This is a genomic window from Conyzicola nivalis, assembly GCF_040548875.1.
Taxonomy (GTDB): Bacteria; Actinomycetota; Actinomycetes; order Actinomycetales; family Microbacteriaceae; genus Conyzicola; species Conyzicola nivalis_A.
Map to the genome: position 1 here is coordinate 168,497 of NZ_JBEPSJ010000003.1, position 55,414 is coordinate 223,910.

The 55,414-nt window shown below is 69.8% G+C and carries 54 protein-coding genes and 1 tRNA gene (2 of these 55 cut by a window edge); 24 read left to right on the forward strand and 31 right to left on the reverse strand.

Annotated features, from left to right (window positions below; all coding sequences use genetic code 11):
• Both ABIE21_RS13330 and ABIE21_RS13335 read right to left on the reverse strand, forming a co-directional pair.
• Window positions 1-134: the start of an alpha/beta fold hydrolase gene (locus ABIE21_RS13330; RefSeq protein ID WP_354025316.1), read on the reverse strand. It extends 568 nt beyond the left edge of the window; only the first 134 of its 702 coding nucleotides appear in the window; its start codon is at window positions 132-134; its stop codon lies beyond the left edge, outside the window.
• A 38-nt stretch (window positions 135-172) separates the two neighbouring features.
• A complete protein-coding gene (locus ABIE21_RS13335; RefSeq protein ID WP_354025317.1) occupies window positions 173-817 on the reverse strand; it encodes a CG0192-related protein in 645 nt (214 codons plus the stop codon).
• A 79-nt stretch (window positions 818-896) separates the two neighbouring features.
• Between ABIE21_RS13335 and ABIE21_RS13340 the strand changes: the two genes are divergently transcribed.
• Window positions 897-1,712: a VOC family protein gene (locus ABIE21_RS13340; protein WP_354025318.1), complete on the forward strand. Its 816-nt coding sequence runs from the start codon at window positions 897-899 to the stop codon at window positions 1,710-1,712.
• 23 nt (window positions 1,713-1,735) lie between these two features.
• Here the strand turns inward: ABIE21_RS13340 and ABIE21_RS13345 are convergent, their stop codons facing one another.
• Complete coding sequence (locus ABIE21_RS13345) at window positions 1,736-2,401, reverse strand: hypothetical protein (RefSeq protein ID WP_354025319.1); 666 nt, start codon at window positions 2,399-2,401, stop codon at window positions 1,736-1,738.
• Between the two features lie 115 nt (window positions 2,402-2,516).
• Here ABIE21_RS13345 and ABIE21_RS13350 point away from each other — a divergent pair, with 115 nt between their 5' ends.
• Window positions 2,517-5,438: an alpha-mannosidase gene (locus ABIE21_RS13350; RefSeq protein ID WP_354025320.1), complete on the forward strand. Its 2,922-nt coding sequence runs from the start codon at window positions 2,517-2,519 to the stop codon at window positions 5,436-5,438.
• Window positions 5,439-5,441: 3 nt separating this feature from the next.
• Window positions 5,442-6,815 (forward strand): MFS transporter, encoded by a 1,374-nt coding sequence (locus tag ABIE21_RS13355; RefSeq protein ID WP_354025321.1) that lies wholly within the window; start codon window positions 5,442-5,444, stop codon window positions 6,813-6,815.
• Between the two features lie 87 nt (window positions 6,816-6,902).
• On the opposite strand, the gene ABIE21_RS13360 is transcribed toward ABIE21_RS13355, so the two are convergent.
• From ABIE21_RS13360 to ABIE21_RS13370, 3 genes are read right to left on the reverse strand one after another with little or no spacing between them, the layout of a single operon-like run.
• The gene (locus ABIE21_RS13360) at window positions 6,903-7,796 is read right to left on the reverse strand and encodes an NAD-dependent epimerase/dehydratase family protein (protein ID WP_354025322.1); all 894 of its coding nucleotides are present in this window, start codon (window positions 7,794-7,796) and stop codon (window positions 6,903-6,905) included.
• On the reverse strand, window positions 7,793-8,491 hold the full coding sequence (locus tag ABIE21_RS13365) for a MerR family transcriptional regulator (RefSeq protein ID WP_354025323.1): 699 nt from the start codon (window positions 8,489-8,491) through the stop codon (window positions 7,793-7,795). The genes ABIE21_RS13360 and ABIE21_RS13365 overlap by 4 nt, the downstream gene beginning before the upstream one ends.
• Before the next feature lie 43 nt (window positions 8,492-8,534).
• Complete coding sequence (locus ABIE21_RS13370) at window positions 8,535-9,812, reverse strand: MFS transporter (protein ID WP_354025324.1); 1,278 nt, start codon at window positions 9,810-9,812, stop codon at window positions 8,535-8,537.
• A gap of 109 nt (window positions 9,813-9,921) precedes the next feature.
• On the opposite strand from ABIE21_RS13370, the gene ABIE21_RS13375 reads away from it, so the two are divergent.
• Both ABIE21_RS13375 and ABIE21_RS13380 read left to right on the forward strand, forming a co-directional pair.
• On the forward strand, window positions 9,922-10,893 hold the full coding sequence (locus tag ABIE21_RS13375; protein WP_354025325.1) for a D-alanine--D-alanine ligase family protein: 972 nt from the start codon (window positions 9,922-9,924) through the stop codon (window positions 10,891-10,893).
• Window positions 10,890-11,951, forward strand: coding sequence for an acyltransferase family protein (locus ABIE21_RS13380; RefSeq protein WP_354025326.1), 1,062 nt, complete (start codon window positions 10,890-10,892; stop codon window positions 11,949-11,951). The genes ABIE21_RS13375 and ABIE21_RS13380 overlap by 4 nt, the downstream gene beginning before the upstream one ends.
• Here ABIE21_RS13380 and alr read toward each other — a convergent pair.
• The 3 genes from alr to ABIE21_RS13395 all read right to left on the reverse strand — a co-directional run bounded on the left by alr (window position 11,941) and on the right by ABIE21_RS13395 (window position 14,839).
• The gene (gene alr / locus ABIE21_RS13385; protein WP_354025327.1) at window positions 11,941-13,071 is read right to left on the reverse strand and encodes an alanine racemase; all 1,131 of its coding nucleotides are present in this window, start codon (window positions 13,069-13,071) and stop codon (window positions 11,941-11,943) included. The genes ABIE21_RS13380 and alr overlap by 11 nt on opposite strands.
• The gene (locus ABIE21_RS13390; protein WP_354025328.1) at window positions 13,068-14,468 is read right to left on the reverse strand and encodes a UDP-N-acetylmuramoyl-tripeptide--D-alanyl-D-alanine ligase; all 1,401 of its coding nucleotides are present in this window, start codon (window positions 14,466-14,468) and stop codon (window positions 13,068-13,070) included. The genes alr and ABIE21_RS13390 overlap by 4 nt, the downstream gene beginning before the upstream one ends.
• Window positions 14,469-14,614: 146 nt before the next feature.
• Window positions 14,615-14,839: a YkvA family protein gene (locus ABIE21_RS13395; RefSeq protein ID WP_354025329.1), complete on the reverse strand. Its 225-nt coding sequence runs from the start codon at window positions 14,837-14,839 to the stop codon at window positions 14,615-14,617.
• Window positions 14,840-14,962: 123 nt separating this feature from the next.
• Between ABIE21_RS13395 and ABIE21_RS13400 the strand changes: the two genes are divergently transcribed.
• The 3 genes from ABIE21_RS13400 to ABIE21_RS13410 are packed head-to-tail and all read left to right on the forward strand — an operon-like array spanning window position 14,963 to window position 16,928.
• A complete protein-coding gene (locus ABIE21_RS13400) occupies window positions 14,963-16,018 on the forward strand; it encodes an iron-containing redox enzyme family protein (RefSeq protein WP_354025330.1) in 1,056 nt (351 codons plus the stop codon).
• Window positions 16,015-16,233: a CDGSH iron-sulfur domain-containing protein gene (locus tag ABIE21_RS13405; protein ID WP_354025331.1), complete on the forward strand. Its 219-nt coding sequence runs from the start codon at window positions 16,015-16,017 to the stop codon at window positions 16,231-16,233. Before ABIE21_RS13400 ends, ABIE21_RS13405 begins: the two co-directional genes overlap by 4 nt.
• Window positions 16,230-16,928, forward strand: coding sequence for an alpha/beta fold hydrolase (locus ABIE21_RS13410; RefSeq protein ID WP_354025332.1), 699 nt, complete (start codon window positions 16,230-16,232; stop codon window positions 16,926-16,928). The genes ABIE21_RS13405 and ABIE21_RS13410 overlap by 4 nt, the downstream gene beginning before the upstream one ends.
• Here the strand turns inward: ABIE21_RS13410 and ABIE21_RS13415 are convergent.
• The 4 genes from ABIE21_RS13415 to ABIE21_RS13430 form a co-directional block, all read right to left on the reverse strand.
• Complete coding sequence (locus ABIE21_RS13415) at window positions 16,891-17,574, reverse strand: esterase/lipase family protein (RefSeq protein WP_354025333.1); 684 nt, start codon at window positions 17,572-17,574, stop codon at window positions 16,891-16,893. The two genes, ABIE21_RS13410 and ABIE21_RS13415, sit on opposite strands and share 38 nt — an antisense overlap.
• The gene (locus tag ABIE21_RS13420; protein WP_354025334.1) at window positions 17,571-18,551 is read right to left on the reverse strand and encodes a diacylglycerol/lipid kinase family protein; all 981 of its coding nucleotides are present in this window, start codon (window positions 18,549-18,551) and stop codon (window positions 17,571-17,573) included. The genes ABIE21_RS13415 and ABIE21_RS13420 overlap by 4 nt, the downstream gene beginning before the upstream one ends.
• 94 nt (window positions 18,552-18,645) lie before the next feature.
• Window positions 18,646-19,569 (reverse strand): methyltransferase family protein, encoded by a 924-nt coding sequence (locus ABIE21_RS13425; RefSeq protein WP_354025335.1) that lies wholly within the window; start codon window positions 19,567-19,569, stop codon window positions 18,646-18,648.
• 30 nt (window positions 19,570-19,599) lie between these two features.
• On the reverse strand, window positions 19,600-20,877 hold the full coding sequence (locus tag ABIE21_RS13430; RefSeq protein WP_354025336.1) for an MFS transporter: 1,278 nt from the start codon (window positions 20,875-20,877) through the stop codon (window positions 19,600-19,602).
• 125 nt (window positions 20,878-21,002) lie between these two features.
• On the opposite strand from ABIE21_RS13430, the gene ABIE21_RS13435 reads away from it, so the two are divergent.
• Window positions 21,003-21,866: a LysR substrate-binding domain-containing protein gene (locus tag ABIE21_RS13435; RefSeq protein ID WP_354025337.1), complete on the forward strand. Its 864-nt coding sequence runs from the start codon at window positions 21,003-21,005 to the stop codon at window positions 21,864-21,866.
• Here the strand turns inward: ABIE21_RS13435 and ABIE21_RS13440 are convergent.
• A complete protein-coding gene (locus tag ABIE21_RS13440; protein WP_354025338.1) occupies window positions 21,863-22,840 on the reverse strand; it encodes a helix-turn-helix transcriptional regulator in 978 nt (325 codons plus the stop codon). The two genes, ABIE21_RS13435 and ABIE21_RS13440, sit on opposite strands and share 4 nt — an antisense overlap.
• Before the next feature lie 101 nt (window positions 22,841-22,941).
• Between ABIE21_RS13440 and ABIE21_RS13445 the strand changes: the two genes are divergently transcribed.
• A complete protein-coding gene (locus ABIE21_RS13445) occupies window positions 22,942-23,409 on the forward strand; it encodes a VOC family protein (RefSeq protein WP_354025339.1) in 468 nt (155 codons plus the stop codon).
• Between the two features lie 145 nt (window positions 23,410-23,554).
• Here ABIE21_RS13445 and ABIE21_RS13450 read toward each other — a convergent pair whose 3' ends face one another.
• The gene (locus ABIE21_RS13450) at window positions 23,555-25,069 is read right to left on the reverse strand and encodes a CYTH and CHAD domain-containing protein (protein WP_354025340.1); all 1,515 of its coding nucleotides are present in this window, start codon (window positions 25,067-25,069) and stop codon (window positions 23,555-23,557) included.
• Window positions 25,070-25,193: 124 nt separating this feature from the next.
• Between ABIE21_RS13450 and ABIE21_RS13455 the strand changes: the two genes are divergently transcribed.
• On the forward strand, window positions 25,194-26,648 hold the full coding sequence (locus tag ABIE21_RS13455) for an MFS transporter (RefSeq protein WP_354025341.1): 1,455 nt from the start codon (window positions 25,194-25,196) through the stop codon (window positions 26,646-26,648).
• Window positions 26,649-26,655: 7 nt separating this feature from the next.
• Here ABIE21_RS13455 and ABIE21_RS13460 read toward each other — a convergent pair whose 3' ends face one another.
• Window positions 26,656-27,369: an alpha/beta fold hydrolase gene (locus ABIE21_RS13460; RefSeq protein ID WP_354025342.1), complete on the reverse strand. Its 714-nt coding sequence runs from the start codon at window positions 27,367-27,369 to the stop codon at window positions 26,656-26,658.
• A 123-nt stretch (window positions 27,370-27,492) separates the two neighbouring features.
• Between ABIE21_RS13460 and ABIE21_RS13465 the strand changes: the two genes are divergently transcribed.
• The gene (locus ABIE21_RS13465; RefSeq protein WP_354025343.1) at window positions 27,493-28,155 is read left to right on the forward strand and encodes a GntR family transcriptional regulator; all 663 of its coding nucleotides are present in this window, start codon (window positions 27,493-27,495) and stop codon (window positions 28,153-28,155) included.
• A 31-nt stretch (window positions 28,156-28,186) separates the two neighbouring features.
• Window positions 28,187-28,786 (forward strand): GNAT family N-acetyltransferase, encoded by a 600-nt coding sequence (locus ABIE21_RS13470; RefSeq protein WP_354025344.1) that lies wholly within the window; start codon window positions 28,187-28,189, stop codon window positions 28,784-28,786.
• A 362-nt stretch (window positions 28,787-29,148) separates the two neighbouring features.
• Here the strand turns inward: ABIE21_RS13470 and ABIE21_RS13475 are convergent, their stop codons facing one another.
• Complete coding sequence (locus tag ABIE21_RS13475; RefSeq protein WP_354025345.1) at window positions 29,149-29,928, reverse strand: universal stress protein; 780 nt, start codon at window positions 29,926-29,928, stop codon at window positions 29,149-29,151.
• A gap of 168 nt (window positions 29,929-30,096) precedes the next feature.
• On the opposite strand from ABIE21_RS13475, the gene ABIE21_RS13480 reads away from it, so the two are divergent.
• Both ABIE21_RS13480 and ABIE21_RS13485 read left to right on the forward strand, forming a co-directional pair.
• Entirely contained in the window at window positions 30,097-31,815 is a 1,719-nt protein-coding gene (locus ABIE21_RS13480) for a GAF domain-containing sensor histidine kinase (protein ID WP_354025346.1), read from the forward strand.
• Window positions 31,812-32,438 carry a response regulator transcription factor gene (locus tag ABIE21_RS13485; RefSeq protein WP_354025347.1) on the forward strand — a complete coding sequence of 209 codons (627 nt, stop codon included), beginning with the start codon at window positions 31,812-31,814 and terminating at the stop codon, window positions 32,436-32,438. The genes ABIE21_RS13480 and ABIE21_RS13485 overlap by 4 nt, the downstream gene beginning before the upstream one ends.
• 10 nt (window positions 32,439-32,448) lie before the next feature.
• On the opposite strand, the gene ABIE21_RS13490 is transcribed toward ABIE21_RS13485, so the two are convergent.
• The 10 genes from ABIE21_RS13490 to ABIE21_RS13535 all read right to left on the reverse strand — a co-directional run bounded on the left by ABIE21_RS13490 (window position 32,449) and on the right by ABIE21_RS13535 (window position 40,908).
• The gene (locus ABIE21_RS13490) at window positions 32,449-33,015 is read right to left on the reverse strand and encodes a DoxX family protein (protein WP_354025348.1); all 567 of its coding nucleotides are present in this window, start codon (window positions 33,013-33,015) and stop codon (window positions 32,449-32,451) included.
• Between the two features lie 136 nt (window positions 33,016-33,151).
• Window positions 33,152-34,165, reverse strand: a complete 1,014-nt coding sequence (locus ABIE21_RS13495; protein WP_354025349.1) for a carbohydrate ABC transporter permease — start codon at window positions 34,163-34,165, stop codon at window positions 33,152-33,154.
• Window positions 34,162-35,091 carry a carbohydrate ABC transporter permease gene (locus ABIE21_RS13500; RefSeq protein ID WP_354025350.1) on the reverse strand — a complete coding sequence of 310 codons (930 nt, stop codon included), beginning with the start codon at window positions 35,089-35,091 and terminating at the stop codon, window positions 34,162-34,164. The genes ABIE21_RS13495 and ABIE21_RS13500 overlap by 4 nt, the downstream gene beginning before the upstream one ends.
• Window positions 35,091-36,458, reverse strand: a complete 1,368-nt coding sequence (locus ABIE21_RS13505; RefSeq protein ID WP_354025351.1) for an ABC transporter substrate-binding protein — start codon at window positions 36,456-36,458, stop codon at window positions 35,091-35,093. Before ABIE21_RS13505 ends, ABIE21_RS13500 begins: the two co-directional genes overlap by 1 nt.
• A gap of 38 nt (window positions 36,459-36,496) precedes the next feature.
• Window positions 36,497-38,065 carry a glycoside hydrolase family 13 protein gene (locus ABIE21_RS13510; protein ID WP_354025545.1) on the reverse strand — a complete coding sequence of 523 codons (1,569 nt, stop codon included), beginning with the start codon at window positions 38,063-38,065 and terminating at the stop codon, window positions 36,497-36,499.
• A 254-nt stretch (window positions 38,066-38,319) separates the two neighbouring features.
• Window positions 38,320-39,315 (reverse strand): LacI family DNA-binding transcriptional regulator, encoded by a 996-nt coding sequence (locus tag ABIE21_RS13515; RefSeq protein ID WP_354025352.1) that lies wholly within the window; start codon window positions 39,313-39,315, stop codon window positions 38,320-38,322.
• Window positions 39,316-39,432: 117 nt separating this feature from the next.
• Window positions 39,433-39,508: transfer RNA gene (locus tag ABIE21_RS13520), tRNA-Arg, on the reverse strand.
• Between the two features lie 43 nt (window positions 39,509-39,551).
• The gene (locus tag ABIE21_RS13525) at window positions 39,552-39,959 is read right to left on the reverse strand and encodes an MmcQ/YjbR family DNA-binding protein (protein ID WP_354025353.1); all 408 of its coding nucleotides are present in this window, start codon (window positions 39,957-39,959) and stop codon (window positions 39,552-39,554) included.
• A gap of 129 nt (window positions 39,960-40,088) precedes the next feature.
• Window positions 40,089-40,556: an SRPBCC family protein gene (locus ABIE21_RS13530; protein ID WP_354025354.1), complete on the reverse strand. Its 468-nt coding sequence runs from the start codon at window positions 40,554-40,556 to the stop codon at window positions 40,089-40,091.
• Window positions 40,549-40,908, reverse strand: a complete 360-nt coding sequence (locus ABIE21_RS13535; protein WP_354025355.1) for an ArsR/SmtB family transcription factor — start codon at window positions 40,906-40,908, stop codon at window positions 40,549-40,551. The genes ABIE21_RS13530 and ABIE21_RS13535 overlap by 8 nt, the downstream gene beginning before the upstream one ends.
• Window positions 40,909-41,012: 104 nt before the next feature.
• Here ABIE21_RS13535 and ABIE21_RS13540 point away from each other — a divergent pair, with 104 nt between their 5' ends.
• The 6 genes from ABIE21_RS13540 (at window position 41,013) to ABIE21_RS13565 (ending at window position 46,729) form a co-directional block, all read left to right on the forward strand.
• A complete protein-coding gene (locus tag ABIE21_RS13540; RefSeq protein WP_354025356.1) occupies window positions 41,013-41,438 on the forward strand; it encodes a MerR family transcriptional regulator in 426 nt (141 codons plus the stop codon).
• Window positions 41,425-42,405 carry an aldo/keto reductase gene (locus ABIE21_RS13545; protein ID WP_354025357.1) on the forward strand — a complete coding sequence of 327 codons (981 nt, stop codon included), beginning with the start codon at window positions 41,425-41,427 and terminating at the stop codon, window positions 42,403-42,405. The genes ABIE21_RS13540 and ABIE21_RS13545 overlap by 14 nt, the downstream gene beginning before the upstream one ends.
• A gap of 58 nt (window positions 42,406-42,463) precedes the next feature.
• Window positions 42,464-43,282 (forward strand): alpha/beta fold hydrolase, encoded by an 819-nt coding sequence (locus tag ABIE21_RS13550; RefSeq protein WP_354025358.1) that lies wholly within the window; start codon window positions 42,464-42,466, stop codon window positions 43,280-43,282.
• Between the two features lie 47 nt (window positions 43,283-43,329).
• Complete coding sequence (locus ABIE21_RS13555) at window positions 43,330-43,683, forward strand: PadR family transcriptional regulator (RefSeq protein ID WP_354025359.1); 354 nt, start codon at window positions 43,330-43,332, stop codon at window positions 43,681-43,683.
• 4 nt (window positions 43,684-43,687) lie between these two features.
• Window positions 43,688-46,414, forward strand: coding sequence for a helix-turn-helix transcriptional regulator (locus ABIE21_RS13560; RefSeq protein ID WP_354025360.1), 2,727 nt, complete (start codon window positions 43,688-43,690; stop codon window positions 46,412-46,414).
• A gap of 111 nt (window positions 46,415-46,525) precedes the next feature.
• Window positions 46,526-46,729 (forward strand): HAAS signaling domain-containing protein, encoded by a 204-nt coding sequence (locus tag ABIE21_RS13565; protein WP_354025361.1) that lies wholly within the window; start codon window positions 46,526-46,528, stop codon window positions 46,727-46,729.
• On the opposite strand, the gene ABIE21_RS13570 is transcribed toward ABIE21_RS13565, so the two are convergent.
• Window positions 46,726-47,880, reverse strand: a complete 1,155-nt coding sequence (locus ABIE21_RS13570; protein ID WP_354025362.1) for a flavin-containing monooxygenase — start codon at window positions 47,878-47,880, stop codon at window positions 46,726-46,728. The two genes, ABIE21_RS13565 and ABIE21_RS13570, sit on opposite strands and share 4 nt — an antisense overlap.
• 101 nt (window positions 47,881-47,981) lie before the next feature.
• Here ABIE21_RS13570 and mtnN point away from each other — a divergent pair, with 101 nt between their 5' ends.
• The 3 genes from mtnN to ABIE21_RS13585 all read left to right on the forward strand — a co-directional run bounded on the left by mtnN (window position 47,982) and on the right by ABIE21_RS13585 (window position 50,793).
• On the forward strand, window positions 47,982-48,725 hold the full coding sequence (gene mtnN, locus ABIE21_RS13575; RefSeq protein WP_354025363.1) for a 5'-methylthioadenosine/S-adenosylhomocysteine nucleosidase: 744 nt from the start codon (window positions 47,982-47,984) through the stop codon (window positions 48,723-48,725).
• An 86-nt stretch (window positions 48,726-48,811) separates the two neighbouring features.
• Window positions 48,812-50,074, forward strand: coding sequence for a sensor histidine kinase (locus ABIE21_RS13580; RefSeq protein ID WP_354025364.1), 1,263 nt, complete (start codon window positions 48,812-48,814; stop codon window positions 50,072-50,074).
• Entirely contained in the window at window positions 50,071-50,793 is a 723-nt protein-coding gene (locus tag ABIE21_RS13585) for a response regulator transcription factor (protein ID WP_354025365.1), read from the forward strand. The genes ABIE21_RS13580 and ABIE21_RS13585 overlap by 4 nt, the downstream gene beginning before the upstream one ends.
• A 67-nt stretch (window positions 50,794-50,860) precedes the next feature.
• On the opposite strand, the gene ABIE21_RS13590 is transcribed toward ABIE21_RS13585, so the two are convergent.
• The 3 genes from ABIE21_RS13590 to ABIE21_RS13600 all read right to left on the reverse strand — a co-directional run.
• Entirely contained in the window at window positions 50,861-52,465 is a 1,605-nt protein-coding gene (locus ABIE21_RS13590; RefSeq protein WP_354025366.1) for a GMC family oxidoreductase, read from the reverse strand.
• A 95-nt stretch (window positions 52,466-52,560) separates the two neighbouring features.
• The gene (locus tag ABIE21_RS13595) at window positions 52,561-53,625 is read right to left on the reverse strand and encodes a hypothetical protein (protein WP_354025367.1); all 1,065 of its coding nucleotides are present in this window, start codon (window positions 53,623-53,625) and stop codon (window positions 52,561-52,563) included.
• A gap of 166 nt (window positions 53,626-53,791) precedes the next feature.
• Window positions 53,792-55,414: the 3' portion of a DHA2 family efflux MFS transporter permease subunit gene (locus ABIE21_RS13600; protein ID WP_354025546.1), read on the reverse strand. Its footprint extends 33 nt past the window's final position; the window shows 1,623 of its 1,656 coding nt (coding positions 34-1,656); its start codon lies beyond the right edge, outside the window; the stop codon is at window positions 53,792-53,794.

A 55,414-nucleotide genomic window follows, 5' to 3' on the forward strand; every position in this document is an offset into this window, starting at 1 on the left:
CGGTCGGCATCAACGGACTCGAGACCGGGCAGGGTGAGGGCGCGAACGTCGTGTCCGGCATCCGCCAAGGGCTTCGCCACGTCGTTCCACGAGGCGCCGTCGAGCCAGAAACCGGGAATCAGGATGATCTGCATGGCCCGAGGCTAGGGGATGGCGCCGACAACGAAAAGGGTCAGGCGACGGAGACGACGACGAGGCGCAGCGCCTCGGTCTGCTCTGCCCAGGTTCCCGAGATCGACGCGTCACCCGTTTCGCCGAGCTCGACCACTCCGGGGTAGCGCGTGATCGTCACGCTCAGCCCGCCGGCCGTGGCCGTGGTGATGCCGCGCTCGTGCCGGGTCGACACGTCGGCCACGGCGGGAGGCGCGACCGACGTCGTCTGCGCGCCGCTGCCGGAGACGCGCGCCGTGGGTTCGCGGCGCACGGTCTCGCCGTCGATCTGCACGACCAGCTCGGCCTGCACGCCCCCGGTGAGTGCCGCGGTCGCGGTCGCTGCGAGATAGGCGGGGTCGCCTGCGCCGTCGTACACCCAGCGGTCGCCGAGCACCGAGTGCTGCATCGTGGTGATCAGCCACGCTTCGGCGCCCTCGAGCGGGGCGCCGCGGTACGTGAGCGGTATCTGCACGACCGCGCCATCCGACTGTCGCAGCAGCACCGTCTCGATTCCGACCTCACCCTCGGGGTCGTCAAGCCGGTAGGCGGCGCGCGCCGCGAATCCCGTGCCGGCCGCACCCACGAACCACGGCTGGCTGGGCGCCCACGCCTCCACGAGTTCGAGCTTCGACGGTCGGATTTCTGCCTGGTGCAAGAGGGCCATGCGCCCACTCTAAAGCCCCTGTCACCCGCGGTGGCCGGATCGCTATCCTGTGCACAATCGAGCAGAAGGGAAGCAGCACATGGAGCGCACGTATCCCCCGGGAGTCACCTGCTGGATCGACACGGCCCAGCCGGATCCCGAGGCGGCGCGCCGGTTCTACGGCGGGCTGTTCGGCTGGACGTTCGAGAACGTCTCGCCCCCGGGCGACGACGTCTACCTGATGGGCCGCCTCGACGGGCAGGACGCCGCCGCCGTCGCGCGCGGCGACGGCCCCGCAGAATGGACCACGTACATCTCGACGGACGACATCGACGCCACCGTGGCGCGGGTGGTCGCGGCGGGCGGCACCGCGCTCGGGCCCCCGCTAGCGGCGGGCGACAGCGGCACCAGCGCGCCGTGCGCCGACCCGCAGGGCGCACGGTTCGAGCTCTGGAAGGCGGGATCGTTCTCGGGAGCGCAGGCCGTCAACGGCCCCGCCTCCTGGAACTTCAGCGACCTGCGCACCCCCGACCCGACGGCCGGCAAGGCGTTCTACACGTCGGTGTTCGGGTGGGACTACCTCGATCTCGGGCCGACGGTCGAGGCGATGATCAGCGTCGCCGGCTACGGCGCCCACCTCGCCGCGACGGCCGACCCCGACATCTACGAGCGGCAGGCGGTGGCCCCCGACGGCTTCGAGAACGTCATCGGCGCGGTCGAGCCCACGGCGGGCGACGAGAGGCCGCGATGGCGGGTGAAGTTCAGCGTGGCGAACCGCGCCGCCAGCATGGAGCTGGCGGAGAGCCTCGGCGCGACGGTGCTCGGCACCGAAGACCAGGTGTGGGCACTGCTCGCCGACATCCGCGACCCGCAGGGTGCGGAGTTCACCATCAGCGAGTTCGTCGAACCGGAGTAGCTACCAGGTGCCGCCGGGCGACTTCACGACGGGCACCGGCGCCTGCGACCAGTGCGCGCCGTTGGCGTAATGGCTGTCGCCCAGGGCGAGGCCCAGATGGCCTGTTCGATCTGCGCGGTGGGGGCGGATGCCGCGAAGCCGGCGACGATCGCGGCATAGCCCGGGTTGCCGTGCAGCGCCTTGGCCGCGTTCTGAGCGGCCAGGTCGAGATTCGCGTAGCTCCCCAGGCCGCTGCCGCCCCCGGATCCCCAGCCGTTGTTCAGCGGGTTGTTGCGGTTCCACCAGTCGTCGGTGCCGTTCTCCTGACGCATCCACCGGGTGAACACCGCGACGTTCGAGTCCGACATCGGGAAACCGGCGTAGAGCATCACGAGCTTCGCCCAGTCGTGGTTGGTGCCGCCGGCGGCGAGCCGCGCGTAGCCCGATTCGGCGGTGAAGCCGTCGCGTGGGGCGTCGGCGGCGTGCACAGCGTCGAGCGGCACGGAGACCGACTGGGCGTTCGCGGCCACGTACTCCTTGAGGCGGTTGGGGTCGGCGACCGCGGCGGGCGGGACGGCGAGCACGCTCGCGGCGCAGATCGCCAGGGCGGCGGCGGATGCGACGAGCCCGAGTGCCCGGGACGTGAGACCCGCGTGCAGGGAGAGCGGTGCCGCTCGGAGCGCGCGGTACGAGGGAAGTGGAGAGGTCATAGGAGGGGGACGGGCACGGATTGTCCGGCACAGGTCTGTACCACCCTCGCAGTGGTACTTGGCAAAGTCCTGAGAGTGTGGGAGCGTGGCGGCCAGGCACAGAGAAAGGGCTCACATGGCCGGGTTCGCGTCCTGGCTGTTCGGCCTCTCGGTGCAGCAGCCGACCGAGTACCGCCACCTCATGCGGATCCGTCACGCCGTCTTCACGCCCGTCGCCTCGTTGCATGCCGAGATCGTGCGGTCGGCCGAGCCGATCCCGTTCGACGAACTCGACCGCGACGCGTTCGCGCCCTTGAGCGCGGGCACCGGCTGGGGTAGGACATTCGACTGCGCCTGGCTGCGCGTATCCGGCGAGATTCCAGCCGGCGTCAGCGACCCGGTCGTGATGCTCGGCATCCGCGGCGAGGGGCTCGTGCACTCCCCCGAGGGCGAGATCGTCGACTCGGTGAGCACGGTGTTCCAGCAGGGCGACCTGCCGCACAGCGGCGGAAAGTACCGGCCGGTGCGGGTCGACACCTCGACCGGCGCCGTGGAGTTCTATGCCGACGTCACCTACAACGGCTTCATCCTCTACGAGTTCGGCCGGCCGGCCTTCCACGGGGCCTATGTGGCGACCCGCGACGAAGAGGTCTACGCGCTCTACTACGACTATCTGACGCTCGTCGTGCTGGCCGGCGCCACCGACGACGCCCAGCTCGAGGGCGACCTGCGGCTCGCCCTCGGCGACTGCTACGCCCGGTTCTCCGCGGGCGACGTCACCGGCGCGCGGGCCGCACTCGCCGATTCGCTGAGCGCCACGTCGGAGAGCGACTTCGTCTACAGCGCCGTCGGCCACGGGCACCTCGACATGGCGTGGCTCTGGCCGTTGCGTGAGACGCGGCGTAAGGCGGCACGCACCTACGTGCGAGCGCTCAACACGCTCGACCGCCGGCCCGACTACGTCTACGGAACGAGCCAGCCGCAACAGATGCACTGGATGAAGCAGCGTCATCCGGCCCTCTACGCCCGCATGAAGCAGGCCGTCGCCGGCGGCCGCATGGAGCTGCAGGGCTCGTTCTGGGTGGAACCCGACACCAACCTGCCCTCGGGCGAATCGCTCGTGCGGCAGGCGCTCGTCGGCCGACGGTTCCTGCAGCAGGAGTTCGAGCTCACCGACGACCAGCTTCGTCTCTGCTGGCTGCCCGACACGTTCGGCTACAACGGCAATCTTCCGCAGATCCTGCGCGGCACCGGCATGGACTGGTTCCAGACGATCAAGCTCGCGTGGAACAAGGTCAACGACTTCCCCCACCGCACCTTCACCTGGCAGGGCATCGACGGCTCCACCGTGCTCGTGCACATGCCGCCCGAGGGCGACTACAACAGCCGCGGGGCCGCCGACGGACTGCTCACCGGGGTCGAGAACTACCCGGAACGCGACCTGGGCACCGCGCTGCTCGTCTACGGCTCGGGCGACGGCGGCGGCGGCCCCGGCGAGATCCACCACGAGGTGACCGAGCGCGAGCGCGACCTGCGCGGGCTGCCCCGCGTCGAGCACTCCACGGCGAGCGCGTTCTTCCGCGAGCTTGAGAAACGCGAGATCGAGCACACCCACACGGGCGAGCTCTACCTCGAGACCCATCAGGGCACGTACACGACGCAGGCGCAGATCAAGCGCCACAACCGGCTGGTCGAGCGCAAGCTGCACGAGGCGGAGGCACTGGCCGTGATCGTCGGCGACGACAGCAGGCCGGTGCTCGAGCAGCACTGGCGGGACGTGCTGCTGAACCAGTTCCACGACATCATCCCCGGGTCATCCATCGCCCGCGTCAATCGCGAGGCCATCGAGACGTACGAACGCGTGGAGACCGCGCTCGACGGCTACGCGGGCGAGCTCGTCGCCCGGCTGCCCGGAGTCGGCGACGCGCCCGGCGCGATCAACCTCACCGGCTTCCCCCGCCGGGAGAGCGTGAAGGTCGGCGACGGCTGGTTCGACGTCGCGGTGCCGCCGTACGCCGCGGCCGCCCTGACGCCCGCTGCGCACGACCCCGCGCTCACGTACACCGACGACTCCCTCGGCAACGGCGAGCTCACACTGCGGTTCGGGGCGTCGGGCGAGATCGTCTCCTGCCTCGACCGCGCCGGCGTCGAGCACGCGGGTGCCGGCCTCAACCGGCTCGTCGTGCACAAGGACCCGTACGTGTGGCCGTTCAACGCCTGGGACATCGACCCCGGCTACACCACCAAGACACCGCGCACCCTGCGGCTCACGGAGTCGTCGAGCGAGGTCGACGGCTCGACGGTCGTGCGTCGGCAGGTCTTCCGCGCGCGCACGGTGACGGTGGTGCAGCGCGTGATCCTCGAGGCGGGCAGCGACGTGGTGCGGTTCGACACCGAGGTCGACTGGAAAGAGCGGCACCGGATGCTCCGTGCCGAGTTCCGACCGGAACGCTACGGCGACACCGCGCTCTGCGAGATCCAGTTCGGCCACATCGCGCGGCCGACGACCGAGCGCGACGCCGTGGAGAAGGCGCAGTTCGAGGTGTGCGCCCACAAGTGGATCGCGACCGAGAACGGGCAGGGCGGCTTCGCGCTGCTCAACGACGGCAAGTACGGGCACAGGGCGAAGAACGGCCTGCTCAGCCTCAACCTGCTGCGCGCACCGACCTTTCCCGATAAGACGGCCGACCGAGGCATCCACCGCTTCACCTACGCCTTCTGCCCGTTCGAGACCGGCGACCTCGCCAAGGTCGTGCGCGAGGGCTACCGCCTGAACAACCCGCTGCTCGTCGCCGACGGAGCGCGGTTCGACTCGGTGGCGAGCGTCGACGACCCGGGCATCGTCATCGAGACCGTCAAGCGGGCGGAGCACGGCGACGGCGTGGTGCTGCGTCTGTACGAGAGCCTCGGCCGCGCCACGACCACCGCGCTGCGGGTGGACCTGCCGCACAGAACGGCGCGGCTCACCGACCTGCTCGAGCGGCCGACAGGCGAGGCCGACCTCGGCCGGCTCGAGTTCGGGCCGTTCCAGATCATGACCATCCTGCTGGAGGGCTGAGCGATGTCGACGGCGACCGCCACCGAAGTGCCGACGAGAAAGCAGAGCATCGCGGTGATCACCGCGGGTTTCGGGCAGAACTTCGTGCTCACGACGGTGTCCACGTTCATGCTGGTCTACCTGCTGCAGTACGCGGGCATCAGCACGGCGGGCATCGGCGTGGTGACGGTGATCATCACGGCGGCGAAGATCGGCGACGCGATACTCGACCCGGTGATGGGCACCATCATCGACATGACGCGCACGCGGTGGGGCAAGCTGCGGCCGTACATCCTCTTCTCCGCGCTGCCGGTCGCGGTTCTGTCGGGGCTGCTGTTCTCGGTGCCCGACACGAGCGAACCGCTCAAGCTGCTGTACTTCGGCGTCTGCTACGTGCTGTGGGGGCTCGCCTACACGGTGTGCGACGTGCCATTCTGGGGCCTCATCGGCTCGGCCTTCGCCGACCCCGTCGCCCGCACCCGGGTGATCGGAAAGGTGCGCGCGTACGGCGCGATCGCCCTCGGACTCTCGACCCTGGGCATGCCGTGGCTCGCCCGCCTGCTCAGCTTCGGCCCCGAGACGACCGGGCGGGGCTGGTCGCTCGCCGTCTTCCTCACCTCGCTCGCCGGCATGGCGCTGTTCCTGCTCGCCTTCTTCAACACACGCGAGCGGCGCACCACGGCGGCGAGCACCGGGCTCTCGGTGCGGCAGCTCGTGACCACTCTCGTGCGCAACACCCCGCTGCTCATGGTGCTGCTCGGCTCGGTGCTCGGCTTCGGCCGCTTTCTCGTCCAGGCGGGCGGCGCCGTGTTCGTCGTCATCGCCTACGGCGACGAGGGCACCTTCACGCTCGTGGGCGCCGCGATCATCGTCGGCATGGTGATCGCGTCGTTCACCACTCCCCTGCTGCTCAGCCGCATCTCGGGCCGCACGCTCGTCATCGCGAGCTCGCTCGTGGGCGCGGCGCTGTACCTCGGCATGTACGTCGCCGGGTTCGAGAACCTCGCGGTCATCCTCGTGTTCATCTTCCTGACCGGGCTCACCCTCGGCATCTTCCTCGTCGTGCAGGCCACGATGATCGCCGACTCGGTCGACGACGTCGAGCGCCGGCTGGGCGTGCGCAACGACGGCATCTCGTTCGCGACGCTGACCTTCGTCTCGAAGATCATGAACGCGCTGGCCGTACTCGTCTTCGGACTGTTCATCGTGCTCGCCGGGTATGAGAACGGGGTGGAGATAACCCCGGTCATGCAGAACACGGTGTTCGCGGCGATCACACTGGTTCCGGCCGTGAGCTGCCTGCTGTCTGCCATCCCGTTCCTGTTCTACCGGCTGGGCGGGCCGCGGCCGCGTGCGGGTGCGGGCCCTGATACGGGAACCGGCACCGGCACCGCATAGCCACGGATTGCGCCGTTTGGGGCACCTCGCGCGTGTTCCTGCCCCAAACGGCGCAGATCGGTGGGGGCAGCGGTCAGGACAGCAGGGTCAGCGGGGCGTGGGGGCGGATGACCCGTGCACCAACGTCGCGGCGATGCCCTCTGCATACGGGGTGGGCCCGACGCCGAACTCCCGTTCGAAGGCCGACGAGTCGAAGATGTACGGTGCCGTGTTCTGGTACGCCATCTCGAGTGCCTCCCGCGCCGCACCGTTGAACAGCGCGCCGATGCGCATCGTGGTGGCGCTCATCACCGCGTACTTCTGTGCGCCGGCCAGTTCGAGGTACTCGGCGCCGGTAAGCGCGGGCGCGGTGGGCAGGTGCCACACGCCCCCTCGCGCGTCGATCTCGGTTCCGAGAACGGCGAGCGCGCGGCCGATGTCGGGCGTGTAGGTCATCGAGTGCGGCAGATGGGCGTCGAAGAGCCAGGTGGGCTTCTTGCCCGCCCTGATCCTGTCGATCGCGAAGGAGTTGAACACGCTCGTCCCCGCGCCGGGGCCGTAGAAGTCTGCGCTGCGGCCGACGGTGACCTCGAGTCCGCGGTCGCGGGCCTCGTCGAGCATGGTGAGCAGCGAGGCGCGCAGCTCACCCTTCCTGCTGCTCGGACCAACCGGCGTCGACTCGGTCATCGGGCCCTCGGATGCCCCGTAGGCATAGACGTTGTCGAAATAGACGAGGTGCGTGCCGCCTGCGAGGCATCCGTCGATCGTGGCGCGCACCACCCGCGGCCAGTCGGCCTGCCAGGTCTTCAGCGCGTACGGCAGGCCCACCGTGAGGTAGGCGACCGAGGCGCCGTCGAGCACCTCGGCGACCGCCGCGGAGTCGCGCAGGTCGGCGGTCGAGCGAGAGACCCCCGTCACCGGGAGGCCCGCTGCGGTCAGGGCGTTCACCGTCTCGCGGCCGACGACGCCGGTCGCCCCGAGTACAACGTGGTTGCTGCTCATGATGGGTCCGTCTTTGTGATTGGTTCGGGCCCTGTGATGGGTTCGGGCTCTGTCATGGGTTCGGGCTCTGGCGCGGGTTCTGGGAAGAATTCGCTCGTCACGCTCTCGTGGGCGAGGCGACGCAGTCCGGCGAGAAGCGAGTCGCCGAGCACCGTGCCGACCACCATGAGCTCGGCGACGAGGTCGGGTCGGCTGCGCGTCGTGAGGGCGGCGAGGTCGGCGCGGGCGACGGTGGTGGCTGCGGAGGCGTAGGCCGTCAGATATTCGTCGGAGGGGTCGAAGCCGATGGCGGCCAGGCCGTCGAGCACTCGCGCGGCGACATCGGTGCCGGGGTTTGCGCCGACCGACTTCCACCGCTGCGCCGCGGCGAGCGCCTCCACGCGCGCCAGCGACCCGCTCGACGGCGGCGTCGTCGAGCCAGTGCCCGCGAGGGAGTGCTGCGCCGCTTCGAAGGTCACCGCGAGCGAGTCGTCCGGGGAGTCGATCGTCGACACGACGGCCTTTGCCTGCTCGATCGACAGCCCGCCGGTCTCGAGCAGGGCCCGCACGAGCCGAACCCGCTGCACGTGCTCGTCGGCGTAGGCGGTCTGGTTGCCCGACAGGCGCGTGCCCTCCGGCACGAGCCCCTCACGCAGGTAGTACTTGAACGTCGAGACGGTAACGCCGCCGTCTCGCGCGGCTTCGGAGATCTTCACGAACTGATAGTAGCACTACTAATAGTCAAACTACCAGCGCGCGCTAACGAGCGATGGCGCTGTGCAGCTCCGGGTCATCCGCACATTCCTGCTCGCCGGAGGCCGGCGCCCTGCGGCCCGCCAACACACCCGCGAAGACGACCACGAGCAGCCCCGCGACGGGCACGATCAGCAGGCCGAAACGCAGCGCCGAGCTGTCGGCGATCGCACCGACGATCGGCGGCGACACGAGGAATCCCACCCGCAGGAGCCAGCTCACGATCGTGAGACCGGTGCCGGCGCGGAAGCCGGGCAGCTCGTCGGCAGCCTGCATCGCGGCGGGGATGAGGGTCGAGACGCCCAGGCCTGCGAGCCCGAATCCGACGATCGTGCCCGCCATCGAGGGGAAGGCCAGCGCGACGCCCATGCCGACGAAGACGACCACACCGCCGGTGCGCGCCACCGCGCGCTGGCCGAAGCGGTCGACGAGCCCGTCGCCGAAGATGCGACCGACGAACTGCATGCCCTGCAGTGCGACGAAGCCGGTGCCGGCGAGGAAGGCGGACGCCCCCAGCGAGCCGGAGAGGTAGATGGCTGCCCACGACGCCCCCGAGTCCTCGACGATCGCCCCGGCCGAGGCGATGATGACGAGGGCGGCGAGCACCCCGTACTTGGCGAGCGACGTCGCGAACCCCGCGCGACGGGATGCGGGCGCCTCGACGGGCGCCGCCTCTACCTCCGCCGGTTCGGCGCCCGGGAGGAGCAACCGGTAGGACACCGCGGCGAGAACGGTGAAGAGCACGAGCGACCCCAGCAGGTGCAGCGTGATCGGGATGCCGAGCTGGGCGGCACCCGCGCCCAGCAGGCCGCCGACCACCGCGCCGATGCTCCAGATGGCATGGAAGGAGTTGAGGATGGAGCGCCCGTAGAGCCGTTGCACCCGCAGCCCGTGCGAGTTCTGCGCCACGTCGGTGATCGAGTCCATGGCGCCGGCGACGAACAGGCCGGCGGCGAGCACCGCCCACGACTGGCCGGCGCCGGCGACCAGGATGCCGACCGCGGTGAGGAAGGTGGCGACCACGGCGACGCGGGAGGAACGGAAGCGACGCACGAGCGTGCCGGCGCTGAGCCCGGCGAGCAGCGCGCCGAGGGGGAACGCGGCGACGGCCAGGCCGAATGCGGCGTTGCTGACGTCGAGGTTCTGCATGACCTCCGGGTAGCGCGGCAGCAGGTTGGCGAAGATCGCGCCGTTCGTGAAAAACAGCACCGCGACGCCGATGCGGGCACGGCGGGCGGTCTCGGATGGGCGCGGCGAACGCGTCGGAGTCGGGGTCGGGGTCACGGTTAACGACCGTAACAGCGAAGCCGACGCCCGAATCTCATCCTCCGGTCGGCGGTTGTCACCCGGCAGGATGACGAGGGCGGCTCGACATCTGCCTAGCGTGGATGCAATGGAATCGTCCGCATCACCGTCTCACACCCGCCCACGGATCGCCGTCGTCGGAGGCGGCGAGAGTTCGGAGCACGACGTGTCCCTCGCGTCTGCGGCATCCGTGCGCAGGGCAGTCGACGCGTTGCGCTTCGACGTCGTCGACCTGACCATCGGGCGCGACGGGCACTGGAGCGAGAACGGCGAACCGCGTACGTTCGGGCAGGCGATCGACGTGCTGCAGTCGTGCAGCGCGGCGTTCCCGGTTCTGCACGGCCCGCGCGGCGAGGACGGCACGATCGCCGCCCTGCTCGAGCTCGCCGGGGTCCCCTACGTCGGGTCGGGCGTCAGGGCGGGAGCCGTCGCAATGGACAAGTGGACGACGAAGCTGGTCGCCGCCGCGGTCGGCGTGGCCACCGCCCGCGGCGAACTGCTCGAGCGCGGCCGCACGACGACGACGATGGCGACGCCCGTCGTCGTCAAGCCCGTCGCATCCGGCTCCAGCTTCGGCGTCTCCCTCGTCGACGATCCAGCGCTGCTGAAGTCGGCCATCGACGAGGCCCTGCGTTTCGACGACCGGGTCCTGGTCGAGCAGCTACTCGTCGGACGGGAGATCGACATCGCCGTGCTCGGCCGGGCGGACGGAACGCGCCGCGTCGGCGCGCCGCTCGAGATCGTGGTGCGCGACGGCCTGTTCGACCTGGAGACCAAGTACGACGGCAGCGCGGACTTCCGCGTGCCGGCGGCGCTGCCGCCCGAGACCGTCACCCAGCTGGAGCGCGCCGCCGTCGCGGTCTACGACGCGGTCGGGTGCGCCGGGGTGGCGCGCGTGGACTTCTTCGTGACCGCGAACGGCATAGTGCTCAACGAGGTCAACACGATGCCGGGCATGACCGACCTGTCACAGGTGCCGCGCATGTTCGCCGCGGTGGGAGTCTCGTACGTCGAGCTCGTCAACACGCTCATCGACGACGTGCTCGCCTCCCACCGGTGAGCGGCGCACGGAACGGCGGACGGGTCGGCGCACGGATTCAGGGCATCGACCTCCTCCGCGGCGTCGCGGTCGGGCTGGTGCTGCTGCGGCACGCTCTGCCCGAGCAGTTCGCCGGCGCGGGCGTGGTCGGCGTCGTCATGTTCTTCTCGCTCAGCGGGCACCTCATCACCGGGCTCCTCGTCGACGAGTTCGAGCGCTCGGGCACGGTGCGACTGCGGCGGTTCTACGCCAACCGCGCCCTGCGCCTCGTGCCGGCGCTGCTGGTTCTCGTCGCCGCCTTCGCCGCGGTGACCCTGGTCTTCGACCCGCTGGACGACGTCGAACTGCTGCCGCGCAGCGTCGCGGTCGCGCTCACCTGGACCGCCAACCTGCCGTTCGCGGGCGGCAGCGACGCCATCTTCCATCTGTGGACCCTCGCCACCGAGGAGCAGTTCTACCTGCTCTGGCCGGCACTCCTCCTCTTCGCGGCCCGGCGCGGCCGCACCGCGTGGGCCGTCGCCCTGGCGGCAGTGGCGGGCATCGGTGTGTGCGTCGCGAGCCTCGTCTGGCTCGACCCGCACCCCGATCTCGCCTACGCGCTGCCCACGTCGTGGGTGGTGTGCTTCGTCATCGGCGCCGCCTCCCGGTACTGGCGCGGAACCATACACGTCGGCGCGTGGGTCACCCCGGTCGCCCTCGTGGGGCTCGTCGCGCTGAGCGTGCTGCCGGTGCGCGGCCACGTCTGGACCTACCTCGTCGTCGGCCCGCTCGTCGCGGTTCTCGCGGCGGCGCTCATGCTGCGGTGGTCGTCGTGGCCCGTCGTGCCGGCATGGCTGCGCCCCCTCGTCCTGCTGGGCACCGTGTCGTACGCGGCGTACCTGTGGAACTACCCGCTGACACTGTGGCTGCGGGCCGCATTCGAGCCGCTCGACGCACCGTGGCTCGGCGGTCTCGTCGCGCTGCCGCTCACGGTGGCGGCGGCCGCCCTCAGCTGGCTGTTCGTCGAGCGCCCGGTCGCCGGCTGGCGCGCCCGACGTTCGGCCGACACGGTCGTTCGGCGAGCAGGGTTCATGCCCTGAGGTGGTCGAGGGCCACACGGGAGCCGAAGCCGGTGAGCACCTCGTGCGGGATCGTGCCGGCCAGCGTCGCCCACTCGGTCACGGTCGGCTCCCCCGGGTTCGCGCCGATCAACACGACCTCGTCGCCGAGCCGCACCCCGGCGTCGACCTCGACCATGAGCTGGTCCATCGAGATGGCGCCGCGGATCGGGAACGATCGCCCGTCGATCACCACGCGTCCGCTCCGGCTGAGGGCGCGCGGCACGCCGTCGCCGTAGCCGATGGGCACCAGCGCGAGCCGTGACGTCGCCGCGACCCGGTAGGAGTGGTGGTAGCCCACGCCGGTTCCGGCGGCCACGTCGCGCAGCTGGGTGACCCGCGAGGTCACCCGCAGGGCCGGGCGCAGCCCGTGCGTCTCGCCGTCGACGGTCTCGATGCCGTACACGGCCGCTCCGGCGCGCACCATGGTCAGTGCGGTGTCGGGGTGGGCGAGCGCCCCGGCCGAGTTCGCGATGTGCACGTGCGCGGGGCTGAGCCCGGCGGCCGTCGCGACCGCGGCGCCGGCGCGGAGCACGGACAGCGGATGCGCCACGCTGTGCGCGCCGGGCACGCTGGCGAGAGCGAGGTGCGACCAGACTCCGTCGACTGTGACGGAGCCCGCCTGCTCGGCGTCACGCGCGGCCAGACACAGGCCCGGCCAGGCGGCGGGGGTCGCGCCGCCGCGGGCCATGCCCGTGTCGAGCTCGAGGTGCACGCGTGCGACGAGTCCCGAGCGGCGGGCCGTCTGGGCGATCGCGCCGAGGGTCTCCACATTGGAGCAGGAGAGCGTGATGCCGTGCGTGATCGCCGACTCCAGATCGCTCCACGGGTCGATCAGCCAGGCGAACACCGGGCAGGCGAAACCGCCGGCGCGCAGGTCGACGGCCTCGTCTACGGTCGCCACGCCCAGCCAGGTCGCACCGGCGGCGAGCGCCGTCGCGGCGACCTCCCGGGCACCGTGGCCGAAGCCGTTCGCCTTGACCACCGCCATGACGGGGCGCCCGCTGGCGGCGAGCAGGGTGCGCACGTTGTGCGCGATCGCGGCGTGGTCGACGCTACGGGTCGCGAGCGCCCGGCGCGCGGCCAGGGCGACGGGGCTCACTGGGCGATCCCGGCGAGCCGATCCCCGAGAAAGCGTAGGTTCGCCGACTTCGACGACTTGACCAGCACGACGTCGTCGGGGCCGAGTTCGGCCTCGAGCAGCCCGAAGGCGGCGTCTGCCGTGGGCACGAAGTCGGCCGTTCCCGCCCAGCCGTCTGTGGCGGTGACCGCGCTGTGGATGCCCTTGGCCCGCTCGCCGACGACGACGAGGCGGTGGATGCCGAGCCGGTTCACCAGCGCGCCGATCGCGGCGTGCTCCTCGTCGGCGCTCGCCCCGAGCTCGGTCATCTCGCCGAGAACCGCGACCGAGCGCGACCCGGCGGGGCGCACCGCGACGAGGGCGTGCAGAGCGGCCGAGGCCGACTCGGGGCTCGCGTTGTACGCGTCGTTGATGATCACCGCACCGGCCGGAGACCTGAGCAGTTCCATCCGCCACCTCTCCGCCCTGGGCATGGCCTCGAGAGCGGCGACCGCCTCGTCGGTGTCGATGCCCAGCACCTGCGCCGCCGAGAGCGCGGCGAGCGCGTTCATGGCGTGGTGCTGCCCGACGATCCGCAGCCGCACCGCGACGATGCGGCCGTCGATCACGAGGTCGAACGCGGTGCCGGCGAGGGTGGAGACGACGTTCCAGGCGCGCAGCCCGCTGCCCTCGCCGCGTCCGAACCAGCGCACGCCGGCTGCGGTCTGCCCCGCCATGCCGGCGACCCGGCGGTCGTCGGAGTTGAGGATGGCTGTGGCGGTCTCCGGCAGTTCGACGACCATCTCGGCCTTGGCCCGTGCGATCACGTCGATTCCGCCGAACTCGCCGACGTGCGCGCGGCCGACGGCGAGCACGATGCCGATGTCGGGGCGGGCGATCGACACGAGGTGGGCGATCTCGCCGGTGTGGCTGGCCCCCATCTCGACGATGAGATAGCGGGTGGACTCGTCGACCCGCAGCATCGAGATGGGTGCGCCGACGTGGTTGTTGAAGGATGCCTCGGGAGCGACCGTGCGGCCCTGGGCACCGAGGATCGCACGCAGCATGTTCTTCGTCGTGGTCTTGCCGTTCGAACCGGTGACGGCGACCACGCGCAGGGTGCCGCGGGCACGAACCCGGGCGACGACCGCACGGGCGAGGTCGGCGAGCGCGGCGACCCCGTCGCCGACGACGATCACGGGCACCGCCGCGTCTGCCGCCCGCGCGGCGATGACGAGCGCTGCCCCGTTGGCGATCGCCTGCGGGATGTAGTCGTGCCCGTCGGCCTCCCCGCCGGGCATCGCGAAGAAGATCGAACCGGGAGTGACGAGACGGGAGTCCGTCTCCACCGACCCGCCGACCGTGGCGTCTCGCGGTGCGGTGGGCGCGAGGCGGCCGTTCACGATGGTGGCGATCTCGCGAAGGGTGAGGCTGATCATGGGGCTCCTGTGGTCGTGGCTGACGACCGGGAGCGTGGCTCGCCGATCGTCGCACTTCGACGTTAGAAACTCCGTCGGCTGAGCGAGTCGCCCGTCAGGCGCACGCACCGTCATCCGAGCGACGGATATTGCCTAGGGCGCTGTGGCTAGCGTGTCGGCGAGGGCGGCGGGGTGGCGTCGCCGGAGCGCGGTTCGCGACCGCTGAGGAGCTTCCACACCGCGACCGCGGAACCGAGCCAGACGGCGAGGTCGTCGGTGAGACCCAGCGGACCGGTGAGCAGTTCGGGGATCACGTCGAGCGGGGAGAGCCCGTAGAGCACCGCGGCGGCGGCAACCAGCACGGCTGCGACATTCCTCCGACCACGACTCATGCCATCGAGTATCGATCATCGCTTCGCCGGATACAACCCCTCAGCGCTTGCGTCGGCCACAGCACAGAAGCGTCTCACTTTCAATGCTCTGCGGCGTCTGAACTGGCTTGGGACAATTTATCCATGAGCGTTCTCCAGCATGACCTCGCCGTGACCGCGTTCCCCATGGAGGCACGCGGGCCCCTCAGCACCCGGTTGACCGCGATCCTGTCGCAGGGCCCTGACGACTCCGCACAGGGCCTCGACCTCTCCCCCGTCGCGGAGGCGGCCGTGGCTGCGGCGTCGTCGGTCGTCCGCGACGACGACGTGCAGCTCAGCCTCTTCATCCTCTACGGCCTCCACTACGGCTCCTTCCCCGCCGTATCGGCGGACTGGGAGTGGCATCCAGCGCTCGTGGCCGCGCGACGTGTGCTCGAGCGCGCCTTCGAGGACGAGCTGCGGGCGACGGTCGCGGTGCCGCCGCTGCCCCGGCCGACGCGCGTCGCCGTGGCGCGGGCGCTGTCGGAGCTCACCTCCGCCGACTCCGGCCCGAGCCTGTCGCGCTACATCGCGAAGAAGGCGACGCGGGAGCAGCTGGGCGAGTTCCTCATCCAACGCTCGGTCTACACACTGCGCGAGGCCGACCCGCACTCGTGGGCGATCCCCCGGTTGACCGGGCGTGCGAAGGCCGCCCTGGTCGAGATCCAGGCCGACGAATACGGCGGCGGGCGACCGGCGCGGATGCACTCGGAGATCTTCGCCACGACGATGGAGGAGTTCGGGCTCGACCGCCGCTACGGGCGCTACGTCGACGAGGTGCCGGCCATCACCCTCGCCTCGCTCAACGTCATGTCGATGTTCGGGCTGAACCGACGCCTCCTCGGCGCGATCGTCGGGCACCTCGCCGCCTTCGAGATGACGTCGTCGATCCCGAACGCGATGTACGCGAACGGGTTCCGGCGCCTCGGATACGGCGTCGGGGTCACCGCCTACTTCGACGAGCACGTCGCCGCGGATGCGGTGCACGAGCAGATCGCGGCCAATGATCTCGCCGGCGCACTGGCCGAAGACGAACCCGCGCTGCTCCCCGATATCCTCTTCGGCGCCGCCGCCTGCCTCGTCGTCGACGGCTGGGCCGGGGCGCACATCCTCGACTCGTGGACCGCCGATCGTTCGTCGCTACGCTCGGGCACCCCGTGAGCGCCGAGATCGCCGGCGACGGCGCCACCATCACCCCGTACACCGACGGCCCGCTGATCGTGCGCGGAGACTTCGAGATCCTGTCGGTCGACGGCGAGGTGCTGCCGAGCGGCCGCAAGACCGTCGCCCTGTGCCGGTGCGGCGTCTCGGCGATCAAGCCGTTCTGTGACGGCACCCACAAACTGGTGGGCTTCAGGTCGGGCGACGGAGAGTGACACCGACCTACCTCCTCCTGCACGGCATCGGCCTGTCGCACCGCGCGTTCATAGGGCTCGAGGCGCACCTGTCGCGCCACGGCCGGGTCATCAACTTCGACCTGCCGGGGTTCGGCTCGACGCCCCGCCCCTCGCGCCGGATGAGCGTCGAGGACTACGCCGCGGCGATCCGCCACGAGCTGCAGACCCGGGATGCCGGGCCGGTGGTGGTCGTCGGCCATTCCATGGGCGCCCAATTCGCCGTCGAGCTGGCCCGCCAGGACCCCGACGCCGTGACGCACGTCGTGCTGGTCGGGCCGGTCGTCGACGAGAAGAAGCGCTCTCTCGTCGCGCAGGGGCTCGTCCTACTGCGCGACTCCGCGCTCGAGCCGCCGGCGACACAGCTGATGGTGGTGCGCGACTACCTCCGCTGCGGTCCGCGCTGGTACTTCACCGAGACCGGCGCGATGCTCGCCTACCCGACGTACCTCGCGATCGAGGACGTGCGGCATCCGGTGCTCATCATCCGTGGGCAGAACGACCCGATCGCGGATGCTGCGTGGTGCGAGTCGCTCAGCGAGCGCACGCACGACGGGTCGGTCGTGCACATCGCGAAAAACCGGCACAATGTGGTTCACGCCGATCCGGCCGCCACCGCCGCCGCGATCGTCGAGTTCGTCACGGTCGCTCGGCCATCTGAGCGATCTCCGCTATGACCCGGGGGTGCGCCAGCACCCGGAAGTGACCGCCGGTGTCGAGCCGCACGTTCTTCGCGCCGTCGAGTCTGCTGCCGCCCGGGATGTGGGGGTCGAACTGCCCGAACACCGAGACGATGCGCGAGTTGGCCCGCAGATCCTGCGTCAGCGCGCGGATCACCATGTTGCGGGGGGAGAAGATGCGCAGGCTGGGCAGCACCATGAACCGTGCGTAGAACGAACCGTTGAACGGCGCCGCTACGGCGACCATCCCGCGCAGTCGGGGCGCCGACCGCCCGTTCACCATCACGTACTTGCCGATCAACCCGCCCTTGCTGTGCGCCACGAGCAGGACGTCGTCGAGCGCGTGCTGTTCGAGGTAGTCGTCGACGTGGCCCGCGGCATCGACGACCGGTCTGCCGTTGTGCCGCAGCAGCTGGACGACATGCACCGGGTGCCCACGGTCGTGCAGGCTCGTGATGAGCGGCTGCATGAACTTCCACGACTCCCAGATGCCGGGGATCACCACGATCGGGGTGCCCACCCCCGTCTGGAAGGTGGCGGGATCGGTTCGGTTCGCGAAGCTGCGCAGCTGCCAGATCGCGGCGTAGGCGTAGTCGGCAGCCCACCACGCGAGCTTGCGGAGAACGCCCGCCGCGCGGGTCATCCGTCTGTGGCGGGAATCATGACTTTGATCGATCGCGGTTCGATCCACGCCTTGAACGCCGCGGCCTTGCCGAAGCCGTCGCCGTCGAGTTCGATCTCCTCCGGCCTCGTCAGCCGCGCGACGATGCTCGTGCCGGTCTCGTAGCTCAGGTCGCCGTCGTTCTTGTGCTCGCCGGCGAGCGCCTTTCCGGCCTTCGTGCGGCGGACGACCCCGTTGGTCCAGGCGACCTTCAGCCAGACGCGGATCCAGCCGAGCAGTCCGCCCGGTCGCGTCATCATGAGGTCGAACAGGCCGTCGTCGACGACCGCGTCGGGCATCAGGAGGATGTTGGCGGGCAGCGAGCCGCAGTTGCCGATGATCAGGGTGTGCACCGTGGTGCGTCGCGCGGGCCCGTCGTCGAGGCGGAAACGGAGGTGGAGTTCGTGGGGATCCCGCAGCGACGCGGCGATCGCCTTGACGTAGGCGGCCCATCCGGCCTTCGCCTTCAGGTCTTCGTCGGTGTTGGCGATCATCTTCGCGTCGAGTCCGAGCCCGGCCATCACGACGAAGGCGTGCTCGTCGCGGGTTCCGTCTTCACGTTCGATCCGGATCATCCCGAGGTCGATGTCGCGAGTCTCCCCGGTGAAGGCGAGACGCACGCTGCCCGGCATGTCGTTGAGTGTCATCTTGAGATTGCGGGCGAGCAGGTTGCCGGTGCCGGAGGGGAGCAGCGCCACCGCGACATCGTGTCCGCGCACGGCCTCGAGCACGGCGCGCACGGTGCCGTCGCCGCCCGCCGCGACCACGAGGTCGACACTCTGGGCCAGCGCCTCGCGGGTGACCTCCTGCCCGACGTCGTCGACCGAGGTCTCGAGCCAGAGCGTCTCGCCCCAGCCGGCCGCCGCGGCCTCCGTGTCGACCGCCGCGCGCAGGGCGTCGAGGTCGACCTTGATCGGGTTGTAGATGACCGCTGCGGTCTTGGTAGTCGTGTTCGTCACGGCGCAATCGTACGGGCGACGGCCGATGATCGTCGGGCATGGTGCCGCGACGCCGGATCGGTTATCGTGTCGGGTTTTCCACCATCAGACCCCGTCAGACCGCTGCCGGAACCGCTCGCGGCTTCGGGGCTCCGGGGATCCAGCAGCGCACCGAGTCGCGGTAGCGGCGGTACTCGTCGCCGAACCGCTCGTCGAGGTCGGCCTCCTCGAGCGGCCTGATGGCGTAGTTCCACAGCAACGAGCCGAGCAGCGCGTACACGACCACGAGCCAGGACGACATGAGCAGGCCCACCGCTACGCCCTGGGCGATGCCGGAGACGGCCATCGGATTGCGGATCAGGCGGTAGGGACCCGCGACGACGAGCCGATTCGCCATGGCCGCGGGAAGCGGCGTGCCGTCGCCGAGCACCGACATCGAGAACGCCGCCCAGAACCCGAGCGCGCTGGCGAGCGCCAGCAGCGTGATTCCGGCGACGGCGATGCCGACGGGCCACGGTGTGGGCAGGGCGACCGCCCAGCGCTGCTCGAGAAACGCCACGACGAGCGGGACGACCACGAGGAAGAAACCCCAGAAAACGACGATCTGCCCGAGGGAGGAGGCGAGGTGCGCCGCCGAGTTGCTGCGCGGCATGGCGGGGCGGAAGGCGAACGGCCCCGAGGCGAGCCACGCCGTCGGCACCCGTCCGACCAGCAGGAGGCAGAGGGCTGCGACGGAGCCGCCGGCCGCCGCGGCCATGGCGAGAACGCCCCACCCGGCCTCGGTCGTGACCGTCGCGTAGGCCGCGAGGCCCAGCGCCACGAGAATGGTCCAGCCCGTGGCGACCCACGCGGCCGCTCGGACCCCCGCAGCGGCGGCGGCCGAGGCGACGACGAACAGCGGCACGTCGAACGTCGCGACGACAACGGGATCGAGGCCGCCGAGCGTGGCCTCGCGCACAAAGGGCGACAGCGCCACCGCGATCCACCAGACGGCTCCGGCCAGGGCCTGCGCTGCGAAGTAGACGCGGCCCCGGTTCATGCCCGAACGATAGCACCGAGCGGCGGCCGGCTAGTGCCTGGCCAGAAGTCCGCGCCGGGCGAGCACGACGGCGATGACGCTCACCGCGACGAACGGCACGCCGCCGGCGATGAGCATGCCCGCGGGCGCGCCGAGGTGTTCGACGACGAAACCCATGGCAGGCCCGCCGATCGACTGGCCGCCGAGCAGCACGAGCACGTAGAGCGCCATCACGCGGCCGCGCACGCCCGTGTTCGACGACAGCTGCACGAGCGAGTTCGCCGCCGTGATGAACAGCAGCCAGGCCAGCCCGACCGCGACGAGCGCCACGGCGAGGGTCTCCTCGGTCGGCATGAGCCCGCTCGCGGTCTGCACGAGCGAGTAGCAGAGTGCGGTCACGACGATCGCGCGCAGGCTGAACCCGCGTCGCCGGGTCGACAGCAGCGCTCCGGCGAGCGCGCCGACCGCGACGACCGTGTTGAACAGGCCGTAGCCGGCGGCGCCGACGCCGAACTCGTCTTTCGCATACGCCGAGAGGATCACCGGCAGGTTCTGGCCGAACACGGCGAGGAAGCCCATGATGATGATCGTGTAGAGGATGGCCGGCTTCGACGAGACATAGCGGATGCCCGCCCGCAGCTGGCCGCGTGCGCGCGGCATCGAGGGGGTGCGGAACAGCTCGCTGGTGCGCAGTCGTCCGAGGCTGACGACGACGAACGCGCAGGCGAGCGCGTTGATGGCGAACGACCAGCCGGCGCCGACGGCGACGAGCAGGGCCCCGCTGAGGGCCGGGCCGACGAGCGCGCCGAGCTGGAAGGTCGACGAGTTGACGCTGATGGCGTTGCGCAGGTGGAAGGGCCCGACCATCTCGCCCGTGAACGACTGCCGGGCGGGGTTGTCGACGACGGTGACGAAGCCGAGCACGAGGGCGGCCACGTAGATGTGCCAGACCTCGACCCTCTCGGTGAGCACGAGGGCGGCGAGGGCCGCGCTGGTGAGCACGGCGACCGACTGGCAGAGCATCAGCAGGGTGCGCTTGGGATAGCGGTCGACGATCACGCCTCCGACGAGGCCGAAGAGGAGCATGGGGGCGAATTGCAGCGCCACGGTGATGCCGACGGCCGTGACGCTGCCGGAGAGCTCGAGCACGAGCCAGTCTTGCGCGATGCGCTGCATCCACAGCGCGGTCATGGCGATCAGGTTGGAGACGGCGAAGATGCGGAAGTTGCGCACCTGGAGAGAGGCGAAGGTCTGCTTCCAGGGAGGCGGGGAGGTGAGCTGGGTGAGTGGTTCTGTCGGCGGGTAGCCGGCGCTTGTCGCGGTGGTCACGTATGTCCTGGATCGGTTGCGTATGCCGGAGAGTGGCGGCCCTTACGACGGTAGTCAGCGCGACACTGATCGGGATAGTCAATTGCGGGTATAACTGGTATTACGTTTTCGAATGAGAGGCCGCGATGTTCGACCCTGTGCTGCTGCAGACTTTCCTCGCCGTGGCCGAGACGCGCAGCTTCACCGGCGCTGCGGCGCAACTCGGGCTCAGCCAACCGACCGTGAGCCAGCAGATCCGCAAGCTCGAGGTCGCCGCCGGGCGCCAGCTCGTCGCCCGCGACACCCGCGAGGTGCGCCTGACCGACAACGGCGACGCCATGGCCGGCTTCGCGCGCACGATCCTCGCCGCCCACGCTTCGGCCTCGAGCTACTTCAGCGGGTCGGCCACACGCGGCCGCCTACGGTTCGGGGCCGCCGACGATCTCGCCACGACACAGCTTCCGCGCATCCTCAGGCACTTCCGCCAGTCGTACCCGCACATCTCGCTCGAGCTCGTGGTCAACCAGAGCGGCGTTCTGCACCGGCGCCTCAAGGCCGGGCAGCTCGACCTCATCTTCATCAAGCAGTTTCCCGAGGCCACAGACCCCGCGTCGACCGACGTCGGCACTGTGGTGCGCACCGACGAGATGGTGTGGATGGCGCAGGAGAAGACCCTGCTCGAAGCGGACGAGCCGGTGCCGCTGGTCATGTACAAGTCGCCGAGCATCAGCCGGCGGCTCGCGATCGAGGCCCTCGAGGCCGGCGGCCGCACCTGGCGCATCGGCTGCAACACCCGCGAGGTCAACGGCGTGCTCGCGGCGGTGCGCGCCGGACTCGGGGTCGCGGTGTATCCGCACACGCTCATTCCCGACGACCTCGTCAAGGTGAGCAGGCGCTTCGACCTGCCCGACCTCGGCCAGGTGCGTTTCACCCTGCTGTCGAACCCGCTCGCACCCGCGGAACCGGTAGCCGCCCTGTCGGCGGCGATCATGCAACGGTCGCTGGTCTAACTCGAGGCCGCCGTCGCGTAACGCTCGGCCAGCCGGCCGAACGCCTCGGAGAGCTCGGGCGGCCCCACCACCTCGATCTCCGCGTCGAACCTGCCGAGCGATGCGGCGAGCGCCGTCCACGACCACGATCCGGACTCGTAACGGCACCGGTCGGGGCCGAGCTCCTCGACCGTTCCGTCGCCCGCGAACGGTGTCACAGCGGCGGCCGGCAGGTGCAGCACGACTGTGCCGACGCACGGCCACACGTCGGCCCTGCCTGACCCCTTGAAGCGGGCCGAGACGAAGTCGCGCACGCTCCCCCCGGGCAGTTCGCGCGGCGTGAACCGGGGTCCGGTCGGGGTTCGCGGCGTGACCCGGTCGGCGCGGAAGACGCGCCAGTCGTCTTTGTCGAGGTCCCAGGCGACGAGATACCAGCGTCCATTGGAGGTCACGAGGCGGTGCGGCTCGACGCGGCGGGGCGGGCGTGGCTTTCCCCCGACGGCCGACGGGCTCGCGTACTCGAACCGGAGCACCTCCCGGGCCCGGACGGCAGTCGACAGCGCGATCAGCACCTCCGGCGTCGCCGGGTCGACGGATGCGCCCTGGCCGGCCGGAATGGTCGAGAACCGCAGGGCGTCGAGACGATGGCGCAGCCTGGACGGCATGACCTGCCGCACCGTGGTGAGGGCGCGCAGTGCGGCCTCCTCGACGCCGGCGCCCGCCGACGCGGCCGACTGCAGTGCGATCGCCAGGGCGATGACCTGGTCGTCGTCGAACAACAGCGGCGGAAGCTCGGCTCCCGCATCGAGGCGGTATCCGCCGTCGGGCCCCATCGTGGCCCGGATGCTGTAGCCCATCTCCCGGAGCCGGTCGACATCGCGACGCACCGTGCGGTGGCTGATCTCGAGCCTCTCGGCCAGCACAGGGCCCGGCCAGTCCCGGCGCGCCTGCAGCAGCGACAGCAGGCTGAGCAATCGCGAGGTGGTGGTCGTCATCCCTCGACAATAGTTCGAGTCTAGGACTGATGCTGTCCTAGACGCCCATGAGTCTTGTTCTGTCGGGAAAAGCCCCGACGACGTTCTCACAAGGAGTAGATATGAGCATCACCACCACCACCCACCTGAACTTCCGCGGCGACGCCCGTGCGGCCCTGGAGTTCTACCAGTCGGTCTTCGGCGGCGAGGTCGCCATCGCGACCTACGGCGATTTCGGCATGCCCGCCGGCGTCCCCGGCGCCGAGAACGTCGTCTTCGGCCAGGTGGAGACGGCCGAGGGCTTCCGGGTCATGGCCTATGACATTCCGGGGCAGTCGGACGGTTCGGCGGCCTCCGCCGGTTCGACGCGTCGCGAGAACGGGACCACCGTCACCGACCAGCCGTTCTTCGTCTCCGTGCGCGGCGAGACCCTCCACGAGGTGGAGGGATACTGGGCCGGCCTCTCGGTCGGCGCATCCATCGTCGAACCCCTCGCAGCATCCGCATGGAGCCCGGGCTTCGGCATGCTCACCGACAGCTTCGGCGTGACCTGGATCCTCGACGTCGCGGCCGCCTACAGCGCGGAGTAGCTCCTACTCCGCAGCCGCGGCGCCTCGCGGCATCCGCACAGCGGCTCGACCAGAGCGACCGCGAACGTGGTGGCGTCGGCTCCCTTGCTCTGCCCGTGCGGATGGCTCGGACGTCATGGGTTTAGCGTAGGGCGACCCACCGTCGCTACCGGAGCGACCGCAGCTCGGCCAGGGCGGCGTCGTAGTCGACGAGACACAACGCCGCGCCGTGGCGCTCCACCTCGTGGAGCACTCCGTGATCGAAGGCCGCCGCGCCCCTGCCCGCCGTGTCGCGCAGATGCCGTTGCATCATCACGCTGTCGCGGTGCTCGCCCAGAAGGTCGTGCACCGCCTCCGCCGCGCCGGCGAGCTTGCGGGTCTTCTTTCCGAACACCCCCGCGTCGCCCTGGCTGACCGCCTCGGCGGCGTAGCGCAGCCGCTTCGCCGCCTTGCGGACCTCGTGCAGCAGCGGGAGGCGGTCGTCGTCGGAGTCGGCGCGGTTCGCGGCCTTCGCCCGCTTCAGCACGCGGCGCAGGTCCTTGCGCAGAGCGGGCGGGACGGCGTCTGAGATCGGCTCCATCGAACCCGAGGCGATCGCGGGGCGGGCCACGAACCCGTCGAGTTCGTCGAGCAGCCCCAGCCAGCCGTCGCCCGAGAGCACGGAGACCGCGCGCCCGTGGGCGGCCCGGTACCGCTCGGTCAGCGGCCCGCGCAGCCGTTCGTCCAGCCCGTCGGACAGCGGCTCGTAGTCGTCGAGCAGGGTGCGCGCCCTGTCGCGCATCACCTCAGCGTCGCGAGCCTCGCCGAGCGCGGTGCCGACCTCCTGCAGCCGGTCGCGCAGCGGATCGGTGACCTCCCGGTCGAAGACCGTGCGGTAGGTGGCGAACAGGCTGCGCAGGCGCCGGATGCGTGTGCGCAGCTGGTGCACGGAGTCGTGCTCGTCCGCCCTGACCAGCGGGTCGATGCGCACGAGGTCGTCGACCAGCCCCGCGACTGCCGCGAGCAGCACCGCCTGGGCGGGTGTCGACTTGTCGAGCTCTACCGGTTCGCTATCGGACCGTCCGCCGTCGAGCTCGGTCCGGCCGAGCGCCGACGCGAGCTTCGACTTGCTCGCCGAGGGCACAGCGCCGGCCGCGAGAAGCTTCTCCTCGACCGCGTCGAGCAGCTCGGTGCGCTCCCGCTCCGAATCGGGAGCGCCGGCGAGCAGCTCGACCTCCCACTCGCGCCACAGCCGCAGCACGCCCGTCGTCGCGTCGGTCGCGGAGACGGTGTCGTCTGCCACTTCGAGCAGCGGCTCCCCCGCTTCGGTGAACAGGTGGGTGAGGGTTCGGTGGGTCCGCAGCGTCGCGATCACGCCGAGCTCTCTCCCCCGCACGCGTGACCGGACACGATCGACGACCTCGGAGGGCGGAGCGTCGGCGTCGGTGACCGGCCAGTGCAGCTCGGTGCGCCCCTCGTCTGCCGGGACCTTGATGTGCCAGCCCTCGTCGCTGCCGCCGCGCCTCCGGCGAAGCACGATGCGGTGGGCGGCGAGATCGCCGCCTTCGGTGTCGAAGTACTGTGCCTCGAGCTCCGCCTCTCCGGCCTGTTCGACCCGTGCTATCTCGCTCAGGTCGGGCACGGCCGCCTTCTCGTCGACGTCGTACTTACGCTCGATCTCGGTCTGCGTGGTCATCGTCATGCAGTCCGTTCTACCCCCTGCGGGTGGGCGATGCCTACAGGCGCCGAAAAAGCGACCGCTCGAACACTCGACATGTTGACGGTGTCTACATATACTGGTGCGCACGCCGATCGAAGAGGACCGCATGGCCACCACCGAGGAGACCCCCGCCGAGGCATCCGTCGCCCACCAGCCGCCGCCCGGCGGTTCGCGCACGTTCGCGCAAGTACTCGTGAACACCGCCGTCGCTAACGTGACGACGAGCTTTCTCTGGTTCGCCCTGACCTTCTGGGTGTACCTCGAGACGCGTTCGGTGCTCGCAACCGGCGTCATCGGCGGCGCCTACATGCTGCTCGTCGCCGTGTGCTCGATGGCGTTCGGCACCATCGTCGACCGACACCGCAAGCACCTCGTGATGGTCTTTGCCGGTGCCGTCACGCTGGTCGCCTTCAGCATCAGCCTCGGGCTGTACGAGGCGTTTCCCGAGTCGACGCTGCTCGACATCAGCGGACCGATGTTCTGGCTGTTCAGCGGGGTCATCCTCTTCGGAGCCGTCATCGAGAACATGCGCAACATCGCCCTGTCCACCACGGTGACCCTGCTCATCCCAGTAGATAGGCACGCGAACGCGAACGGGCTGGTCGGCACCGTGCAGGGGCTGGCCTTCATGGTGACCAGCGTGTTCAGCGGTCTGGCCATCGGCTTCCTCGGCATGGGCTGGACCCTCGTGATCGCCATCGCTCTCTCGGCGGCGGCGCTCGCCCACCTGCTGTTCCTGCGGATCCCCGAGGAGAAGCCGCAGCACGACGGCGAGAGGCGCCCTCTGATCGACCTGCGCGGCAGCATCACCGCGGTGCGTGCAGCCACGGGCCTCTTCGCGCTGATCATCTTCTCGACGTTCAACAACCTGATAGGCGGCGTGTACATGGCGCTGATGGACCCGTACGGGCTCGAGCTGTTCCCCGTCGAGTGGTGGGGCATCGTGCTGGGCGTCACGTCGACCGGTTTCATCATCGGCGGACTCCTGGTCGCCAAGTTCGGTCTCGGGCAGAACCCGATCCGAACGATGCTGCTGCTCGTCGTGGCCATGGGGGTGCTCGGCGCCCTCTTCACGATCCGCGACTGGTGGTGGCTCTACGCGGGTGGCATCTGGCTCTACATGATGCTGATCCCCGCCGTGGAGGCCTCGGAGCAGACCGTGATCCAGAAGGTGGTGCCGTTCCGCACCCAGGGCCGCGTGTTCGGTTTCGCCGCGGCGTTCGAGTCGGCGGCGGCACCCGTCACCGCGTTCCTCATCGCGCCGATCGCGGAGTTCCTGATCATCCCCTACATGGAGTCCGACACCGGGCGGTCGACCTTCGGATGGCTGCTGGGAGAGGGCGAGGCCAGGGGAATCGCGCTGGTGTTCCTCGTCGCCGGCATCGTCATGGTGCTCGCCGCCGTCGGCGCGTTCTTCACGCGCTCGTACCGCCGCATCTCGGCGCAATATCTCGAGGCGGACGAGCCGGTCGAGGATGCGGCGAGCGCGGAGGCAACGGCCGCTGCGCGTGAAGAAGAGCCCGAGCCCGGCCGGCCCGCCGAATCCCTGCCACAGCAGTAGTCGCGGGTCAGCTCGGTGCGCCGACGAGGGCGTTCTCGGCGGCCGCGACGATGACGTCGGCGACGACGCGCGGCTGCGTCACGTACACGGCATGGCTGGCGGCGACGGTCGTGACCGTCGCGCCGGCACGTGCCGCCATGTGCTGCAGCATCGCCTGGTCGAACGCCTGGTCGTCGGTGCCGATGACCGCCCAACTCGGCTTGTCACGCCAGGCGGCGTGGGCGACCTCGGCGCCGAACACCGACATGTTGATGGGCACCTGCGTGTCGCGGAGGAATGCCGCGTCGGCGTCGCTGGCGTCCGCCGCGAAGCCGATCGCGAACGTGTCGCGGTTGAGAAACCCGTAGCCGTCGTCGCCGATGTCGATGATGAAGTTCGGGGTCGGGGCGAAGCCCTCGTATTGCTGGGATGTGGTCTCGCCCGAGTCTGGCGCGAGTGCCGCTACATAGACGAGCCCCGCCACGCGGTCGTGGACACCCGCCTCGGTGATCACCGTGCCTCCCCAGGAGTGACCGACGAGGATCGACGGGCCGTCCTGCTGGTCGAGCACCCGCGTCGTGGCGGCTACATCGGCCTCGAGCGAGGTGAGAGGGTTCTGCACGACGGTCACGCGATAGCCGCGGGCCGTCAGATCGTCGTAGACGCCGCGCCAGCCCGAGCCGTCGGCGAATGCTCCGTGCACGAGCACGATGTTCTTGATTTCCTGTTCTGTGGTGTTCATGATGCCCCTTCCTGTCAGTACCGCGATTTGCGGTTGCAATGTGCAACATATTGCATACCGATTAATATTCCAAGGGCCTGTCGACGATTTGCGCGACCACCGAACGTCTGCGCAATATATTGCATGCCAATCCCCATCGGTTCCACCGGTCTCGACCGCTCGCTCCTCCGCAACGATGTCTACAAGCGCCTGCGAGACGCGATCGTCGACGGGACCTTCGCGCCCGGCGAGCAGCTCAAAGACGGCGAGCTGGCCGACTGGCTCGGCGTGAGCCGCACCCCGATCCGCGAGGCCCTCCTGCGTCTCGGCACGAGCGGGCTGGTCGTGGCGGTCCCAGGGCGATCGACCACCGTCACGGCGATCGACGCGGACGCGGTTCGTGACGCGAGGGACGTCATCGCCTCGATGCACTCACTGGCCGTGCGCCAGATGGCCGGAAAACTCAGCGCCGACGAATTGGCGCTGATGGGCGAGGCGAATCGCCGGTTCGCCGCGGCGGTCGCGGCGGCAGACGTGGATGCCGCCCTCGACGCCGACGAGGAACTCCACAGGATCCCGGTCGCCGCGCTCGGCAACCACGCGCTCGAGTCGGTGATCGACCACTTCGACCCCGTGGTGCGCCGAGCGGAACGGCTGCGGTTCACTCACGACGGCCGCACGTCCGTCGACCTTCACGAGCGGCTGATCGCATCGCTGGCAGCCGGAGACGCAGAAGCAGCCGCAGCCGTCGCCTTCGGCATCTGGCACAGCCTCCCGACCGACGACGGCGCCGATCCGGGCCATTGAGCTACGGCGGCCCGAGTCGGAGAATGGGCGCATGCCCGACGCACACGTGATCAAGCCGCTCACCCCCGAGACCTTTCCCGCGTGGCTGGCGCTCGCGCAGAAGCACAACGGCGTCTGGGGCGGTTGCTACTGCTCGTACTTCCACAACGACACCGCGGAGACGGCGAAGGACGACTACGACAGACCCACGTTCAAACTACGGCTCGTGCACGAGGGAGTCGCTCACGCCGCACTCGTCTTCGAGGGCGACGCCGCCATCGCCTGGTGCCAGTACGGCAGCCCGGAAGAGCTTCCGAACATCTACCACCGCAAGCAATACGACGCCGGCGAGACCAACCCAGCGCCCTGGCGGATCACGTGTTTCTTCGTCGACCGCGACCACCGCCGCTCCGGCGTCGCCTACGAGGCTCTTGGCGGCGCGTTGTCGCTCATCGCCGAGGCGGGCGGGGGCGAGGTCGTGTCGTTCCCGAACGAACTGGTGCCGGGCAAGAAGACCTCGTCGTCGTTCCTTCACAACGGAACCAGGGCGATGTTCGAGCAGGCGGGATTCACGTTCGAGCGTCACATCGGCAAGAGCAAGACCGTGATGCGCAAGACGGTCGCGAGCCGCGAACGCACATCGCCGGCGTAGCCGCTCGGGACGGCGCGTGCCACGGCCGGGACCTTCGGCACTATCGAGCGCCCGTCATCGCTGGTGCGATAGTGCCACGGCCGGGACCTTCGGCACTATCGAGCGCCCGTCATCGCTGGTGCGATGGATGTCGACCCCGCAGCCCGCACCCACCGACGACGAAGGACCCGATGCACATCGCCCCACCCGCTCTCCACACCGTGCGCGAATGAGGTTCGTCTCGCATGCGGAGTGGGACCTCCTGAAGCGGCACACGGCCGCGCATCTGCACGACCACGCCACCGCACACCGCGACTCCGCGACTCCCTCGTCGGCCTCGGCCGACAAGGCGCCGCCCAAAGAAGTCACCGAGCCCCACTACTTCAGCGGCAACTTTCCGGGCCAGACCGGGGAATGACCATCGCCGGGCCCGCGAGGTTCAGGAGCAGGTCCCGCACCCCGGCCGCCCCCTCCGAACCCACAGACTCCGCCGCGGCCGGGTAGGGCAGAACCACGAGCGTCGCGACCATCGCGGAGTCGATGAGATCGCGCACGACCCCGTGTCTGGCCACGCGGGCGCTCACGTGGAGGAGGGGGTGGCCGAGTCGCACCCGGTCCGTCGCCTCCGCGAACACGCGGCTCTCGGACGGCAACACGAGGGTCAGCCGTTCGGCGGCCGATTCCGCGGTGTCGGCGGCTATCTCGACGGCCCGACGCCCGGTGACCGAGTCGTCTACCCCGACGACCACCCCCCTTCGCGAGGTCAGGGGGACGCTGGGGATCACGGCGACGGGGACGGCGACCACCGAAGGCAAGTCGAGGTACCTCGACCCGATCGCCCTGCCCTGGATGAACCCGGTCTTGTGGGTTCCGATGACGAGCAGGTCGGCCTCCCGCGAGGCCTCGGCGAGGCCCGCGAACGGCTCTCCCAGGCTCAGTTCCGTGAGGATATCGAGAGCCGGATAGACCGCACGCAGCGTTCGGATGCCGGTCCGGAGCGGGTCTGCGCGCGCGTCGTCGCCGACGCTCCCGGATTCGCCCCGCGACGACACATGGACCAAGGTCAACGTCGACCGCATCGCCACCGCGCGGGCGCCGGCCCAGAGCAGAGCCGACCGAGCCGGGGTCGAGCCGTCTGTTCCTACAACGATGCTGCCTCGCATGCGCGTCCTCACTGGTCGCATCCCAGCATCCGCGGGCAGCGCCGACGCCGATAGGGCCGTTGTACCCTTCCCGCATCACGGTCCGTCACGCGGCAGGAGTACACTCGCGCCAGTGGGGACCTGAAGGCCGAGCAGCCATATACGAGATTTCTCGAGGCGGGAGCTGCAGTGACCGATCCGCAGGCGTTCTCCTTTCCCGACGTCCCCCGAGGCGCGCTCGACCGAGCCCTCGACGACCTCGTGCAGCGCGCGAAGGGCGTCCTCGCCACCCAGGGCCGGCTCCGCGCACTCCTCCGCGCCAATCAGGCAGTCGTCGAGCATCGCGACCTGCCCGTGGTCCTGCGCCGCATCGTCGAAGCGGCAGTCGAGCTCGTGGGCGCGGAGTACGGCGCGCTCGGCGTGATCTCTCCGCAGGGCGGGCTCGAGCAGTTCATCACAGTCGGCATGTCCGACGAACTCGTCGCGCACATCGGCCACCTTCCCGAGGGCCGCGGCCTGCTGGGCGCACTCATCGACGACCCGCGCACCATCCGCCTACCCCGGCTCGCTGACGACTCCCGCTCGATCGGGTTTCCGGCGGGGCATCCGTCGATGTCCAGCTTCCTCGGGGTTCCGATCACGGTACGCGGCATCGTCTACGGCAATATCTATCTGAGCAATCAGGCAGCCGGGGAGTTCAGCGACGACGACGAGCAACTCGTCACCGCGCTCGCGGCCACGGCGGGCATCGCCATCGAGAACGCCCGGTTGTTCGCCGAGACGCACCGCCGACAGGCGTGGTCAGCGGCATCGGCCGAAGTCACCGCGACGCTGCTGTCGTCCGAGAACAGCGATTCGATCTCGACCATCGTCACGCGCGTACTCGGCCTCGCCGAGGCGGACCTGGTATGGATGCTTCTTCCGACCGGTATCCCGGCGGAATACACGATAGAACGCGCTCGCGGAGTCGACGCCGACGCCGTCGAGGGCACCGTTCTCGCCGCCCTCGCGAGCGAGCTGGGGAACATGCTCGAGGCGCACCATCCGCAACTCATCGACGACGCAGGGAACGGGGCGATCGCACTCGACGACGGGCGCCGGATCGGGCCGATGATGGTGGTGCCACTGGCCGGGCCGGCGATTGCGCAGGGCGTGCTGCTGGTGGGACGGCTCGCCGGCTCCGGGCGTTTCTCCACCGCGGATCTCGAGATGGCGGCCGACTTCGCCGGACAGGCGAGCATCGCCGTCAGCCTCGGTGCCGCCCGCGCGGACCGTCAACGCATGGAACTGCTCGAAGACCGCAGCCGCATCGCCCGCGACCTCCACGACCACGTCATCCAGCAGCTGTTCGCCACGGGGCTCGATCTGAACCGTGTCGCCGCGATGAGCAGGTCCGCCGGCGTCGCCTCCGACATCATGGCCGCCGTCGGCAATATCGACGCGAGCATCGCGCAGATCAGAACGGCCATATTCGCCCTGAGCGTGCGGGACGACGACCCCCGGGATTCGATGCGCCACCAGCTGATCGATCTCGTCAACGACGTGTCGGCCGGTCTCGGCTCGACGCCCGCGGTCAGCTTCGCCGGCCCGGTCGATCTCATGGTGACCGACGACCTCGCCGCCGACGTCATCGCCGTGACGAGGGAGGGGCTGGCCAACATCGTCAAACACGCCTCCGCCCGGTACACCACCGTCGCTCTCGCGGTAGTCGACGACGGCGTCCGTCTGGTCATCAGCGACGACGGAACCGGCCTCGCCGGCACAGCCAGACGCAGCGGCCTGGCCAATCTCGAAGCGCGTGCCCTGCGCCGCGGCGGCGAGCTGCGAGTCGATTCGGGGGCGGACGGCACCACGCTCACCTGGCTTGCGCCGTTCGAATCCCCCGCCGCTGAACCCGTGCGCCGATGATCCGCGTGTTCCTGGTCGACGACCACGAGATGGTGCGGCGCGGGATCGCCGGGCTGTTCGAATCGGAAGCCGACATCACCGTGGTCGGAGAGGCGGCCAGCGTCGCACAGGCGGTCGCGCGTATCCCGACGATGATGCCGGATGTCACGATCCTCGACGTCCGGCTGCCGGACGGCAGCGGCGTCGACGTGTGCCGCGAGATCCGGGCAGCGCATCCCGAGATCCGCTGCATCATGCTGACCTCGTTCGACGACGACGCCGCCATCTACGCGGCCGTTCTGGCGGGGGCCGCCGGCTACCTGATGAAGGACGTCCTCGGCGGTTCGCTCATCGACGCGGTGCGGGATGTCTCGGCGGGACGTTCCCTCATGGACCCGACGCTGACCAAGCGTGTGCTCGAACGCATGCAGACGGGATCTCGCGGAGATCCCAGGATCGAGTCGCTGAGCCCGCGAGAGCGGGAGATCCTCGCCCTGGTGGGCGAGGGGCTCACCAATCGCGAGATCGGCGAGCGTATCTCCCTCTCCGAGAAGACGGTCAAGAACTATGTGTCCTCCATGCTGAGCAAGCTCGGGCTGCAACGCCGCACCCAGGCGGCCGTGTTGCACGCCACCTCCGAGTGACGCTGCCGGTCTAGGCGAGCCAGCGCTGCGAGCGCACCAGCGCGAGCGACTTCCACTGCTTCCCGAAGCCCCACGTGTCACCGGCCGCCAGGGTCGCGATGGCGATGAGGGCGAGCGCGTAGATGATGTGGTAGTCGACGAGGGGGTTGGTCGACGCGAGGTTCGCGGCGAACGGCCACTCGGCCAGGTACATGAACACCATGATGAGCGATCCCGCCACCGCACTGACGTAGAGACCGATGCCGAGCATGACCGCTACGCCGACGCCGAGCATCCCGAGCATAAAGAAGAAGTCGGTCGCCGGGCTGGCGATGCCTGCGAAGAACTCCTTGAGGGGACCGGTGACCGCGTCGCTCTTCAGGAAGCCCTGGCTCGGGGTTCCGCCATTGATCCATGCGCGTTCGGCCGGGGTCGAGAACCCCAGGCCGAATGTCTTGTCGAGGAATGCCCAGAGGAAGATGAAGCCGGTGGCGAGCCGCAGCACGGCCAACGCGACGCGCCCGCCCCGTTTCGGGGCGAAGTCGACGCTGGCAGCGTTCGACGTGTCGAGGGTGGGTGACGTGAGTGTCGTTGTCATGAGCCGGAGCCATTCTGATCAGCCGACATGGTGACGAGTCGGCGTGCCGAGGTGGCAGTGAGGCCACTCTGACGGCTCGTGCGCGCGCCCGTTAGTGCCGAAGGTCCCGAACGATCGGCGCCGCCCGGTCACACCCTCACCCCTTGATCGCGCCTCCCAGTCCCGCGCTGCGCAGGAACAGGCGCTGGAACACGACGAAGAGGGCGATGGGGATGACGGTCGAGATGGCGAGCGCCGCGAGGTACACGTCGAGCTCGATGGTCTGCTGCAGGGCCGGCAGCCGCACCGAGAGCGGCTGGATGGCCGGGAGGGTGAGCACGAGCATGGGCCAGAGGTAGTCCTTCCACGCGGCGATGATCGCGAAGACGGATACGACGCCGAGGATCGGCCGAGACATCGGCAGCACGACCGACCAGAAAAGCCGGAACGAGCCAGCCCCGTCCATGCGGGCCGCCTCGAAGATCTCGCCCGGCAGGTTGTCGAAGAACCGTTTGACGAGAACGACATTGAAGGCGGATGCCCCGGCCGGAAGCCACACCGCCCAGTAGGTGTTGAGCAGCGAGGTGCCGATCAACGGCGGGTTCAATATCGTCAGATACAGCGGCACGAGCAGCACGACCGCCGGGACGAATAGCGTCGCGAGCACGAGCCCGTAGACGATCCTGCCGTAGCGCGGGCGGAGCACACTGAGCGCGAATCCCCCGGTGGTCGCCACGATGAGCTGCACCGCCCAGGCGCCCGCCGCCACAATGACGGTGTTCATGAACTGCACGTCGATGTGGATGGTGGTCCACGCCGTCACGAGGTTCTGCCAGTCGACGCCGTTGGGGAAGATCGCCATCGGCGTGCGCAGCGTGTCCTGCGTGGGGGTGATCGACGCCTTGAGCAGCCAGAGGAGCGGGCCGAGCCCGGCCACTACCAGCAGCACGAGCAGTGTCGCGTGGATGGCGCGGGTGGTGCGACGGATCGACGGTTTCCTCCAGTCGGCGAGCGAGACGATGCCACGGTCGCTGGCCTGACCCGCACCGCCGCGCCGGGGACGCCGGCCGGCGCGACGGCCGAGCCCGGGGTCACCGCCGGGAGCGCCGTCCGCCGTCGTCTCGCCGGGGGGCGCGAGGGGTGCGCCGGGGAAGTCGATCGTGGTTGTCATTCGGAGCTCCATGATCTCGTGAGCCGGAAGTAGAGGAGTGAGAACCCGGCGAGGAACACGGCGAGCAGCACGCTCAAGGCTGTGGCCGCGCCGTAGTTGCCACCGAGGGAGTTCTGGAAGGCGTAACGGTAGATGAGCAGCAGCACCGTCGTCGTGGAGTTCGCCGGACCTCCGTTGGTGAACAGGAACGGCTCGAGGAAGACCTGCGCCGTGCCGATGATCTGCAGGATGAAGGTGATGAGCAGCACCGGCCGCAGCTGGGGCAGCGTGACGTGGCGCACCTTCTTCCAGATGCCTGCGCCGTCGATCTCGGCCGCGTCGTACAGATCCGGATTCACGGCGGTCAGGGCGGCGAGGTAGATGATGATGGTGCCGCCGGCCCCCGCCCAGGTCGCCTCGAGCACGAGCGAGGGCATGGCGCTCGCGGCGCTCTGCAGCCACGGTTGCGGTGGAATGCCCACCCAGGAGAGGACGGTGTTGAACGGACCGTTGGGGTCGGCGTTGTAGAACACCTTCCATAGCAGCACCGCGACGACGGGCGGCACGACGACGGGCAGGTACGCGAGCGCGCTGTACAGGCCCCGCATCCGCTTCACCTCGCTCATGAGCACGGCGACGACCAGGGGCACCGGGTACCCGAAGAGCAGCGCGAGCAGCGCGAAGTACACGGTGTTGAGCACCGCCTGCCCCAGCTGCGGGTCGGACAGCACACGCACGTAGTTGTCGAGCCCGACGAAGGCGGCCGGGCTCACGAGGTTGGTCTTCTGAAGGCTCATCACGACCGCTTCGACGATGGGCTTCCAGGAGAAGACGCCGAAGATGACGAGCAGCGGCAGCATGAACAGCAGGGTGGAGAGGCCGCCCCGCCGCACCCACGAGACGGGCGAGCGTCTCGTGGGTGCGGCGGGGCGCTGGAGGGTCGACATCAGCCGGCGTCGACCAATGCCTGCACGTCGGCGTCGGCGCGGGCGAGCAGCGCGTCGATGTCTGCGTTCTCGTCGGTGAGCACCGCCTGCACGACGCTGTCGAGCGCCGCGTAGAGCTCCTGCGTCTTCGCCGCCGGCTCGCCGACGATGGTGCGGCCCTCGTTGCCCTCGGCGAAGTACGACACCTGGTCCTGGGGCACGTTGACGTAGTCGGCGATCCACTCTCGCGAGGCGTCGAACGTCTCCTGGTCGAGGATCGGGAGGGCGGGGGTGCCCACGGCCTGGTCCTGCTCGGCGAGGATCTTCGCGTCTGCCACCGCGGCCTCCTCGTCGACGAGCTTCGCCACGTCGTAGAAGTCGATCCACTTCACCGCGGCGTCCTTCTGCTCGTCGGTCGCCTTGGCGCTCACGACGTTCAGGGTGCCGCCGCCGAGGATCGCCGCGTCGGGCGAGTCGCTGATCGGGATGGCGGTGAGTCCGTAGATCGCCGGATCGAGGTTGTTCTCACGGGTGAGCGACGTGAAGATGTCGGAGCCCGAGGTGTACATGCCGATCTGGCCCGCGGCGAAGGCCTGGTTGATCGTTCCCCAGTCGTACAGGAAGTTCGAGCCCATCGAGTTGTCGGTCCAGCGCAGCTCCTTGAGGAACTCGAGCGCCTCCCGGGTGCCCTCGTTGTCGAGGGTCACCGTGACATCGGCGCCCTGCCCCTCCTGCATCCGGCCTCCGCGCGACACCGTCGCGGCGGTGGTCTGCCAGCCGCCGGTGTTGCTCTGCGTCATCTGCATGTACCCGGCCTGGCCGGTCTTCTCGGCGATGGCCTTCGCGGCCGAGCGCACCTCGTCCCACGTCGTCGGCGGAGCGTCGGGGTCGAGACCCGCCTCCTCGAACAGCTGCCGGTTGTAGTGCAGGCCGATCGCGTATGCCTCTCGCGGGATGCCGAAGACGCTGCCCGCGTCATCCTGCGCCGTCTCGAGCACGCTCGGGTTGAACTGGTCGAAGTACGGCAGCGCTTCGACCTGGCTCGTGATGTCGGCCAGCTGGCCGTTGGCGATGAGGGTGCGGCCGTCGGTCAGCGGGATGCGGAAGACGTCGGGCAGCGTGCCTCCGGCGAGCTGCGCCGTGAACGTCGTCGCCTTCCACTCGTACTCCACCGGCTCGACGTCGATGTCGGGGTTCGCCTCCTCGAACTCGGCCACGCGGGCGTCGAACGCGTCGAACGCCGCCTGCTCCGTTCCGGGGATGAGCGAAGCGACCGAGATCTTCACTTTGCCGTCGTCGCTCGCGGTGTCAGCTGTGCAGGCGCTGAGCAGCCCTGCGGACATAAGGCCGACCGCGACGATCGCGGCGGCCTTGCTGGGTGACTTCATTGTCGTTGCCTTTCTCTGGTGTGAGGGATGATGCGGGGTTAGAGCGGTCGCAGCCACGCGGTGGTGTCTGCGGGCAGGAGACCGTCGACGAGGGCCGAGCTGGTGAGGACGACCGCGCTGTGCGCGGGAAGCGGCACCGGGTCGGCACCGAGATTGGTGGCGCAGAGGATGTCGCCGCGGGAGAACGCGAGCACTCCCGGCTCGCCGTCGAGCCAGCGCAGCCCGCCGTCACCGAGGTCGGGCTCGTCGCGCCGGATGCGGAGCGCCGAGCGGTACAGCGACAGCATCGATGCCGGGTCGCGCTCCTGGATCTCGACCGTGTATCCGCTCCAGTCGAGCGGCTGGGGCAGCCACGAGCCGCCCGTGCCGAAGCCGAACGGACGCCGATCGCCCGACCACGGGAGGGGCACGCGGCAGCCCTCGCGGCCCGGGTCGACGCCGGCGGAACGGAAGTGCATGGGATCGGTGCGCAGCTGCGGCGGGAGGTCCTCGACCTCGGGCAGGCCGAGCTCGTCGCCCTGGTAGATGTAGAGCGAGCCGGGGAGCGCCGCGCTGAGCAGGGCGGCAGCGCGCGCCCGGCGTGTGCCGAGAGCGACGTCCGTCGGGATGTCGAACCGCTTCGTGGCGAACGAGAACGCGCTGTCCTCCCGGCCGTAGCGGCTGACCGGTCGCGTGACGTCGTGGTTCGATAGGACCCAGGTAGACGGCGCGCCGACCGGAGCGTGCGCCGCGAGCATCGTGGTGATCGACGACCGCAGCTCGCCGGCATCCCACGCCCGGCTCATGAAGTCGAAGTTGAAGGCCGTGTGCATCTCGTCGGGCCGCAGGTACATCGCGAAGCGCTCTGTGTCGGGCAGCCAGATCTCGCCCACGAGCACCCGTGTGCCGTCGTACTCGTCGGCGATGGCGCGCCAGCTGCGGTAGATGTCGTGCAGCTCGTCGCGGTCGGTGTTCGGATGACCGCCCGGAGCAGGGTTCTCGGGCACCTCGGGCAGTGCCGGGTCTTTGACGAGCAGGGCGGCCGAGTCGATGCGCACGCCGGCGACGCCCCGGTCGAACCAGAAACGCAGGATGTCCTCGTGCTCGCGGCGGATCTCGGGATTGCCCCAATTGAGGTCGGGCTGCTCGGGCGAGAACAGGTGCAGGTACCACTCGCCGGGAGTGCCGTCGGGATTCGTCGTCCGCGTCCACGTGGTGCCGCCGAAGTTCGACACCCAGTCGGTCGGGGGCAGCTCGCCGTGGGCGCCGCGTCCCGGCCGGAACCAGAAACGGTCGCGCTCTGGCGAACCGGGTGCGCTGTCGATGGCCGCACGGAACCAGGGATGCTCGTTCGAGACGTGGTTGGGGACGATGTCGACGATTGTGCGGATGCCGCGGGACAGCGCCGCAGCGATGAGCGACTCGGCCTCGGCGAGGTCTCCGAAGGCGGGGTTGATGGCGCGGTAGTCGCTCACGTCGTAGCCGCCGTCGGCGAGCGGGGACGGATACCACGGGGTGAACCAGAGCGCGTCGACGCCGAGGTCGCGCAGGTAGTCCAGTCGGGAGCGCACGCCGGCCAGGTCTCCGGTGCCGTCACCGTCGCCGTCGGCGAAGCTGCGCACGTACACCTCGTAGATGACGGCGTCGCGCCACCAGTCGACGTCGTCTGAGTCGCGACCGTTCGGCTCGGAAGCGACGAGCGGGCTCGTCGGTTCGCCGTGCGGCGCCGTAGCCGTGTTCGTTTTCACTCGTCCTCGCTTACATGCGTCATCGACGGCAGCGCAGCGACGATGCCGTGAGAGGAATGTAGCTTTAATGACGACGAGTACGCAAGAACTCGACAGGGAGTAAGAAAATTACTCGATCTTGCGTGGCATTGCGGTCACTTGCGCCGGGCTGTCGAGCCTCGCACGACGAGCTCGGGCTCGAAGAAGTACTCGTCGGGCTCGGAGTCGACGCCCTCGATCTGCGCGAGCAGCAGGTCGACGACCATGCGCCCCATGAGCTCGATCGGCTGTCGCACCGTGGTCAGCGGCGGGTCCGTGCTCGTCATGAGCGACGAGTCGTCGAAGCCGATGACCGAGACGTCGGCCGGCACCGAGAGCCCGGCCCGCTTGACCGCCCGGATGGCGCCCAGCGCGAGCGGGTCGGAGGCGCAGACGATCGCCGTCACGCCGGCTCCCAGCAGCCGGGTGGCGCCGGCCTGGCCCGCCTCGAGCGAGTACTGCGAGTGCGCGACGAGCTCGGGCGGCAGGTCTCCGCCGGCGAGCCTGCGAGCCGCATCGAGCTTGCGGCGCGACGGCATGTGGTCCCGCGGCCCGAGCAGGAGTCCGATGCGCTCGTGCCCGAGCTGGGTGAGGTGCCCCCAGGCCTGCTCCACTGCGACGGCGTCGTCGGTGGAGACCGTCGGGACACCGAGCCCTGAGATGGGCGCGTTCGTCACGACCGTGGGCAGACCGAGCTCGACGAGCCGCCGGTAGTGCTCGTGCGGGGCGTCCTGCTGGGTGTACTGCCCGCCCGCGAACACCACGCCCGACACCTGCTGCTGCAGGAGCAGGTCGACGTAGTCGGCTTCGGAGATGCCTCCCGCGGTGACGGTGCACAGCACCGGGGTGTATCCGTGCTGGGCGAGGGCGCCGCCCACCACCTCGCCGAACGCCGGGAAGATCGGGTTCTGCAACTCGGGCAGGAAGAGGCCCACGAGCCGCGCGCGCTCGCCTCGCAGCTTGCTCGGCCGTTCGTAGCCCAGCACGTCGAGGGCCGTGAGAACGGCCTGCCGCGTCGCCGCGCCGACGCCGGGTTTGTCGTTGAGCACGCGGCTCACGGTCGCCTCGCTCACCCCGACCTTGCGGGCCACCTCCGCCAGACGTCTAGACATGCAGCAACCTTACGCAAATCACGCAACTTCTTGCAGAGCTTCTCGCGAACGTGGGCGCGAGGCCGTTCGACGGCGTCGCTGAACGCCGGAAGCCCCGCACGAATGCGGGGCTTCCAGTGGTGCGCCCGGAGGGATTTGAACCCCCGGCCTATTGATCCGTAGTCAATTGCTCTATCCGCTGAGCTACGGGCGCATGTTCTGCATTTTCGCACTGGGCGCAAATGCCAACTGGAAAACTATACCAGCCGTTCGGGCCCGTTCTGTCCACCGGCCGAATCCAGTGCTGTGATCTGCCGCACAAGGGCCACCTGGCGGTACGACGTGTCGATGATCTCGGCCACCCGCACCCAGTCGGTGTCAGGCGCGTCGATCTCGAGGGCGAGCCATCCGCCCGGCCCCCAGTACGGCGGAGAGTAGAACCGCGGCTCCTCGAGATAGGCGAGCCGTTCGCCCGGAGCGGGCTTGAAGACGAAGGTGAAGGGATGGTCCATGCTCGCCGACACCGTGACGAAGATCTTCTTGCCGGCACGGAACGTGGGCCGGCCCCAGGCCTCGACCTCGACGGCCTCCGGGTAGGCGAGGCAGATCGCGCGGATGCGTTCGACCAGCGGATGCCCCGGGTCGATCACCTGAGGATGCTCCATGCCCGAAAGACTAGCGAGAGCGCAGGAGAAATCGCAGCCCGTCGTCGATCGAGTCGAAGACACCGAGCGCCTTCTCGCGCCAGTCGCGCAGCTCGAAGCCCGCGTGAACGCCCGTCAAAGCGCGGGTGACTACGAGGTGGCCCCGGCCAGCTGCGCGACGAGACGGTCGACGGTCTGATTCCAGCCGGCTTCCATGCCGGTGGCGAGTTGCTCGTCGACCTGCTCCTGTGACAGGGTCTCGGGCAGCGATACCGTCACGGTCATCTCCGTCTGCCCGTCGATCTCGACGAGCGCCACCGTGACCACGGGGGCGTCGTCATCGAGTTCGGGCCAGCCGCCCTCCGCACCCCAGGCGAACACGAGCCTCTCCCCCGGCACGATCTCGCGGTAGACGCCGCCCGTGACGTACCGGTCGTCGTCGCCGATGATCATCGTCTGCCGCCAGGCGCCGCCGACCCGCAGGTCGACCCGGGGCGCCTCGGGCTCGCCGTGTCCGCTGAAGAACCAACCCAGGTGGTCGGGGTCGGTCCACGCCCGGAAGACGAGCGCGGGCGGTGCGTCGAGCAGCCGGGTGATCGTGAAGCTTCTGTCAGTCATGGGTGGTCCCCTTCGTGTCGGTCGTTGTTTTCGTGGTCATAGATTCGAGCTGCGCCTCGAGCCGGTCGAAACGGGTGTCGAAGAACTCGCGGTATGGCGCCATCCATTCGTCCGCCGCCTTGAGCCGAGCCGCCTCCAGTCGGCACGGCCGCCACTGCGCGCTCCTACCCTTGCTCACGAGCCCGGCACCCTCGAGCACCTTGAGGTGCCGCGAGATCGCGGGCAGGGTGATGTCGAAGGGGGCGGCGAGTTCGCCCACCGTCGCCTCGCCCTCAGCCAGTCGCGCGAGAATCGCCCGCCGGGTGGGGTCGGCCAGCGCGGAGAACGTAGCACTCAGAGCATCCACCATCATTTCGCACCTTCGTTAATTAACCGATTGGTTAAATATCGCGCACGAGAAATCTACGGTCAACACGCTCTTGACCTGTAGCGCACTACAGGTTGCAGGATGGGCGTATGACCTACCTGCTGCTGCCCGAGATCCCCGTCGAGGTCCCGCCCGAGGGCCTCTCGATCGGACAGGCGTCCGCCGCTACCGGCGTGAGTATCGAGGCTCTGCGCTACTACGAACGCGTCGGGCTACTACTGGATGCCACGCCCCGCGACCCCGGCGGACGACGGCGCTATCGCATGGCAGACCTCGCGTGGATCGCGGGGCTCGTGATGCTGCGGGAGACGGGCATGTCTATCGCCGACATGACCGTAATCGCCGATCTCAGCCGACGCGAGGGCACCGAGGCGGAGCGTCTCGAGTTCTTCGAGCGACACAGGCAGCGGGTCCTGCAACAGATGGAGCGCACGAGGCACCACCTGCTCGCAATCGATAAGAAGATCGCCTCCTACAGGGCGGCCGCGAATGGAGAGACGAATGAAGACGACTGAAATCGGCGACGGCCTGCGGGTCTCCGCCATCGGACTGGGAGCAATGGGGATGAGCGCCTTCTACGGTGCGAGCGACGAGCGCGAGTCGATCGCGACGCTGCGTCACGCCGTCGACATCGGCGTGACGTTCATCGACACCGCCGAGGCATACGGGCCGTTCGAGAACGAGAAGCTGATCGCCCGCGCGCTCGGCGACCGGCGCGACGAGGTGACGATCGCGACAAAGGCGTCGGCCGAGACAGACGACGACGGCACGGTGCGCGGCCGCAACGGCACGCCGGAGTACATCCACCGCGCCGCCGACCGCTCGTTGCTCCACCTGGGAACCGACGTGATCGACCTCTACTACCTGCACCGCGTCGACCCGAACGTGCCGATCGAGGAGTCGGTGGGCGCGATGGCCGAGCTGGTAAAGGCGGGCAAAGTACGACACATCGGCCTCTCCGAGGCATCCGAGTCGACTATCCGCCGGGCGCACGCCGTGCACCCCTTGGCGGCGGTGCAGTCCGAGTTCTCGCTCTTCTCGCGCGACGTGCTGCACAACGGAGAGAAGGCGGCGATCGATGAGCTGGGCATCGGGTTCGTCGCCTTCTCCCCTCTCGGCCGAGGGGTGCTGACCAGCTCGGTGCGCAGCCTCGACGACCTCGCGGCCGACGACGCGCGGCGCACACTCCCGCGCTTCCAGACCGACGCGTTCGCCAACAACCGGACGCTCGTGCAAGAGGTCGAGACCATCGCGGCCGAGAAGGGCGTCACCGTCGCGCAGATAGCACTCGCCTGGCTGCTCGCCCAGGGCGTCGTGCCCATCCCGGGCACGCGCCGACGGTCACGCCTCGACGAGAACGCCGCCGCGACGACGGTACGACTCGACGCACCCTACCTCGACCGACTCGCGGCCGCCCTCCCCGCGGAGTCCATCAGCGGCGACCGAGACTACGTCCCGACCCCGCTCGGGACTGACCGCTAGCCGAATGTTGACACTGTGAACAAGCGCCGATAGCCTGTGCCGTGGAGGTCAGCCGACGATGACAACACTCGAACTACCCGACGGACGCCTGTACTACGAGGTGCGCGGCGCGGGGCCGCACCTGGTGATCTCGGGCTCGCCGATGACCGCGGCCGCATTCGCCCCGCTCGCAGACGCCCTCGCCGCGGACTTCACGGTGATCACACACGATCCGCGCGGCATCTCGAACAGCGCGCTGAACGATCCGGAGGCCCCCTCGGGGCCCGAGCTGCGGGCGCGCGACCTCGTCGCGCTGCTCGACGAGCTCGACGTCGACACCTTCGACATGTTCGGCAGCAGCGGCGGCGCGGTCACCGGTCTCGCGCTCGTGGCCGAGTATCCGGGTCGCGTGCGCACGCTCATCGCCCACGAGCCGCCCCTGCTCGAGCTGCTGCCAGACGCCGCCGAATGGCGAGTGACCACCGAGAACATCATCACCACCTTCCACGAGCACGGAGCCGGGGCGGCCTGGGGCGCGTTCATGGTCGCCGCGGGCTTCGTGCAGGATGACGACGCCCCGCCGCCGCCCCCGTCGGACCACCAGCCGACCGAGCAGGAGAACGCCGACAGCGCGCGGTTCTTCGACCACGACCTGCGCGCGACGACGCGCTATCTGCCGCAGGTCGCCAAGCTCACCAACACGTCGACCCGCATCGTCATCGGTCTCGGCGAGGAATCGGGTCACCTCAACACCCACCAGACCTCGGTCGCCATGGCGGAGTTGCTGGCCGAACCGACCGTCGGTTTTCCCGGAGATCACGCCGGATTCCTCGGGCAGCCGGTCGAGTTCGCCGCCGCTATCCGCTCGGTGCTCGTCGCCGACCCCGCCGTCAACTAGCCGCATTCTCAGCGAACTAACGTGCAATGCACGCTAACGTGCAATACATGACAGTTTCGATAAGCGCACAACTGCGCAAGGGGGTCGTCGAGTACTGCGTGCTCGGCGTCCTCGCCCGAGAACCGACGTATGGCTGGAACCTCTCCGAGGCGCTCATCTCCCGCGGCGTCATCGCGAGCATCGGCACCCTCTACCCCTTGCTTGCCCGGCTGCGCACGCAGGGTCTCGTCGACGCGGTCGAGCAGAAGTCGACGGGTGGGCAGAGCCGCAAGTACTACCATCTGACCCCGGCCGGTTCGCAGCGGCTTCAGGACTTCCGCGAACAGTGGGAGCCGTTCGCTCTCACGGTGAGCGAGCTCGTCTCCGACACGGGCACGGCCGACAGCGCAGAGCGCGGATGACCCGGTGAGCCTGACCACCACCCGCAACGACATCCTCGCGCACATCGCCGGGGTGGCCGACCGGCCCTCCAAGAAGATCCTTCTCACCGGCGAACCAGGCATCGGCAAGTCGACGGTGCTCGACCGCGCCGCTATCGACTTCACGGCTGCCGGCTTCGTGGTGCTTCGCGCCACTCCCTCGTACGCCGAGCGCCGTACCGTCTACAGCACCCTGTGGGATCTCATCTCCGAACTCGGTCGCGCCTCGTTGGAAGAGCTGCCCGCGGAGTACCGATCGTTTCTCGAGGTCGCCCTCGGGCAGAAGCAGCCGTCGGCGGAGGTGCCGTCGCTGGCGACCTCCATCGCACTCGAGAGCCTGCTCGTCCACGCGTCATCCAATGCCCCCGTCGCACTGCTGATCGACGATCTGCAGTGGGCCGACCCGGAATCGATCGCCGCGATCGGCCGCGCGTTCCGTCGGACGACGACTCGACCGGTGCACCTGGTCGCGACCAGTCGCGACTACGATCGGTCTGGAGAGGGCGCGCCGCTCGACTTCGACGCCTCCGATGTCTACGCCCTCGCCGGGCTGACGGTCGAAGAGCTGGAAGCCGTCGCCCAGCCGGCGTGGCCGACCACACTCACCCGGTCGCAGGTCGTCGCCCTGCACGAGCACACCGGCGGAAACCCGATGTGGGCGCTCGAGATCATCGCCCGCGGCCAGCTGGGTTCGCTCGGCGCCCTGGCGATCGGCATGGTGCGCGCCCCGGACTCGCTGGCCAGCGCGGTCGCCGGCCGCCTTCTCACCCTGAGCCCCGACGCCCGCGAGGTCGTCTCGATCGTCGCCCTGCTCGGTCACCCTCCGTTCGAGCTGCTGTCTACGGTGCTCGGCTTCGGAGAGATCGCGGATGGCGCGATCGGCGAGGCCGAGGCGGCCGGTTTTCTCCGCGCCACCACGCGCTCGGTGCGCACCCGGCACCCGCTGCAGGCCTCGGCCGCCGTGTCGCGCCTGACACCCTCCCGGAGGCGGGAACTGCACCGATTCATCGCTCAGGCCATCGACGACCCGGTGGTCCGCGCGCAGCACCTCGAGCAGTCCCAACCGGAAGGGCCCGACGAGACCATCGCGCAGGCCCTGGCGAAGGCCGCAGTGGTGACCCGTCAGCGCGGTGCCCGGTTGCGCGCGGCGCACTTCGCGGCGCAGGCCGTGAACCGCACCGACCCGCTGTCGGCGCCGTTCCAGACCCGCCTCCTGACCCAGGCGCAGCACCTCTTCTCCGCCGGTGACCTGGCATCGGCCCTCGACACCCTCGACCGCGTGTCGCCGTACCGACTCGACGTGGGGCAGTACGACGTGTACCTCGCGCTGTGCACGAGCGCTCTCCACTCGAGCCGAGGCCACACCGCCACGCACGAGTTCCTGCGAGCGCAGATCGAGGAGATCGGAGACGACACCATTCGCCGCGCCATCGTGCGCGCGAACGCGCTGGAAGACGACCTCATGCCCGTCCACGTTCGGGCAAAGGTCTCGGCCCTCTCCTTCGCCGTTCTCGAGGGCGTCGGCGCGCCGAACGCCGTGCACCGCGCGCTGCGCGGCGCCATCCGCGCCCAGATCGACGCGGGCCACGGCCTCAACGCCGAGCTGATCGCGACCAGCACCGAGCGGCAGGGCGTGCAGATAGTCGTCGGTCTCGACGACACCGGACTGGCACGCACGGCCTTCCTTTCCCATCTGATCGACGACGTCGACGCGTCACGGGCGGCGCTCGTCGAGCTGGTGGAGTGGGCCGAACGCGAGGGCAAGGAGGGCATCGCCCGTACCTTCCTGATGTACTCCGCCCTCGCCGAGCTCGTCGCCGGCGACGCCGTCACTGCCCGCCGATTCGCGCAGCAGGCAGGTTTCTCCGCGACGTCGGCCGATATCCCACCGACAGTGCTGCCGATCCTCGGCCTGCTCCTCGTGACCGGGGCAGAGTACGACGCGCTCGAACGGCTGCTGTCGACCTGGGAGTCCTCCGAGGCCGGTAGCGGTATCTACCGCGATCTGGAGATTCCCACGCTGCGCGGCCTGTCGGCGTTAGCCCGACGCGACTGGGCGTCGGCGGTCGCCCATCTGCGCGGCGCGGCCGACCGCGCCGACTCGCTCGGGCTCGTCGAGCCGGGCAGCCGATTCCGCGTCGACGCACCGCTCATCGAGGCGCTCTTCCATCTCGGAGAGGTCGAGGAGGCGCGTCGACGGCTCGACGTGCTGCGCGCGTTCCTCGACGAACACGAACGCCCCATCACCCGCATCGCGGTGCACCGGCTCACGTCGCTCGAGCGCGCGGCCTCCGGCGACCTCGAGGGTGCCCTCGCCGCGGCGACCGAGTCGATCGACGCCGCCGTCGCCGTCGGCCGGAGCGTCGACGAGGCGCTCGGCCTGCTCCAACGCTCGCGCGTGATGGTCCGACTGAGGAAGGTGACGCTCGCGCGACGCGACCTCGAGGCCGCGCACGCCCTGGCTGGAATGAGCGGCGATCGCGACGTGCTCGCCCGAATCGCCTTCGCGATGGAGTCGTCGCGCAGACCGAAGTCGCCCACGCAGCTCACCGCAGCCGAACAACGGGTGCTCGACTGCCTGCGCGAGGGCCACGCGAACAAGGAGATCGCCGCCCGGTTGTTCGTGAGCATCCGCACGGTGGAGTCGCACGTCGCATCCATCTTGCGCAAGACCGGCCAACCCTCGCGGTCGAAACTCATCACCCGCGGCTGAATGCGGCTTCGGTAGAACCACCGATGCAACCCGCCCTGCTGCTCCGTAGCGTCGATGGTCGACAGAACGCCCATCTCGACACCCCCATCTCGACCCCAAACGGACCCGATCATGACCGCACCGCACCTTTCGTCCACCGCCGCCCACTACCTCCACGAGTTGGATGTCGCGCTCTCGAACACCGACGCGCGGGTGCGCTCCGACCTGCTCGACGAGGTGGAGGCGGCTCTCGACGGACTCGACGGCGCGGGCCTGATCGAGCGCATCGAGCGCATCGGCGACCCGCGATTCGTCGCAGCGGAGGCCGGCCGCTAGACGACAGAGGCGTCGGCCCTCTTCACCGACCGCGCGATACGTCGCGCGTCGTTCGCGATGTCGCGCAACGCGCCGGTGGCCGAGACCGAGAATCCCGCGAAGTACAGGCCCGGCGCGACCTCGTGCCCCGAGGGCGAGACCGGACTGCCGATGTCTCCGACCGGGACCGCGCCCGGCAGGATCGCCTCGAGCGCGCGGCGGTACCCCGTGGCCGCGATCACGACGTCGGGGTTCACCAGCGACCCGTCGGCGAGCCGCACCGCCACCGGCTCGAAGGCGACCACCGCGGCGACGGGTTCGACGGCACCCCGCCGCACGAGCTCGACGATTCCCGTGTCCTGCACGGGTACCGAACTGTCGCGCTCCACCCTCGAGTACAGGCCACGGCGTGGCCGGGGCAGGTTCATCGCCGAGAGATCCGGCACCGTGAGCGCGGCGATCAGATCGGCAACCCGGTCCGCCAGGGCGACCGGCAGGCGACCCACGAGGATCGCCACCACCTGCGACGACAGCGGGCCGACGCGTCGACGGACGATGTGCGGCGGCGTGCGCACGGCCATCCGCACCCTGCCCGCCCCCGCCCGGGCGAGGTCGGTCGCCGCCTCGGCGGCGGCGTTGCCCGCTCCGACAACGAGGACGTCGAGGCCGCGGTAGTCGCTGGCGTCCTGGTATTCGCTCACGTGGATGAGGGGCCGCCGGTAGTCGTCGCGGCCCGCCCAGTGCGGGATGTGGGGCACGCGGTTGTGCCCGGTGGCTACGACGAGTGTCGACGTCAGAAACCTCTCGCCCGACGCAGTATTCACAGACCACCGGGTGCCGCTCTCCCGACGCACTTTGTCGACCGAGACGCCGAAGCGGATATCCAGGCGATGGCCGGTCGCGTAGTCCTCGAAGTAGCGCACCAGATCCGCGCTCGACACGTAGCGGCCGTAGGCGCGGGGGATGCTGCGACCCGGCAGGCTCGAGAGCCGGCGCACCGTGTGCAGCCGCAGCCCGGGGCGGTGCGCGCGCCAGCTGGCGGCAACTCCGTCGCCTTTCTCCAAGACCACAACGCGCCGCCCGGATCGCGCCAGACCTCGGGCCGCGGCGAGCCCGGCGGGGCCCGCGCCGATCACAACGCAGTCGGCCGATGTCGTGATTGTCTCGCTCATACATCGACGCTATTTCGCGCCCCGGCCGCACACATCCGCGCTACTACCGAGTGCTCGCCGAACGAGCGCTCGGTTCCCGCTCCGCGAATAGACTCGTACACGTGAGCCAAGCCAGCGCCGTGGTCCTCGTCGCGATGGCAGACGAGGAAGAGCCGTTCCTCGAACGGGCATCCGTCGTCGGCGACCCCGTCTCGGTCGGTCTCGCGGTGCACCGCTACGTGCGTCTCGGCGAGCGCACGGTTCTGCTCGTGCGCACGGGCATCGGGCTCGTGAACGCTGCCGGGGCGGCCACCTCGGCGATCCTCGCCACCGCCCCGCAGCCTGACGCCGAGCCCGGTACCGTCGGTCCGATGCTGATCAGCGCCGGAACCGCGGGTGGTGTCGGCTCCGTCGTGCGCGTCGGCGACGTCGTCGTCGGCAGCGAGTACATCAACATCGACGCCGACGCCCGGGCATTCGGCTACGCGCTCGGCCAGGTTCCGCGGATGCCCGCGTCGTATCTCGCCGACGAGCTGGCCCTGGAGGCGCTGGCCCGGTCCGAGCACACTGCCGGGTTCGCGCCATCCATCGTCCACATCGGGCTGCTGACGTCGAGCTATTCGTTCGTCACCCCGTCGCGCGCTCTCGCCATCCGCGAGGCGCTGCCCGCCGTGCTCGCCACCGACATGGAGTCGGTCGCGATCGCGCAGACCTCGTACGTGCACGGCCGCCCGTTCGTCTCGGTGCGCGGCATCTCCGACCTGTGCGGCCCGGTGGCCGAGTCCGACTTCCGCACGCACGTCGACGACGCCGCCGAACGGTCGGCCGAGTCGGTGATCGCGATGCTCGACCGACTCCCCCACTGATCGCCCGTCGGTTGGTCCGAAAGGATGACCGAGATGGGATGAACGGCCGAGGAGGCCGCCGGATGCCGCGGGTAGAGTCGTCGATTATGCCCGCCGAAGCCAGTGTGTCGCCGCCCGTACTGGCCGCAGCCTTCTCTCGCGCGACCGCGGTCGTGACCACCCGTCCGCTGCTCGGCGACCTGCTGCGCGGGGTCGGACTGCTCGGCGTCTGGCTCGCGGCGATCGCGGTGGGGCTGCAGCTCGGCTGGTATCCGTACGAGCTCGGTGACTACGTCTACCTCGGCGTGCTCTGCGCGACCGCCGTCGGCCTCTGCCGCCCGTTCCCCGTCATCGGGCTCATCGTGGTCGGGGTTGCGACCGCGTGGCCGACGTGGGTGTTCGACGTGACCGAGCTGCGCGTCGTGCCTCTGATCATCGCGGTGTTCTTCGCAACGTCGGCAGGCCCGCGCCTGCCGGTCACCGTGCCGCTGCTGCTGACCTTCACGATCCTCACAGTGCTGCCGCTGGGCGTCTGGTACATCTGGCGCGACATCTTCGAGTACGAGGGCTCCTCGTTCTTCTACTACATCGACCCGTCGACCCGTCTGCTCGCGGCGATCGTGGTGCTGGCCGCCTACGTGCTCGGCATCTCGGTGTTCGCCCAGCGCCGCAGCCTCGCGACGCTCCGCGAGCGCAACGCCGAACTCGTGCGGTTGCGAGAGATGGATGCCGCGCGCATCGCCGCGGAGGAGCGCACAGCTCTCGCCCGCGACATCCACGACGTCGTCGCCCACCACGTCAGCGCGATGGTGATCAGGGCGCAGGCGGCCGACCGGGTCGCCGACACCCGCCCGGAGGAGCTGCGCGAGACGGTGCGCTGGGTCTCGGCGAACGGGCGCGAGGCGCTCACCGCCATGCGGCAGGTGGTCCGCGTGCTCAGGGCAGACGGCGAGGGAGGCGCCGAGCGGTCGCCCGCTGACTTCGCGACGTCGCTCGCCGATGTCATCACCCGGGTGCGCGACGCCGGCATCGACGTGCGCGAGTCGATCCCGGCGGGGCTGGCGCTCTCGACCGTGCTCCAGGCGGTGGTGCTGCGCGTGGTGCAGGAGGCGCTGACCAACACCATGCTGCACTCCGACGCCGTCGCGGTCGACGTGTCGCTGCGCATGCTCGGCGACTCGATCGAGGTCATGGTGCACGACGACGGCTCCCCCGGCTCGGGCAGCACCGACAGCGACGGCGGCAACGGCCTGCGCGGCATGACCGAGCGCGTGCACGCCGTCGGCGGCACGCTCACGACGGGACGCTTCGACCGCGAGGGATGGACCGTGCGGGCCATGCTGCCCGCCGGCGAGCCGGTGTCGGCATGACCGTCGGCACGCAGCCGATCCGGGTGCTCGTGGTCGACGACCAGCCGATCGTGCGCATGGGGCTGCGGATGATGCTCGACGCCGAGCCCGACATCGTGGTCGTCGACGAGGCGACCGACGGAGTCGAGGCGGTGCGGATGGCCGCGGCGCACCGACCCGACGTGGTTCTGATGGACGTGCGGATGCCACGACTCGACGGCGTGGAGGCGACGAGGCGCATCACCGCGGCGGGCACCGCGCGGGCCGTCGTCATCATCACGACCTTCGACGACGAGGAGTACCTGCTCTCGAGCGTCGATGCCGGGGCGTGCGGATTCCTGCTCAAGGACGCCGGAGCCGACCTGCTGGCGGCCGCGGTGCGCACCGCGCTGCGCGGCGACGCGCTCATCGACCCGGCCATGACCCGGTCGCTGCTCGAGCACCGCCTGGGCGCGCCCGCGGCCGCGCGGCCAGGCGCCGTGCCGTCGGCCGCTGTGCCGGTCCCCGCACAGAAACTGGCCCTGCTCGACAGGCTCAGCGACCGCGAGCGGGACGTGCTCGAGTCGCTGTCGCGAGGGCTCAGCAACGCCGCCATCGCCGGCGAGCTCTTCCTCAGCGCCGCGACGGTGAAGACCCACATCAGCAACATCATGGCCAAGACCGAGACGACCAGCAGGGTGCAGGCGACGGTCTTCGCCTACGAGAGCGGCTTCGTGCGGCCGGGCGTGCGCGGCGCCTGAAGAATCGGCGAGAGCGGGCGAACGGATGCCCCGCGCCGGCGTTCGGCACGAGGCATCCGACGTCCGGCTAGGCCGCGATCAGCGCTGCCGCCCGCTCGGCGATGGCGAAGACGGTCGCGTTCGTGTTGGCGGAGACCGGCGACGGCATGATCGAGGCGTCGGCGACGCGCAGGCCGGAGATCCCGCGCACGCGCAGCTCGGGGTCGACGACGGCGAGCTCGTCGGTGCCGACCCGGCAGGTTCCCGCGTAGTGGAAGTAGACCACGAGGCTCTCGCGCAGGTAGTCGCGCACCGACTCGGCATCGGGGAGGGGCCGACCGGGCTGGGCCTCGGCGCCTCGCCACTCGGCGAGCGCGTCTGCCTCGCCGATGGCGCGGGCGACGCGCAGGCCCTCGGCCATCACGACCTCGTCGCGCACGTCGCCGAGGTAGTTCGGGTCGATGAGCGGCCCGACCCCGGCGTCGGGGCTGGCCAGTCGCACGGTCCCCCGGCTGAACGGCAGCATCGCCGAGAACGCGATGGAGTATCCGCTGCCGTTGTCGTATGCGGGTCCGTCGAGCGTATGAGCGCGGTACGGCTTGCTGATAAGCAGCAACTGCAGGTCGGGGCCGCCGAGCGCTCGCTCGGAGTGGATCAGGCCAACGCCCTGTCCGAAAATGTTGTCGGGTGTCTCGGGCATCGCCGCCGCCGACTCGTAGACCACAGTGGACATCGGGTGGTCGTGCAGGTTGGAGCCGACGCCGGGCAGGTCGCGCACCACATCGATGCCGAGGTCACGCAGGTGCTCCGCGGGGCCGACGCCCGAGACCATCAGCAGCTGGGCCGAGCCGATCGCCCCGGCGGTCAGAATGACCTCCTTGCGGGCCACGACCTTGGTGCGCTTCCCAGCGGCGGTGTACTCGATTCCGAGGCACACCCCGTCGACGATCGAGAGCCGGTTGACCATCGTGTCGGTGACGACGACGAGGTTCGGGCGGTCGAGCACCGGGCGCAGGTAGGCGTCGGCGGCACTCTGGCGGGTGCCGCCGCTCGCGTTCGCGTCGGAGAGACCGAAACCGACGTCGACTCCGCCGCTCACGTCCGCGGCCTCGGGGTAGCCGAGCTCGCGGGTCGCGGCGAGCGCGGCCACGATGACCGGGCTCGGGTCGAGTGTCGGGCCGACGAGCATGGGACCGTCGGTGCCGCGCAGCGCGGGGTCGCGACCCTGGGTGGTCTCGCTGCGGCGGAAGTAGGGCAGCAGGTCGTCGTAACCCCAGCCGGTCGCACCCTGCTCGACCCAGGCGTCGTAGCTCGACCGGTGGCCGCGCACGAAGTTGAGTCCGTTGATGCTCGACGAACCGCCGAGGGCGCGCCCGCGGGGCAAGGGCAGGGGTGTGCCGGTGAACGACTGCTCAACGGTCTGCTCGCCCCAGTTGGCGGCGGTGCCGAGCAGCACGGGCCAGTACCCGGGCTTCGCCATCTCGGGCAGGGCCGTTGCCGAGCCGGCCTCGACGAGCAGCACACGCACTGCCGGATCCTCGGTCAGGCGAGATGCGATGACCGATCCGGCGGTTCCCGCGCCGACGACGATGTAGTCGTAGGGCGCGGGAGTGTCGTCGAGGTCGAGCAGGTAGTCGTAGGGAGCGGCGGACGACTCGCGGCGCGCGCCGGCGGGCGGCTGGGTGGTGGGCATTTCGGTGCTCTTTCGTTCGATGACGGGGCGCGTATACCGACCGGCAACCGCTCATTTCACGCTACGGAGCCTCCTCCTGACGCACATGCGTGCAATCACCGAGTAGTCGCCGCCCCCGTACGGAGGTCGCGCGCTCGGCGGTGCCGTGACGACGGGACAGACACCGCGTCCTCGATGATCTGCACCGAGTCGGCCACCGCCGTCTCGCCGAGCAGCGCCGTTCTCAGGTGCGCGGCCCGGCGGCGCGGCCCGGCACTCAGTAGCGGACGGACGGCTCGCTCCAGGGTCTCGTCGGCGAGGTCGGCGAGGTCGAGCCAGTCGCCGACTCCGCGATCGCGCACGGACCGCCCCCAGAAAGCCTGCGCGCGCGACTGGGACAGCACCAGCGACGGTATCCCGGCGCGGGCGACCGCCGCTGTGGTCGCCGCAGTCCCGGCGTGTACGGCCATCCGCGCCCCGTCGAGGCGCACGTGGTCGGCACGGCCGCGCACGACGCGATCGCCCGACCGCGCGGCCACCCGCTCCACGGCGTCGTGCACGGCGTGGCCAAGCGCGACGTCGACGAATATCTCGTCGCCCCCGACCCACGCGCCGGTCGGCAACGGCGCCTCGGCGTCGGTGACGAATCCGACGAGCGGTCGGCGTTCGTCCCACGCGACCAACGAGGGGACCAGCAGTCTGCTGTAGGCCTGGATCTCCACGTAGCCCGCGCGGCGCATCCGGTCCGTCGCCGAGCGCGACGTCGGAGACAGCCCGAGCCGCGCCCGGAAGGCGTTGATGCGTGGCGCGTCCGGCGCCCATTGCGCGTGCAGCTCGGCGTTCTGCAGCACGCGGGCGAGCGGGCGAGGAAGGCGGGTGCCGCCGCCGTGCGCCCGGGAGAACGCCGACTCGTCGGGACCGGGCTCGAGATGCAACGCGACCATCGGCACTCCAGCCGCCTCCGCGAGGCAGGATGCTTCGTCCTGGGAGTGCAGGGCCGAGACGATGAGGTCGGCGCCGGCGGCCGCGTTGACGAAGAGCTCGAGTGTCGACGGATCGGTAGTCGGCGTATCGGGCTCGACGAGAATCACGTTGTGGCCTCGACGATCGAGCTCTGTGCCGAGCACGGCCGACACGTCGAGCGCGTCTCGGTCTCCGACCGCGAAGATGGTGATTCTCATGGCTTCCGGCTTCCGCGCCGGAGACATTCCCGCGCACCATCCACGCTACGGATCCATAGGATTCGCACATCGGTGGATCCACCGAACCCTCACCCCGACGAGACGGCTGCCCAATGAAAAGGAAACGGCCGCACCCGAGGGGTGCGGCCGTTCTTTTGCGCTGCGGTCAGCCTCGCGGGCGACGCGGGCGGCCGCGGCGGGGCGGCTCCTCGCTGTCGTCCGGCGTGCTCGACGCGGCCGAGCCTGCCCGCACGGATGCCCGGTGCGCGGACTCGAGCACCTCGGCCTCGTCTCCGCCGATCGCCTCGCCGCGGGCCACGAGCCCGGCGACATCGGAGAGCGGGATCTGCTTGAGGAAGAGCGAGAGCACGAACGACAGCCCGATGAACGGCAGCAGGTACCAGAACACGGGGGCCAGCGCGTCGGCGTAGGCCACGACGATGCCCTCGCGGATCGCGTCGGGCAGCGCGTTGAGCGCCTGCGGGTCGATGGTGGCCGTGGCGTTCGCCGCGTCAGACGCGCTTGCGCCCGAGCTCGTGAACACGTCGGTGAGGTTGGCGGTCAGCCGAGTGGTGAAGATGGTGCCGAACACGGCGACGCCGAGCGAGGCGCCCACCTCGCGGAAGTAGTTGTTCGTGCTCGTCGCGGTACCCACCATCGACGCGTCGACCGAGTTCTGCGCCACGAGCACCACGACCTGCATGATCATGCCGAGGCCCGCGCCGAACACGAACAGGAAGACGCAGATGAGCCAGATCGGGGTGTCGGCGGTGAGCGTCGTCATGGCCACCATGGCGCTGGCCGTGATCAGCGTGCCGAGGATGGGGAACAGCCGGTAGCGGCCGGTGCGGGTGATCGCGATTCCCGAGACGATCGAGGTGCCGATGAGGCCCACCATCATGGGCAGCATCAGGAGTCCGGACGCCGCGGCCGAGGTGCCCGACGACATCTGCAGGAACGTGGGCACGAAGCCGATCGCCGAGAACATTCCGAGGCCGAGGGTGAGGCCGATCGCGGTCGCGTTGATGAACGTGGGGTTCTTGAACAGCGAGAGCGGGATGATCGGATCCTTCGCGCGCGACTCGACGAGGATGAACAGCAGCACGGCCACGACGAGTCCGACGCCGAAGGCCCAGGTCTCGATGGCGTCCCAGCCGTGGTCGGAGTTGCCGCCGAAGTCGGTGAAGAAGATGAGGCAGGTGGTGGCGGCCGATAGCAGCAGCACGCCGAGGATGTCGATCGGCTGCGTGGCCTTCTTGTTCGGCAGCTTGAGCGTGAACCAGGCCACGGCGAAGGCCGCGATGCCGATGGGGATGTTGATGTAGAACGCCCACTGCCAGGTGAGGTGGTCGACGAAGAAGCCGCCGAGCAGGGGGCCGCCCACGGCGGAGAGGCCGAACACGGCGCCGAGCGGGCCGAGGTACTTGCCACGCTGCGAGGCGGGCACGATGTCGGCGATGATCGCCTGCGAGAGGATGATGAGACCGCCGCCGCCGAGGCCCTGCATGGCGCGGAACGCGACGAGCTGGGTGAAGTCGCCCGCGAAGGCGCAGCCGATCGAGGCGATTGTGAACAGCGCGATCGCGACGAGGAACAGCCGTCGGCGCCCGAGCACGTCGCCGAACTTGCCGTAGACCGGCATCACGATGGTGGTGGCGAGCAGGTAGGCGGTGGTGAGCCATACCTGGTGCTCGACGCCGCCGAGCTGCCCGACGATGGTCGGCATCGCTGTGGAGACGATGGTCTGGTCGAGGCTCGACAGCAGCATGCCGGCGATGAGCGCGGCGAA

Bases quoted from the DNA above. Each gene is read 5' to 3' on its own strand.
- ABIE21_RS13540 (WP_354025356.1), top strand. From the start codon at position 41,013: ATGACCTACCTGCTGCTGCCCGAGATCCCCGTCGAGGTCCCGCCCGAG.
- ABIE21_RS13460 (WP_354025342.1), bottom strand. From the start codon at position 27,369: ATGAACACCACAGAACAGGAAATCAAGAACATCGTGCTCGTGCACGGA.
- ABIE21_RS13375 (WP_354025325.1), top strand. From the start codon at position 9,922: ATGGAATCGTCCGCATCACCGTCTCACACCCGCCCACGGATCGCCGTC.
- ABIE21_RS13495 (WP_354025349.1), bottom strand. From the start codon at position 34,165: ATGACAACCACGATCGACTTCCCCGGCGCACCCCTCGCGCCCCCCGGC.
- ABIE21_RS13490 (WP_354025348.1), bottom strand. From the start codon at position 33,015: ATGACAACGACACTCACGTCACCCACCCTCGACACGTCGAACGCTGCC.
- ABIE21_RS13425 (WP_354025335.1), bottom strand. From the start codon at position 19,569: ATGAACCGGGGCCGCGTCTACTTCGCAGCGCAGGCCCTGGCCGGAGCC.
- ABIE21_RS13475 (WP_354025345.1), bottom strand. From the start codon at position 29,928: ATGCGAGGCAGCATCGTTGTAGGAACAGACGGCTCGACCCCGGCTCGG.
- ABIE21_RS13350 (WP_354025320.1), top strand. From the start codon at position 2,517: ATGGCCGGGTTCGCGTCCTGGCTGTTCGGCCTCTCGGTGCAGCAGCCG.
- ABIE21_RS13595 (WP_354025367.1), bottom strand. From the start codon at position 53,625: ATGAGAATCACCATCTTCGCGGTCGGAGACCGAGACGCGCTCGACGTG.
- ABIE21_RS13565 (WP_354025361.1), top strand. From the start codon at position 46,526: ATGACCGCACCGCACCTTTCGTCCACCGCCGCCCACTACCTCCACGAG.
- ABIE21_RS13440 (WP_354025338.1), bottom strand. From the start codon at position 22,840: ATGACGACCACCACCTCGCGATTGCTCAGCCTGCTGTCGCTGCTGCAG.
- ABIE21_RS13395 (WP_354025329.1), bottom strand. From the start codon at position 14,839: ATGAGTCGTGGTCGGAGGAATGTCGCAGCCGTGCTGGTTGCCGCCGCC.
- ABIE21_RS13455 (WP_354025341.1), top strand. From the start codon at position 25,194: ATGGCCACCACCGAGGAGACCCCCGCCGAGGCATCCGTCGCCCACCAG.
- ABIE21_RS13345 (WP_354025319.1), bottom strand. From the start codon at position 2,401: ATGACCTCTCCACTTCCCTCGTACCGCGCGCTCCGAGCGGCACCGCTC.
- ABIE21_RS13485 (WP_354025347.1), top strand. From the start codon at position 31,812: ATGATCCGCGTGTTCCTGGTCGACGACCACGAGATGGTGCGGCGCGGG.
- ABIE21_RS13535 (WP_354025355.1), bottom strand. From the start codon at position 40,908: ATGATGGTGGATGCTCTGAGTGCTACGTTCTCCGCGCTGGCCGACCCC.
- ABIE21_RS13340 (WP_354025318.1), top strand. From the start codon at position 897: ATGGAGCGCACGTATCCCCCGGGAGTCACCTGCTGGATCGACACGGCC.
- ABIE21_RS13470 (WP_354025344.1), top strand. From the start codon at position 28,187: ATGCCCGACGCACACGTGATCAAGCCGCTCACCCCCGAGACCTTTCCC.
- ABIE21_RS13445 (WP_354025339.1), top strand. From the start codon at position 22,942: ATGAGCATCACCACCACCACCCACCTGAACTTCCGCGGCGACGCCCGT.
- ABIE21_RS13400 (WP_354025330.1), top strand. From the start codon at position 14,963: ATGAGCGTTCTCCAGCATGACCTCGCCGTGACCGCGTTCCCCATGGAG.
- ABIE21_RS13585 (WP_354025365.1), top strand. From the start codon at position 50,071: ATGACCGTCGGCACGCAGCCGATCCGGGTGCTCGTGGTCGACGACCAG.
- ABIE21_RS13415 (WP_354025333.1), bottom strand. From the start codon at position 17,574: ATGACCCGCGCGGCGGGCGTTCTCCGCAAGCTCGCGTGGTGGGCTGCC.
- ABIE21_RS13360 (WP_354025322.1), bottom strand. From the start codon at position 7,796: ATGAGCAGCAACCACGTTGTACTCGGGGCGACCGGCGTCGTCGGCCGC.
- ABIE21_RS13525 (WP_354025353.1), bottom strand. From the start codon at position 39,959: ATGGAGCATCCTCAGGTGATCGACCCGGGGCATCCGCTGGTCGAACGC.
- ABIE21_RS13555 (WP_354025359.1), top strand. From the start codon at position 43,330: ATGACAGTTTCGATAAGCGCACAACTGCGCAAGGGGGTCGTCGAGTAC.
- ABIE21_RS13570 (WP_354025362.1), bottom strand. From the start codon at position 47,880: ATGAGCGAGACAATCACGACATCGGCCGACTGCGTTGTGATCGGCGCG.
- ABIE21_RS13450 (WP_354025340.1), bottom strand. From the start codon at position 25,069: ATGACGATGACCACGCAGACCGAGATCGAGCGTAAGTACGACGTCGAC.
- ABIE21_RS13465 (WP_354025343.1), top strand. From the start codon at position 27,493: ATGCCAATCCCCATCGGTTCCACCGGTCTCGACCGCTCGCTCCTCCGC.
- ABIE21_RS13515 (WP_354025352.1), bottom strand. From the start codon at position 39,315: ATGTCTAGACGTCTGGCGGAGGTGGCCCGCAAGGTCGGGGTGAGCGAG.
- ABIE21_RS13335 (WP_354025317.1), bottom strand. From the start codon at position 817: ATGGCCCTCTTGCACCAGGCAGAAATCCGACCGTCGAAGCTCGAACTC.
- ABIE21_RS13500 (WP_354025350.1), bottom strand. From the start codon at position 35,091: ATGTCGACCCTCCAGCGCCCCGCCGCACCCACGAGACGCTCGCCCGTC.
- ABIE21_RS13390 (WP_354025328.1), bottom strand. From the start codon at position 14,468: ATGATCAGCCTCACCCTTCGCGAGATCGCCACCATCGTGAACGGCCGC.
- ABIE21_RS13550 (WP_354025358.1), top strand. From the start codon at position 42,464: ATGACAACACTCGAACTACCCGACGGACGCCTGTACTACGAGGTGCGC.
- ABIE21_RS13580 (WP_354025364.1), top strand. From the start codon at position 48,812: ATGCCCGCCGAAGCCAGTGTGTCGCCGCCCGTACTGGCCGCAGCCTTC.
- ABIE21_RS13545 (WP_354025357.1), top strand. From the start codon at position 41,425: ATGAAGACGACTGAAATCGGCGACGGCCTGCGGGTCTCCGCCATCGGA.
- ABIE21_RS13530 (WP_354025354.1), bottom strand. From the start codon at position 40,556: ATGACTGACAGAAGCTTCACGATCACCCGGCTGCTCGACGCACCGCCC.
- ABIE21_RS13505 (WP_354025351.1), bottom strand. From the start codon at position 36,458: ATGAAGTCACCCAGCAAGGCCGCCGCGATCGTCGCGGTCGGCCTTATG.
- ABIE21_RS13435 (WP_354025337.1), top strand. From the start codon at position 21,003: ATGTTCGACCCTGTGCTGCTGCAGACTTTCCTCGCCGTGGCCGAGACG.
- ABIE21_RS13590 (WP_354025366.1), bottom strand. From the start codon at position 52,465: ATGCCCACCACCCAGCCGCCCGCCGGCGCGCGCCGCGAGTCGTCCGCC.
- ABIE21_RS13355 (WP_354025321.1), top strand. From the start codon at position 5,442: ATGTCGACGGCGACCGCCACCGAAGTGCCGACGAGAAAGCAGAGCATC.